The organism is Kitasatospora sp. NPDC036993 (assembly GCF_055607525.1).
Genome location: NZ_JBVJRP010000011.1, coordinates 285,232 through 326,503 on the forward strand (window position 1 = coordinate 285,232; position 41,272 = coordinate 326,503).

At 73.9% G+C, this 41,272-nt stretch carries 37 protein-coding genes (1 of these 37 cut by a window edge); 21 read left to right on the top strand and 16 right to left on the bottom strand.

What is annotated here, in order from left to right; all coding sequences use genetic code 11:
- From lpdA to ACZ7C5_RS24875, 3 genes are all read left to right on the top strand, one after another.
- Positions 1-103, top strand: the 3' end of a protein-coding gene (gene lpdA, locus ACZ7C5_RS24865; protein ID WP_188297393.1) for a dihydrolipoyl dehydrogenase. The gene continues 1,304 nt to the left of window position 1, outside the view; 103 of the gene's 1,407 nt are visible here — the last part of the coding sequence; the start codon falls outside the window, past its left edge; it ends in the stop codon at positions 101-103.
- Positions 104-183: 80 nt separating this feature from the next.
- The gene (sucB, locus tag ACZ7C5_RS24870) at positions 184-1,968 is read left to right on the top strand and encodes a 2-oxoglutarate dehydrogenase, E2 component, dihydrolipoamide succinyltransferase (RefSeq protein WP_470323481.1); all 1,785 of its coding nucleotides are present in this window, start codon (positions 184-186) and stop codon (positions 1,966-1,968) included.
- A gap of 158 nt (positions 1,969-2,126) precedes the next feature.
- The gene (locus ACZ7C5_RS24875; RefSeq protein ID WP_401078794.1) at positions 2,127-2,642 is read left to right on the top strand and encodes a DUF4240 domain-containing protein; all 516 of its coding nucleotides are present in this window, start codon (positions 2,127-2,129) and stop codon (positions 2,640-2,642) included.
- A gap of 18 nt (positions 2,643-2,660) precedes the next feature.
- On the opposite strand, the gene ACZ7C5_RS24880 is transcribed toward ACZ7C5_RS24875, so the two are convergent.
- Both ACZ7C5_RS24880 and ACZ7C5_RS24885 read right to left on the bottom strand, forming a co-directional pair.
- Positions 2,661-3,737, bottom strand: coding sequence for a DUF2510 domain-containing protein (locus tag ACZ7C5_RS24880; RefSeq protein WP_401078791.1), 1,077 nt, complete (start codon positions 3,735-3,737; stop codon positions 2,661-2,663).
- Between the two features lie 133 nt (positions 3,738-3,870).
- The gene (locus ACZ7C5_RS24885; RefSeq protein WP_401078788.1) at positions 3,871-4,368 is read right to left on the bottom strand and encodes a GNAT family N-acetyltransferase; all 498 of its coding nucleotides are present in this window, start codon (positions 4,366-4,368) and stop codon (positions 3,871-3,873) included.
- Positions 4,369-4,442: 74 nt separating this feature from the next.
- Between ACZ7C5_RS24885 and ACZ7C5_RS24890 the strand changes: the two genes are divergently transcribed.
- Positions 4,443-5,348 (top strand): TIGR01777 family oxidoreductase, encoded by a 906-nt coding sequence (locus ACZ7C5_RS24890; RefSeq protein ID WP_188296191.1) that lies wholly within the window; start codon positions 4,443-4,445, stop codon positions 5,346-5,348.
- A gap of 476 nt (positions 5,349-5,824) precedes the next feature.
- Positions 5,825-7,156: an FAD-dependent oxidoreductase gene (locus ACZ7C5_RS24895; protein ID WP_401078784.1), complete on the top strand. Its 1,332-nt coding sequence runs from the start codon at positions 5,825-5,827 to the stop codon at positions 7,154-7,156.
- Between the two features lie 600 nt (positions 7,157-7,756).
- Here ACZ7C5_RS24895 and ACZ7C5_RS24900 read toward each other — a convergent pair.
- A complete protein-coding gene (locus ACZ7C5_RS24900) occupies positions 7,757-9,622 on the bottom strand; it encodes a regulator (RefSeq protein WP_401078781.1) in 1,866 nt (621 codons plus the stop codon).
- Positions 9,623-9,966: 344 nt separating this feature from the next.
- Between ACZ7C5_RS24900 and ACZ7C5_RS24905 the strand changes: the two genes are divergently transcribed.
- From ACZ7C5_RS24905 to ACZ7C5_RS24935, 7 genes are all read left to right on the top strand, one after another.
- On the top strand, positions 9,967-10,728 hold the full coding sequence (locus ACZ7C5_RS24905; RefSeq protein ID WP_401078778.1) for a 3-hydroxybutyrate dehydrogenase: 762 nt from the start codon (positions 9,967-9,969) through the stop codon (positions 10,726-10,728).
- A 152-nt stretch (positions 10,729-10,880) separates the two neighbouring features.
- Positions 10,881-12,299: an MFS transporter gene (locus ACZ7C5_RS24910; RefSeq protein ID WP_401078776.1), complete on the top strand. Its 1,419-nt coding sequence runs from the start codon at positions 10,881-10,883 to the stop codon at positions 12,297-12,299.
- A gap of 137 nt (positions 12,300-12,436) precedes the next feature.
- Entirely contained in the window at positions 12,437-14,362 is a 1,926-nt protein-coding gene (locus ACZ7C5_RS24915; RefSeq protein WP_401078773.1) for a helix-turn-helix domain-containing protein, read from the top strand.
- Positions 14,363-14,537: 175 nt separating this feature from the next.
- Entirely contained in the window at positions 14,538-15,308 is a 771-nt protein-coding gene (gene lipB, locus ACZ7C5_RS24920; protein ID WP_401079773.1) for a lipoyl(octanoyl) transferase LipB, read from the top strand.
- A 168-nt stretch (positions 15,309-15,476) separates the two neighbouring features.
- On the top strand, positions 15,477-16,430 hold the full coding sequence (locus ACZ7C5_RS24925; protein WP_401078770.1) for a lipoyl synthase: 954 nt from the start codon (positions 15,477-15,479) through the stop codon (positions 16,428-16,430).
- Positions 16,431-16,604: 174 nt separating this feature from the next.
- Complete coding sequence (locus ACZ7C5_RS24930; RefSeq protein WP_401078767.1) at positions 16,605-16,808, top strand: hypothetical protein; 204 nt, start codon at positions 16,605-16,607, stop codon at positions 16,806-16,808.
- Positions 16,809-16,995: 187 nt separating this feature from the next.
- Complete coding sequence (locus ACZ7C5_RS24935; RefSeq protein WP_401078764.1) at positions 16,996-17,685, top strand: DUF4191 domain-containing protein; 690 nt, start codon at positions 16,996-16,998, stop codon at positions 17,683-17,685.
- Between the two features lie 151 nt (positions 17,686-17,836).
- On the opposite strand, the gene ACZ7C5_RS24940 is transcribed toward ACZ7C5_RS24935, so the two are convergent.
- On the bottom strand, positions 17,837-18,304 hold the full coding sequence (locus ACZ7C5_RS24940; RefSeq protein WP_188298586.1) for an RDD family protein: 468 nt from the start codon (positions 18,302-18,304) through the stop codon (positions 17,837-17,839).
- Between the two features lie 273 nt (positions 18,305-18,577).
- Between ACZ7C5_RS24940 and glnA the strand changes: the two genes are divergently transcribed.
- A complete protein-coding gene (gene glnA, locus ACZ7C5_RS24945) occupies positions 18,578-19,990 on the top strand; it encodes a type I glutamate--ammonia ligase (RefSeq protein ID WP_188298585.1) in 1,413 nt (470 codons plus the stop codon).
- 195 nt (positions 19,991-20,185) lie between these two features.
- Here the strand turns inward: glnA and ACZ7C5_RS24950 are convergent, their stop codons facing one another.
- Both ACZ7C5_RS24950 and ACZ7C5_RS24955 read right to left on the bottom strand, forming a co-directional pair.
- Positions 20,186-22,786 carry an ABC transporter permease gene (locus ACZ7C5_RS24950; RefSeq protein WP_470323482.1) on the bottom strand — a complete coding sequence of 867 codons (2,601 nt, stop codon included), beginning with the start codon at positions 22,784-22,786 and terminating at the stop codon, positions 20,186-20,188.
- Positions 22,786-23,583 carry an ABC transporter ATP-binding protein gene (locus tag ACZ7C5_RS24955; protein WP_401078756.1) on the bottom strand — a complete coding sequence of 266 codons (798 nt, stop codon included), beginning with the start codon at positions 23,581-23,583 and terminating at the stop codon, positions 22,786-22,788. The genes ACZ7C5_RS24950 and ACZ7C5_RS24955 overlap by 1 nt, the downstream gene beginning before the upstream one ends.
- A 209-nt stretch (positions 23,584-23,792) precedes the next feature.
- Between ACZ7C5_RS24955 and ACZ7C5_RS24960 the strand changes: the two genes are divergently transcribed.
- Positions 23,793-25,022 (top strand): sensor histidine kinase, encoded by a 1,230-nt coding sequence (locus tag ACZ7C5_RS24960; protein WP_470323483.1) that lies wholly within the window; start codon positions 23,793-23,795, stop codon positions 25,020-25,022.
- Positions 25,019-25,699 carry a response regulator gene (locus ACZ7C5_RS24965; protein ID WP_470323484.1) on the top strand — a complete coding sequence of 227 codons (681 nt, stop codon included), beginning with the start codon at positions 25,019-25,021 and terminating at the stop codon, positions 25,697-25,699. The genes ACZ7C5_RS24960 and ACZ7C5_RS24965 overlap by 4 nt, the downstream gene beginning before the upstream one ends.
- A gap of 156 nt (positions 25,700-25,855) precedes the next feature.
- On the opposite strand, the gene ACZ7C5_RS24970 is transcribed toward ACZ7C5_RS24965, so the two are convergent.
- Together ACZ7C5_RS24970 and ACZ7C5_RS24975 are read right to left on the bottom strand one after the other, a co-directional pair.
- Positions 25,856-26,446 carry a phosphatase PAP2 family protein gene (locus tag ACZ7C5_RS24970; protein ID WP_401078747.1) on the bottom strand — a complete coding sequence of 197 codons (591 nt, stop codon included), beginning with the start codon at positions 26,444-26,446 and terminating at the stop codon, positions 25,856-25,858.
- Entirely contained in the window at positions 26,439-27,740 is a 1,302-nt protein-coding gene (locus ACZ7C5_RS24975) for a diacylglycerol/lipid kinase family protein (RefSeq protein ID WP_470323495.1), read from the bottom strand. Before ACZ7C5_RS24975 ends, ACZ7C5_RS24970 begins: the two co-directional genes overlap by 8 nt.
- Before the next feature lie 245 nt (positions 27,741-27,985).
- Between ACZ7C5_RS24975 and ACZ7C5_RS24980 the strand changes: the two genes are divergently transcribed.
- Positions 27,986-28,177 carry a hypothetical protein gene (locus ACZ7C5_RS24980; protein WP_470323485.1) on the top strand — a complete coding sequence of 64 codons (192 nt, stop codon included), beginning with the start codon at positions 27,986-27,988 and terminating at the stop codon, positions 28,175-28,177.
- Here ACZ7C5_RS24980 and ACZ7C5_RS24985 read toward each other — a convergent pair.
- Complete coding sequence (locus tag ACZ7C5_RS24985; RefSeq protein WP_401078742.1) at positions 28,174-29,274, bottom strand: PP2C family protein-serine/threonine phosphatase; 1,101 nt, start codon at positions 29,272-29,274, stop codon at positions 28,174-28,176. The two genes, ACZ7C5_RS24980 and ACZ7C5_RS24985, sit on opposite strands and share 4 nt — an antisense overlap.
- Positions 29,275-29,437: 163 nt before the next feature.
- Positions 29,438-30,655 (bottom strand): cytochrome P450, encoded by a 1,218-nt coding sequence (locus ACZ7C5_RS24990; RefSeq protein WP_401078739.1) that lies wholly within the window; start codon positions 30,653-30,655, stop codon positions 29,438-29,440.
- Positions 30,656-30,789: 134 nt separating this feature from the next.
- Here ACZ7C5_RS24990 and ACZ7C5_RS24995 point away from each other — a divergent pair, with 134 nt between their 5' ends.
- Positions 30,790-31,146, top strand: a complete 357-nt coding sequence (locus ACZ7C5_RS24995) for an arsenate reductase family protein (RefSeq protein ID WP_470323486.1) — start codon at positions 30,790-30,792, stop codon at positions 31,144-31,146.
- 24 nt (positions 31,147-31,170) lie between these two features.
- Here the strand turns inward: ACZ7C5_RS24995 and ACZ7C5_RS25000 are convergent, their stop codons facing one another.
- Positions 31,171-31,641, bottom strand: coding sequence for a pyridoxamine 5'-phosphate oxidase family protein (locus ACZ7C5_RS25000; protein ID WP_401078732.1), 471 nt, complete (start codon positions 31,639-31,641; stop codon positions 31,171-31,173).
- Positions 31,642-31,862: 221 nt separating this feature from the next.
- Between ACZ7C5_RS25000 and ACZ7C5_RS25005 the strand changes: the two genes are divergently transcribed.
- Both ACZ7C5_RS25005 and ACZ7C5_RS25010 read left to right on the top strand, forming a co-directional pair.
- Positions 31,863-32,411, top strand: coding sequence for a DUF1697 domain-containing protein (locus ACZ7C5_RS25005; RefSeq protein ID WP_401078729.1), 549 nt, complete (start codon positions 31,863-31,865; stop codon positions 32,409-32,411).
- A gap of 158 nt (positions 32,412-32,569) precedes the next feature.
- On the top strand, positions 32,570-33,139 hold the full coding sequence (locus ACZ7C5_RS25010) for an FHA domain-containing protein (RefSeq protein WP_401078725.1): 570 nt from the start codon (positions 32,570-32,572) through the stop codon (positions 33,137-33,139).
- 52 nt (positions 33,140-33,191) lie between these two features.
- On the opposite strand, the gene ACZ7C5_RS25015 is transcribed toward ACZ7C5_RS25010, so the two are convergent.
- Positions 33,192-34,154 carry a DUF1152 domain-containing protein gene (locus ACZ7C5_RS25015; protein WP_401078722.1) on the bottom strand — a complete coding sequence of 321 codons (963 nt, stop codon included), beginning with the start codon at positions 34,152-34,154 and terminating at the stop codon, positions 33,192-33,194.
- A 127-nt stretch (positions 34,155-34,281) separates the two neighbouring features.
- Between ACZ7C5_RS25015 and ACZ7C5_RS25020 the strand changes: the two genes are divergently transcribed.
- Positions 34,282-34,875: a DUF6891 domain-containing protein gene (locus ACZ7C5_RS25020; protein WP_188298568.1), complete on the top strand. Its 594-nt coding sequence runs from the start codon at positions 34,282-34,284 to the stop codon at positions 34,873-34,875.
- A gap of 198 nt (positions 34,876-35,073) precedes the next feature.
- Here the strand turns inward: ACZ7C5_RS25020 and ACZ7C5_RS25025 are convergent, their stop codons facing one another.
- The 3 genes from ACZ7C5_RS25025 to ACZ7C5_RS25035 all read right to left on the bottom strand — a co-directional run bounded on the left by ACZ7C5_RS25025 (position 35,074) and on the right by ACZ7C5_RS25035 (position 37,952).
- Entirely contained in the window at positions 35,074-35,475 is a 402-nt protein-coding gene (locus ACZ7C5_RS25025) for a hypothetical protein (RefSeq protein WP_401078718.1), read from the bottom strand.
- A 241-nt stretch (positions 35,476-35,716) separates the two neighbouring features.
- Positions 35,717-36,529, bottom strand: a complete 813-nt coding sequence (locus ACZ7C5_RS25030) for a hemerythrin domain-containing protein (RefSeq protein ID WP_401078715.1) — start codon at positions 36,527-36,529, stop codon at positions 35,717-35,719.
- 352 nt (positions 36,530-36,881) lie between these two features.
- On the bottom strand, positions 36,882-37,952 hold the full coding sequence (locus ACZ7C5_RS25035) for an alpha/beta hydrolase (RefSeq protein ID WP_401078712.1): 1,071 nt from the start codon (positions 37,950-37,952) through the stop codon (positions 36,882-36,884).
- A gap of 412 nt (positions 37,953-38,364) precedes the next feature.
- Here ACZ7C5_RS25035 and ACZ7C5_RS25040 point away from each other — a divergent pair, with 412 nt between their 5' ends.
- Positions 38,365-39,108, top strand: coding sequence for an SDR family oxidoreductase (locus ACZ7C5_RS25040; RefSeq protein WP_401078709.1), 744 nt, complete (start codon positions 38,365-38,367; stop codon positions 39,106-39,108).
- Positions 39,109-39,174: 66 nt separating this feature from the next.
- Here ACZ7C5_RS25040 and ACZ7C5_RS25045 read toward each other — a convergent pair whose 3' ends face one another.
- A complete protein-coding gene (locus tag ACZ7C5_RS25045; protein ID WP_470323487.1) occupies positions 39,175-40,929 on the bottom strand; it encodes a carbohydrate-binding module family 20 domain-containing protein in 1,755 nt (584 codons plus the stop codon).
- Positions 40,930-41,272 lie beyond the last annotated feature (343 nt).

The window sequence follows — 41,272 nt, forward strand, 5'->3', positions numbered from 1 at the left end:
GGCCGAGGTCGCGCAGCTCATCCACGCGCACCCGACCCAGTCCGAGGCCCTGGGCGAGGCGCACCTGGCGCTGGCCGGCAAGCCGCTGCACGCGCACGACTGATCACGCCCCACCCCCTTTCCCGGTACTTCCCGTACGCAAGTACTTCCCGTACGCAAGACTTGATAGGAGTCGCTGAAACCATGGCGGTCTCAGTAACACTGCCCGCGCTGGGCGAGAGCGTTTCCGAGGGCACCGTCACCCGCTGGCTGAAGGCCGAGGGTGAGCGTGTCGAGGTCGACGAGCCGCTGCTGGAGGTGTCGACCGACAAGGTCGACACCGAGATCCCGGCCCCGGCCTCCGGCATCCTGGCCTCGATCAAGGTCGCCGAGGACGAGACCGTCGAGGTGGGCGCCGAGCTGGCGATCATCGACGACGGCTCGGGTGCCCCGGCCGCCGCCCCGGCCCCGGTCGCCGAGGCCGCGCCCGTCGCCGCTCCGGCCGCTCCGGTTGCCGCTCCGGCTCCGGTCGCCGCCCCGGCTGCCCCGGTTGCCGCCCCGGCTCCGGTCGCCGCTCCGGCTGCCGCCCCGGCCGCCGACGCCACCCCGGTGCTGCTGCCCGCGCTGGGCGAGTCGGTCACCGAGGGCACCGTCACCCGCTGGCTGAAGGCCGAGGGCGACACCGTCGAGGTCGACGAGCCGCTGCTGGAGGTCTCCACCGACAAGGTCGACACCGAGATCCCGTCGCCGGTCGCCGGCACTCTGGTGAAGATCCTGGTCGGCGAGGACGAGACCGCCGAGGTCGGCGCCCAGCTCGCGCTGATCGGCGCCGCCGGTGCCGTCGCCGCCGCCCCGGCTCCGGTTGCCGCTCCGGCTCCGGTCGCCACTCCCGCTCCGGTTGCCGCCCCGGCTCCGGCTCCGGTTGCTGCTCCGGTCGCCGCTGCTCCGGCTGCCCCGGTTGCCGCTCCGGCTCCGGTCGCCGCCCCGGCCCCGGCCGCTCCGGTCACCCCGGCCCCGGTCGCCGCCCCGGCTCCGGCCGCCCAGGCCGCTCCGGTGGCCGACGCCGGTGACGCCTACGTCACCCCGCTGGTGCGCAAGCTCGCCGCCGAGCACGGCGTCGCGCTGTCCTCCGTCGCCGGTACCGGCGTCGGCGGCCGCATCCGCAAGCAGGACGTCGTCGCCGCCGCGGAGGCCGCCAAGGCCGCTCCGGCCCCGGTCGCCGCTGCCGCTCCGGCCGCCGCGCCGAAGGCCGCCGCCGCGCCGTCCGCCCTGCGCGGCCAGACGGTCAAGATGACCCGCATGCGCAAGGTCATCGGCGACAACATGCTGAAGGCGCTGCACGAGCAGGCCCAGCTGACCAGCGTGGTCGAGGTCGACGTCACCAAGATCATGTCGCTGCGCGGCAAGGCCAAGGAGGGCTTCCAGGCCCGCGAGGGCGTCAAGCTCTCCCCGATGCCGTTCTTCGTGAAGGCCGCCGCCCAGGCGCTCAAGGTCCACGCGGTCGTCAACGCGCGGATCAACGACGCCGAGGGTACCGTCACCTACTTCGACACCGAGAACATCGGTATCGCGGTGGACTCGGAGAAGGGTCTGATGACCCCGGTCATCAAGGGCGCGGGCGACCTCAACATCGCCGGCATCTCGAAGAAGACCGCCGAGCTGGCCACCAAGGTCCGCGACAGCAAGATCACCCCGGACGAGCTGTCCGGTGCCACCTTCACGATCAGCAACACCGGCTCGCGCGGTGCGCTCTTCGACACCGTGATCGTGCCGCCGAACCAGGTCGCCATCCTGGGCATCGGCGCCACCGTCAAGCGCCCGGTGGTCATCGAGGCCGACGGCGGCACCGCCATCGGCATCCGCGACATGGTCTACCTGTCGCTCTCCTACGACCACCGCCTGGTGGACGGCGCCGACGCCGCCCGCTACCTGGTCTCGGTCAAGGAGATCCTGGAGGCCGGCGAGTTCGAGGTCGAGCTCGGCCTCTGACCCCACCAGGTCCCCGCGGAACCCCGCGTACGGAACCCCGCGTCGTCCCCGGACGGCGCGGGGTTCCGCCGTTCCCGGCCCCCGGTCGTACCGAGTCGCGGGCATGAACCGAGTCGTGGCATGCGCGGACGCGGCCGAACGGGGATGCTGGAGCGGTGATGGACGAGACCGACTTCTGGCAGATCATCGACGAGACCCGGGAGGCCGCCGACGGCGACCCCGACGAGCAGGCCGACCTCCTGGTGGAACGGCTCCTCCAGCTGACCCCGGACGACGTGATCGACTTCGCCCGGCTGTTCCAGGCGCGCTTCGGGCGCGCCTACCGCTACGACCTCTGGGGTGCGGCCTACCTGCTGCTCGACGGCGCCTCCGACGACACCTTCGACTACTTCAGGTGCTGGCTGATCGGCCAGGGCCGGGAGGTCTTCGAGGGCGGGCTGACCGAGCCTGACGACCTGGCGGACCTGCTGCCCGAGTTCGACGAGGAGGAGGACGGCGAGGCCGAGGACCTCGGCTACGCGGCGGACGAGGCGTACGAGCGGCTGACCGGGCTGCCGCTGCCCGAGGTGGGCGGGCGGCAGGCCGACCGGCCGGCCGGGCCGGTGCTGGACTTCGACGACCCGGACGCCATGGCGAAGCGCTTCCCCAAGCTCTGGGAGCGGTACGGGGACTAGCCGCGCCCTGGGGACGTGTCAGGTGCTGCTGCCCGACGAGCTGTCCTGCTTGATGCCCTTGAGGATCTGGTCCAGCACCGAGACGTCCGGCGCGGCCGGGTTGTCGTCCACGCCGCCCTCCATGACCACGTAGCCGCCGCCCTTGGCCGGGAGGGCGACCAGCAGGACGTGGCCCTGGGTGCCGTCCGTGGTGCGGACGTGCCAGCGGGTGGCGTAGCCGAGCACGCCGGCCACGCTGACGTAGCCCGAGCCGGAGTCGGTGTGGGAGCTGATCCCGGAGAAGATCTGCCCGGCGTAGACGGGCATCTGGGCGTCCGCGGCCCCCTTCGGCGTGGAGCCCTGGATGGTGTCCTTCTCGACCGAGAACTGGCCGCGGATGCACTGGCTGCCGTCCGGGCAGGTGTAGCGGCCGGTGCCGAGGTAGACCGACGAGTGCGGCGGGCTGCTCGTCACCTCCCAGCCCTCGAAGACCGGCACCGTGATCGAGTGCTGCGCGTCGGGGACGGTGCTCTTGACCACCGGCAGGGGCTTGGGCGTGGGAGGGGGCACGATCGGGCTGGGGCTCGACGACGGACTGGGACTCGACGAGGGGCTGCTGCTCTGGGTCACGGTGACCGTGGGGTTCGGGGTCGGGTCCGCCTTCGGGTCGCCCCCGCCGCCGCCGAACGCGATCCCGGCGGCGATCCCGCCCACGGCCAGCACGCCGACCGCGATGCCGACGATCAGGCCGGTCTTCGGCTTGGGCGGGGGCGGCGGGTAGCCGGGGCCCGGGTAGCCGTAGCCCGCGCCCTGGGCGGGGTAGCCGCCCTGGGCCGGGGCCGGGTAGCCGCCCTGGGCCTGGGGTTGGGCCTGGTAGGCGTCCTGTCCCGGGTATCCGTAGGCCGGGGCCGCCGGTCCGCCCGGGTAGCCGTAGTCGGGCCGCTGGTCGGACGGCGCCCAGGGCTGGGTGGGGGCTTCGGCGAACCCGCCCGCGACGCCGCCCTGAAGCGGTCGTACCTCACTGGTCCAGGCGTTGCCGTCCCACCAGCGCTCGTGACCGGGGGTGCCGTCCGCACCCGGGACCGGGTACCACCCGGGAGGCGTCGAGTTGCTCACGGGCGAAACGGTACCCGGCGCGGCGGCGGGCCGGACAGCGCGGGACCGTCACGACTCTGCACCGCCGGGGAGACGGTGGACGGCCGCTTCCGCCGGGCCGGTCCCGCTGGCCGGCGAGCGGGCCCCGGCAGGCTCAGCCGGCCAGCCGGCGGGCCATCCAGACGTCGTCCACGTACTGCCCGTCGATCAGGAACTCCTCGGCCAGCGAGCCCTCGACGACGAAGCCGCAGCCCTCGTAGAGGCGGCGGGCCTGCGCGTTCCAGCCGAGCACCCGCAGGGTCATCCGGCGGGCGCCCTCGGCCCTGGCCGCCTCGCAGGCCGCCTCGACCAGGCGGCGGCCGATGCCCCGGCCGCGGACGGTGCCGTCGACGGCCAGGCCCTGGATCTGCCGCACGTGACGGTTGCTCGCCAGTGGAGTGGGCGGGACCTGGCGGACGTAGCCGACGATCCGGCCGTCCAGCACGGCCAGCAGGAACTGCCCCGGGGTGCGCCGCTCGTCGAAGAGCGGGTCCTCGACGGGCGGTCGCGGGGAGACGTCGGACCGGACGGACCAGGCCGCGTGGTTGAGGACGGCGAGCTCGCGCTCGTCCTCGCTCCGCGCCGTACGGATGATCAGATCGTCGTCAGGCATACGCGCCATGCTAGTGAGACGCGTCCGAACGTGACAGGCGGTCGGAAACGCGCGGGAGCTGCGAGGATGGGCGCATGCGCATCGCTGTCACGGGTTCCACGGGTCTGATCGGTTCGGCGCTCGTCCGCTCCCTGCTGGCGGACGGCCATGAGGTGGTCCGGCTGGTCCGGCACCGGTCGAAGACGGGCCCACGGCCGGACGGCAGCACCGCGATCGGCTGGAACCCGCTGCTCGGCGAGGTCGAGCGGGACGGGCTGACCGGCGTCCAGGCCGTGGTGCACCTGGCCGGCGCCGGGGTCGGCGACCGCCGCTGGACGGACTCCTACAAGCGGGAGATCCGGGAGAGCCGGGTGTACGGCACCGAGACGCTGGCGGTCGCGCTGGCCGGGCTCAAGGAGCCGCCGCAGGTGCTCGTGAGCGCCTCCGCGGTCGGCTGGTACGGGCAGACCGGCGACCGGGTGATCGACGAGGACTCGCCCGCCGGTGACGACTTCCTGGCCGAGGTCTGCCGGGAGTGGGAGGACGCCGCCCGGCCGGCCGAGCGGGCCGGGATCCGGGTCGTCCACCCGCGCACCGGGATGGTGCTCTCCACCAGCGGCGGGGCGGGCGGGCGGCTGTTCCCGCTGTTCAAGCTCGGCCTCGGCGGGCGGCTCGGCGACGGACGGCAGTACTGGAGCTTCATCTCGCTGCACGACGAGGTGGCCGCGCTGCGGTTCCTGATCGACCACGACGACCTCTCCGGCGCCTTCAACCTCACCGCGCCGAACCCCGCGACCAACGCCGAGCTGACCACCGCGCTCGGCCGGGCGCTGCGGCGGCCGACGCCGTTCCCGGTGCCGGAGGCGGTGCTCAGGGCGGTGCTGGGCGAGCTGGCGGTCGAGGTGGTCGGCAGCCACCGGGTGGTGCCGCGGCGGCTGCTGGACGCGGGCTTCCGCTTCACCCACCCGGACGTGTACTCGGCGGTGCTCGCGGCGATGTGACGGGGCGGGTGGGGCCGGGCGCCCGGGGCGGGTGGGCGAGCTGCCCGGCCGTGGGTGCCGACCATGGGTGCCGACCGGGCGGGCGCGCGGGGTGCTGCGCGCGCGGGGCGGGTTGGCGCGCGTGCGGGTGGTGCGCGACCGTGCGTACTCCGACTACGGCATTCGCCCTGGCCAGGGGCATATGCCGAGCGTGGCTGAAGGGGGCCCGGGAAGGGGGCGCACGGGAGCACGCGACGGGCGCGTCGCACGCCCCCGGTGACCGTACGCGCCCGCCGACCCCCGAACCCGGCCGCCACGGCGCACTGTCCGTGACCGGCGTCCTGCCCGGTGCCGCACAACCCGCCCTTCCCCTCGGATCCGGTCCGACGCGCTTGTCTGATGCTCACACTGACTGGGCATCACCCTCCACGGACCGTGTCCCGGCACCCCGCTGCCTGCGTCGGCCGGAGCCCCGGGACCAGGGAGGGAGCACGCCAGTGCCCACGTACGACTTCACCCGCCGTGCCCGTCGGACGTCCGACCCGGACGTCGTCGTGGTCGGTGCCGGACTCGCCGGCCTGGCCGCCGCCCGCGCGCTCACCGGCCACGGCCTCGCCGTTCAGGTCCTGGAGAGCACCGACCGGATCGGCGGCCGGATGGCCACCCGCGAGCAGGACGGATTCCGGCTCGACGACGGCAGCCACCTGCTGAACACCGCCTTCCCCGAGCTGCGCCGCACGCTCGACCTCGACCGCCTCGACCTGCGCCCGCTCGCGCCCGGCGTACTGGTGCACAGCGCCGGCCGCCGGTACCGCGCCGGGGACCCCCAGCTCACCGTCGCCCGGCACGCCACCACCCGGGCCCCGCTCGGCAGTCCGCTGGACAAGGCCCGGCTGGCCGGTTGGCTCGGCCGGCTCGCCACCACCCCGGTCGGCCGGCTCCAGGCCAGGCCGGAGACCACCGCCGCCCGCGCGCTGGCCGGCCACGGCCTCGCCCCGCGCACCGTGGACGGCTTCCTGCGCCCGCTGCTCAGCGCGCTGCTCTCCGATCCGGCGCTCGGCACCAGCAGCCGGATCGCCGACCTGGTGCTGCGCTCGTACGCGCGCGGCCGCCTCTGTCTGCCCGCCGGCGGCATCGCGGCGGTACCGGCCCAGCTGGCCGCCGCCCTGCCCGCCGGCACCGTCCGCACCCGGATCCAGGTCGGCTCGATCGCCGCGGACGGCGTGGAGACCCTCGCGCACGGGCGGATCGGCGCCCAGGCCGTGATCGTCGCCACCGACGCCCGCTCCGCCGCCGAACTGCTGCCCGGGCTACGGCTGCCGGACTTCCACTCCGTCACGACCTTCTACCACGCGGCCGACCGCGCCCCGCTGGGCGAGGCCGTCCTGCTGCTCGACGGCGACCGGCCGAACGGGCACCCGCCACTGGTCTCGCACTCGCTGGTGCTCAGCGAGCTGCACCCGTCCTACGCCCCGGCCGGCCAGGCGCTGGTCGCCACCACCGTGCTCGGGCGGCGCACCTTCGACGCGAGCGGCCCGGCCGGGCTGGAACCGGCCGTCCGGACCCGGCTGGCCGCGCTGTACGGCACCTCGACGACGGGGTGGCAGTTCCTCGGCGTGCGGCACGTCCCGGACGCGCTGCCCGCCATGCCGCCGCCGCACAACCCCCGGCGTCCGGTACGGCTGCTGGCCGGGCTGTACGTCGCCGGGGACCACCGGGACACCAGCACCGTGCAGGGCGCGCTGGTCTCCGGGCGGCGGGCGGCAGAGGCGGTGCTGCGCGACCTCGGCGTCCCGGTCGACGCCAGGGAGGCCGAGGCGGCGGCCTGACGGTCCCGGTCCGCGGCCGGCAGGCCGCTGCCGGCACGTCGAGGCCTCCCCCCACACCAGCGGTCTGCCGGGGTGACAGACCGACGGCGTGCCGGGACGCCGACGCGCCCGTTCCGCCTGTTCCGACCGTTCCGCCTTCCGATCGGTCCGTCTGTTCCGACCGTTCCGCCTTCCGATCGGTCCGTCTGTTCCGATCGGTCTGACCGTTCATCGGATGATTCCGACCACTCGGCCGGTCGCGCGGTGAGCGCCACCGCCCAGCGACCGGCCCTGATCCCGATCCCCGCCGCAGCCGTGGCCGCCCCGCTGCTCGCCGACCGGCTGCCGCGGTGGGTCGTCGTACCCGACCACCGTCCCGACCGCGGTCCCGACCGCCTTCCCGACCCGCCTTCCGACCGTCGTGTCCGGGATCGCGCTCGGCTCCTGACCGGCCGGGACGTACCGGGCCGGGGCACGTCGACGACCCGGCCGGCTCCGGAACCGGTTCCGGCACGCCGCGCGGCGGCCCGCTGGAAACGGGCGGGCACCGCGTGGCCGGTCCCGGTGGCAGTGGTGCTCGACGCCGAGCGGCCGAGGGCCGGGCCCCGCGCACCCGGCCGCTCAGATCACCCCCGCCTGCCTGGCCGTCTCCTCGAAGGCGCGGGCCACCGGGCTGCCGCGGTACGGGGTGAGGCGGCGGTGGAAGTCCCGGACGTACTCCAGCGAGCGGGCCGAGCGCATCTCCCCCGCCGCCCGCAGCGCGTCGGTGGCCATGGTGCAGGCCTCGTCGAGGTCCCCCATGCCGAGCCTGGCGGTGGCGAGCACCAGGCGGCAGAAGATCCGGCTGCGGGCGTAGGCGGGCGAGCGCAGCCGCAGCGACTTCTCGGCGTGCTGCGCGGCCGTCCGCCACTGCTGGAGGTCGCGGTAGCAGTGGGCGAACTCGTCGGAGAGCTGGGCCTCGTCGAAGTAGCGCGCCCAGGAGGGCAGTTCGTCGCCGGACCGGGCCGCGGCCAGGGAGCGTTCGGCGCGCACCAGGGCGGTGGTGCAGGACCGCACGTCGCCCAGCAGGCCGTGGCCGCGGGCCTCGGCGGCGTGCATCAGCGACTGGACCACCGGCGGCACGGCGGTGCCCACGCCCTGCTGGGCGACCCGGGCGAGCTGGACCGCCTCCCGGCCGTGGCCGAGGTGGACGGCCTGCTGGCTCATCGTCACCAGCACGTAGCCGCCGAGCGCGCGGTCCCCGGCGGCCTGGGAGAGGCGCAGCGCCTGGACGAAGTAGCGCTGGGCGAGGCCGTGCGCGGCGATGTCGAAGGACGTCCAGCCCGCCAGTCTGGTGAGGTCGGCGACCGCCCCGAACAGGGCCCGGCCGATCTGCTCGCCGTAGCGGCCGCGCAGCATCGGCTCGGCCTCGCTCTCCAGGTAGCGGACCAGCGCCTGGCGGGCGTGGCCGCCGCCGTAGGCGTGGTCGAGCGCCCGGAAGAGGTCGCCGACGGCGCGGATGGCGGCGATGTCGCCGCGGCCGACCCGCAGGGTGGGCCGGGACTCGCGGGCCTGGTCGGTGTAGGCCGGCTCGACCGCGACCGGCGGGCGGCGGCTCTGGATCGGCACCCGGCCGATGGTGGGGGCGGTGCCGGTGGTCCCCGCCGTGCTGCGGGCGGTGGGGGCACCGGGGGCGCCGACGGCCGGGCCGCGCGCCGGGCCCATGGGGGACGCGCCGGGCGCACCCGGCGCCGGGGCGCCGGTGATGGCCGCGGAGGTGGCGCTGCCGGACGGCGGCCCGGCGGCGTCCGGCCTGACCAGGGTGGAGCCGTCCCGCGCGACCCGCTCGTCGGTGCGGCCGATCAGCCAGTCCCGGCTGGGGACGACCAGGCCGGCCGGGGTGAAGGCGATCCGGCGCAGCTCGGACTGCGGGCCGTTGTCCTTGCGCCACATGCTCGCCACGATGTCCACCGCCTCCTGCGGCGTCTCGGCGAACTCCAGGCCGGCGTAGACCGGGGCGCAGGCGTCCAGGCCGAGGTCCTGGGCGGTGAGGCGGCGGCCGAGCCGGCGGGTGAAGACCTCGGCGATCAGCGCCGGGGTGGCGCCGCGCGGCTGCTGGCCGCGCAGCCAGCGGGTGACCGAGGTCTTGTCGTAGCGCAGGTCGAGGCCGTGCTCCAGGCCCAGTTGGTCGACCCGGCGGGCGAGGCCGGCGTGCGAGAAGCCGGCCTCCTCGATCAGCGCCGCGAGCTGACCGTTCTGCGGGGCCGGGCCGGAGTGGCCGGGGCCGCGGGCCGAGGCGGGCGCGGACGCGACGGGGTTCTCGTGCCGTTCAGGTGTGGCCTGCACGGGCAGCCGCAGGTCGTCGGCGCCCGGGGCGTCGGCGGCCAGCGTGTCGGCGGTCAGGGCGTCGGGGGCGTCCGGAAGGGTCCGGCCGACCGGACCTCGGTGCTGGCCGAGCGGGTCGAGCGGTCCGTACGCCGGGCTGTCGGTTGCAGGCCGTTGGGGCATGTCTGTCAACACCTCTCGGACGTCGCACCTGGCCTCACCAGCACTTCGGCGGCCTGGGGCGGCGCCCCCTGTCGGGAATCGGCGTGAATGTAGCGAGCATTCGGGCGCTATGGGTGGATCTGACCGAGCAATCCACCGAACGGGTGAAGCAACCGCGCCCATTGTGGGGAAGCGCGCTCACGTTGGGTTTGGTCATCCGCAGCCGAACCGTCAGCCGATCGACCGGTCGATCCACCGTTCGGACCCCGCGCCGTTCTCATGGCTGACAACACCACAGCCCAACGGGATGCTGTGGCGGTCCGCCACATGGGAGCGGGGCCGCCGGATTCCTACCGTTCTCGGCCATGGACACCTCTACTGCCCGCCCGCTCGCCGGCCGCACGGCCATGGTCACCGGGGCCGCCTCGGGCATCGGCCGGGCCTGCGCCGAGGCCCTCGCCGCCGCCGGCGCCCGGGTCTACGTCGTCGACCTCGCGGCCGACCCGGCCGAGGAGCTCGCCGAGCGGATCGGCGGCCGCGCGATCGTCACCGACCTCGCCGACCCCGGGGCCGTGGACGCCCTGCCGGACGACGCTGACATCGTCGTCAACAACGCCGGCCTCCAGCACGTCGCGCCCGTACACGAGTTCCCGCCGGACCGCTTCACCCTCATCCAGCGCGTCATGGTCGAGGCCCCGTTCCGCATCCTGCGCCGCACCCTGCCGCACATGTACGAGCAGGGGTGGGGCCGGGTCGTCAACGTCTCCTCCGTCCACGGGCTGCGCGCCAGCGCCTTCAAGTCCGCGTACGTCACCGCGAAGCACGCCCTGGAGGGCCTGAGCAAGACCGTCGCGCTGGAGGGCGCTCCGTACGGCGTCACCAGCAACTGCATCAACCCCGGCTACGTCCGGACCCCCCTGGTGGAGAAGCAGATCGCCGCCCAGGCGCTCGCCCACGGCATCCACGAGGACGAGGTGGTCGAGCGGATCATGCTCGACCGCACCGCCGTGAAGCGCCTGATCGAGCCCGACGAGGTCGCTCAGCTGGCCCTCTGGCTCTGCTCCCCCGCCGCCTCCTACATCACCGGCGCCAGCCTCCCCGTCGACGGCGGATGGACGGCGCACTGAGCGGGGAGCGCTCCGGGATCCGACCGGCCCGCTCATAGGGCGGACAGGCACATTCGACCCCGGGACTGTGTGGGCCACCCACATAGTCCCGGGGTCCGGTGCTTCCTACCTTGTGGCGACATCGTCTCCCCCTGGTTCTGGAAGTGGTGGCCATGAACGCCTCTGCGCGAGGTACGACGGCGAGCAGCTCACTCCCGAGAGTGGTAGCCGCGAGCCTGATCGGCACGACCATCGAGTGGTACGACTACTTCCTGTACGGCACGGCGGCGGCGCTGGTGTTCGGGAAGCTGTTCTTCCCGCACAGCGACCCGCTGACGGGGACCCTGCTGTCCTTCCTGACCTACGCGATCGGGTTCGCCGCGCGGCCGCTCGGGGCGCTGGTGTTCGGGCACTTCGGGGACCGGGTCGGGCGCAAGCGCCTGCTGGTGGTGAGCCTGCTGCTGATGGGCGGGTCGACCACCGCGATCGGGCTGCTGCCGACGTACGACTCGATCGGGGCCGCGGCGCCGGTGCTGCTGACGGCGCTGCGGCTGGTGCAGGGCTTCGCGCTCGGCGGCGAGTGGGGCGGCGCCGTCCTGCTGGTGTCGGAGCACGGGGACCAGCGGCGGCGCGGGTTCTGGGCGTCCTGGCCGCAGGGCGGGGCACCGGCCGGGAACCTGCTGGCGGCGGGGGTGCTGTCGCTGCTGACGACGGTGCAGTCGGACGCGCAGTTCCTCGCGTGGGGCTGGCGGGTGCCGTTCCTGCTGTCGGCGGTGCTGGTCGTGGTCGGGTTGTGGATCCGGCTCGCGGTGGACGAGTCGCCGCTGTTCAAGCAGGCGCTGGCGGCGAAGCAGAAGCGGGAGAAGGAGCGGAGGAGCGCCGAACGGCCGCCGCTGGTCGAGGTGTTGCGGAACCACTGGCGGGAGGTGCTGGTGGCCATGGGCGCGCGGATGGCGGAGAACATCTCCTACTACGTGATGACGACCTTCGTGCTCACCTACGCCGTCACCCACGCGCACTTCTCCAAGCAGACCGCGCTGAACGCCGTCCTGATCGCCTCCGCGATCCAGTTCGCGCTGATCCCGCTGTTCGGCGCGCTGTCCGACCGGGTCGGGCGCAAGCCGGTGTACCTGGTGGGCGCGGTCGGGGTGGGCGTCTGGGCCTTCGTCTTCTTCGGCATGATCGACACCGGGTCCTTCGGCTCGCTGGTCGCCGCCGTGACCGTCGGCCTGGTCTTCCACAGCGCCATGTACGCGCCCCAGGCCGCCTTCTTCTCCGAGCTGTTCGCGACCCGGATGCGCTACTCGGGAGCCTCGATCGGGGCCCAGTTCTCCTCGGTGGCGGCCGGCGCCCCGGCGCCGCTGATCGCCACCGCGCTGCTCAAGGACTACGGCAGCGCCACCCCCATCGCGGTGTACGTGGCCATCGCGGCGGCGATCACCGTGCTGGCGGTGCTCTGCGGCCGGGAGACCAGGGGCCTGGACCTCGCGGAGGTCGCGGAGGACGCGCCGGACGCCGGGACCGCGGGAGCGGACGGGCAGCACGGCCAGGAGGCGGACGCCGCCTCCACCGGGAAGCCCGCCGTCGCCTGAGCCCGGAGCCCGCCGGGAAGCCCGCCGTCGCCCGAGTCCCGAGCCCGCCGGGAAGCCCGCCGTCGCCCGAGTCCCGAGCCGGTACGATCGCGCTCTCTCGGAACCGACGGAACCGACGCCGATTGGCAGCACGCACCATGAACCACCCTCACGAAAGCGCCGCGCCCGCGCTGCGGCGGCTGCTCGACCTGCTCGCCTCCGGCGCCGCCACCGAGGACTTCGCCGACGTGCTGGCCGACGCCCGCCGCCGCGGTGCGTCGGCCGCCGTCCTCGCCGAGATCGACGACGCCACCTGGCAGGCCCTGCGGGTCCACCGCACCCTGCGTCAACACCGGCGCCGCGAGGCGGAGTTGACGGCCCTTTTCGACACCGCCGGGGACCTCGCCGCGTCCCGGGACCTGGACACCGTGCTCCAGGCGATCGTCCGCCGGGCCCGGATGCTGCTCGGCACCGACACCGCGTACCTGACCCTGCCGGACGAGGCCGCCGGCGACACCTACATGCGGGTCACCGACGGCTCGGTCTCCGTCCTCTTCCAGACCCTGCGGCTCAGCCTCGGCCACGGACTGGGCGGGCTGGTCGCCCAGACCGCCCGCCCGTACGCCACCCCCGACTACCGCGCCGACGAACGCTTCCACCACACCGGCACGATCGACGCGGGCGTCCTCGACGAGGGCCTGGTGGCGATCATCGGGGTGCCACTGCTGATCGGCGGGCGGGTCATCGGCGTCCTGTTCGCCGCCGACCGCACACCGCGCGCCTTCTCCCCCGACGAGGTCGCGCTGCTCTGGTCGCTGGCCGCGCACGCCGCGATCGCCCTGGACACCGCCAAGTCGCTGGCCGACACCCGGGCCGCGCTCGCCGAGCTGAACGCCGCCAACGAGCTGGTCCGGGCCCACTCCGCCGCCGTCCAGCGCGCCGAGCAGGCCCACGACCGGCTCACCGACCTGGTGCTGCGCGGCGCCGAGGTCCCGGACGTCGCCGCCGCCGTCGCCGTCCTGCTGGGCGGCGAGATAGCCGTCCTGGACGCCGAGGGCGAGCCGCTGGCCGGACGCTCCGCACCCGCCGCGGAACTGACCGCCGCGGTCGCCGCCTCCCGGGCCGAGGGCCGGTCCGTACGGCACGGCGACCAGTGGGTCTGCGCGGTGCTCGCCGGACACGACGCGATCGGCACCATGGTGCTGCGCGGCCGGCCCGACCTGGACGACGCCGACCGGCGGCTGTTCGAGCGGGCCACTGTGGTCACCGCGCTGCTCCTGCTGCTGCGCCGCTCGGTCGCCGAGACCGAGAACCGGGTCCGCGGCGAACTGCTCACCGACCTGCTGACCGCGCCCGAGCGCGACCCGGCCGGGCTCACCGCGCGCGGCCGCCGGCTCGGCGTCGACCTCGCCCGGCCGCACCTGGTGCTGGTCGCGGAGCCGGCCGACGGGAAGGACGACGACCGGGGACGGCTGGCGGGCGCCGCCCGGCGCTACCTGTTCGGCTCGCGGGGCGTCAGCGCCGAGCACGCCGAGACGGTGGTGCTGCTGGTGCCCGCCGAGAACGGCGGCGCCGGTGGCACCGGGGGCACCGGCGATCCCGAGGAGACCGCCAGGCAGGCCGCCGAGCGGCTGGCCCGGCTGGCCGGGTTCCCGGTCACCGTCGGTGCCGGCCGCCCCGCCGCGGGACCGTCCGCGCTCGCCGCCTCGTACGGCGAGGGCCTGCGCTGCGTCCGCGCGCTGCGGGTGCTCGGCCGGGCCGGGGAGGGCGCCTCGGCCCGCGCGCTCGGCTTCCTCGGCGTCCTGCTCGGCGACGGCCACGACGTGGACGGCTTCGTCGGCGCGACGCTCGGCCCGCTGCTGGCGTACGACGCCCGGCGCGGCACCGAGCTGGTCCGCACCCTGCGCACCTACTTCGACTGCGGCGGCAGCCTGACCCGGGCCAAGGACGAGCTGCACGTCCACGTGAACACCGTGGTCCAGCGGCTGGACCGGGTCGAGGCGCTGCTCGGACGGGACTGGAACCACCCGGAGCGGTCGCTGGAGCTCCAGCTCGCGCTGCGGCTCCAGCTGCTCGCGGGCTGAGCGGGGCGGGGCCGGGCGGGGCGTCCGCTCGGGGCCGGACGGGGCCGGATCGGGCGGGGCGGCTGCCCACGGGCGGCCGAAGGGGTCCCGCCGGGCTGGGCGTACAGTGGCGAGGTTGGTCTCGAACGCCTGGCAAGGAGCGGCAGCGGTGAGCGAGAACGTGCGTTTTGTCCACATGGGCATAGGTGAGCGGACGGTGCCCTACCAGGAGGCCTGGGAGGAGCAGCAGCGGCTGCACGCGCTGCGGGTCGCGGACGAGATCCCCGACACCGTCCTGCTCCTGGAGCACCAGTCGGTGTACACCATGGGCAAGCGCACCAACCCCGCCGACCTGCCGCTGGACGGCACCCCGGTGGTGGAGGTCAACCGCGGCGGGGAGATCACCTGGCACGGCCCCGGCCAGCTGGTCGGCTACCCGATCGTCAAGCTGCCCGACCCGATCGACGTCATCGCCTACGTCCGCCGGCTGGAGGAGGCGCTGATCCGCACCGCGGGCGGGTTCGGCATCGACACCGCCCGGGTCGAGGGCCGCAGCGGGGTCTGGGTGCTGGGCGAGTCCATCCCGGACGCCGTGGTGGACCCGGCGCAGGTGGTGGACATCGGCAGGCTGACCCTGCGGATGGGCCTGCCACTGGGCATCGACCCGCGGCTGGCCGGCCCCGAGTACGCGCCCTCCAACGCCGGCCAGCGCGGTGACGACCGCAAGCTCGCCGCGATCGGCGTGCGGGTCGCCCGCGGGGTGACCATGCACGGCTTCGCGCTCAACTGCGCCCCGGACATGACCTGGTTCGACAAGATCGTGCCGTGCGGCATCCGGGACGCGGGCGTGGCCTCGCTCACCGGCGAGCTGAAGCGCGAGCTGTCCGTCGCCGAGGCCGCGCCGGTGGTCGAACGGCACCTGGCCGACGTCCTCGCCGAACTGCCGGAGCCGGCGCTCAGCCGCTGAGCACCTCCCGTCCCGCCCGCCCGGCGGCCGCCGGAGATCACGGCGGCCACCGGGAATCTACCGACCGGTAGCCGTGTTGCCCTGCGATTGCAGGGCGGCAGGCCCGGCGAAGGCCCCACAACCACAGGCGTACCCTGGGGGTACCCCGTCTAGTTCTAGGAGTCGCACGTGTCCGCTGTCGCGCCCGACGGCAGGAAGCTGCTCCGCCTGGAGGTCCGCAACAGCGAGACCCCCATCGAGCGGAAGCCCGAGTGGATCAAGACCCGCGCGAAGATGGGGCCGGAGTACAACGCCCTCCAGTCGCTGGTGAAGAAGGAGGGGCTGCACACGGTCTGCCAGGAGGCCGGCTGCCCCAACATCTTCGAGTGCTGGGAGGACCGCGAGGCGACCTTCCTCATCGGTGGCGACCAGTGCACCCGCCGCTGCGACTTCTGTCAGATCGACACCGGCAAGCCCGCCGAGTTCGACCGCGACGAGCCGCGCCGGGTCGCCGAGTCCATCGTCACCATGGACCTCAACTACGCCACCATCACCGGCGTCGCCCGCGACGACCTGGCGGACGGCGGCTCCTGGCTGTACGCCGAGACGGTGCGCCAGGTGCACGCGTTGACCGCGGGCCGCGAGGCCGGCCGCACCGGCGTCGAGCTGCTCATCCCCGACTTCAACGCGGTGCCCGAGCAGCTGGCCGAGGTCTTCTCCTCCCGCCCCGAGGTGCTCGCCCACAACGTCGAGACGGTGCCGCGGATCTTCAAGCGGATCCGCCCGGCGTTCCGCTACGAGCGCTCGCTGGACGTCATCACCCAGGCCCGCGCGGCCGGGCTGGTGACCAAGTCCAACCTGATCCTGGGCATGGGCGAGACCCGCGAGGAGGTCAGCCAGGCGCTGGCCGACCTGGTCGGCGCCGGCTGCGAGCTGATCACCATCACCCAGTACCTGCGTCCCTCGCTGCGCCACCACCCGGTGGAGCGCTGGGTGAAGCCGCAGGAGTTCGTCGAGCTCCAGCAGGAGGCCGAGGAGCTGGGCTTCGCGGGCGTCATGTCGGGCCCGCTGGTGCGTTCCTCGTACCGGGCCGGCCGACTGTACCGGCAGGCGCTGGAGCGGCGCGCGCAGGCGGCTGTCTGACGGCCGGCGGTCGGTTTCAGGCCATGGAAGGGCGGAGCGACTGCTCCGCCCTTCCGGTTTTCACCACGCTTTGACTGCCTGGTCACGGACTGGTAACACGGGGTGGGGACTCTGGACGCCTGATGGGCGTTCGATTCTTCTCGGCCATCACAGCCAGGAGAGGAGCTGTTCGGCATGGGGATGCGGATCCGGTCGGTGGGGGTGGCGCTGCGGTTCGCCGAGAGCGTCCTGCTCGCTCCCGGCCAGCGGCACGCACGGCGCAACGCCTGGGCGGCGGTGTGCGAGAACCGCAGGTACGCGGCGGACCGCCGGCACGACGAGGCGGTGGCGGTGTCGGGGTCGTCCGGGGTGTCCGGACCGGCCGGGACACGGCCGTAGGTGCGGCCGTAGGTGCGGCTGCCAGTGCGGCCACGGGGCGGGCCGTCCGCGCGGCGGTGACGCTTCGGCGTCGGCGATGGCCCCGGCGTCGCTCTGTGCGACGGTGTGCGGGCGCTCGGGTCACGGTTGGGGCGAACGGGTACCCGGGCTTGGATATCCCGTACCCGTGCCACGTACCATGAGCGTTATGGCGAGGGAAACATCCGAGAACCCCGGACGGCTGAAGCAGATCCGTCTGGCGTACACCATGACCAAGAAGGTCGACACCAAGATCGGCCTGATCATCGCCGGCGTCGGCCTGCTGACCTTCGGCGTGTTCCTCGCCATCGGCTTCGCGATCGAGCACCCCGTCTACCTGGGCATCCTGGGCTTCATCGTGGCCGTGCTGGCCATGGCGATCGTCTTCGGGCGCCGGGCCGAGCGCGCCGCGTTCGGACAGATGGAGGGGCAGCCGGGGGCCGTGGCGGCGGTGCTGGACAACATCCGGCGCGGCTGGAGCTCCAGCACGACGCCGGTGGCGGTCACCCGCAACCAGGACGCGGTCTACCGTGCCGTGGGCCGGGCCGGCATCGCGCTGATCGGCGAGGGCAACCCGAACCGGGTCCGCCAGCTGCTGGCCTCCGAGAAGAAGAAGATGGCCCGTGTGGTCGGCGACGTGCCGGTGCACGACATCGTGGTGGGCACCGGCGAGGGCGAGATCCCGCTGAAGAAGCTCCAGGTCCACCTGATGCGCCTGCCCCGCGCCATCACCGCCGCCCAGGTCACCGAGACCAACGACCGCCTGCGCGCGCTGGGCGACCTGCTCTCCAAGGCGCCGATCCCCAAGGGTCCGATGCCGAAGGGCGCCCGGATGCCCAAGGGCGGCCAGGCCCGCTGACCCTCCCTCCCCTGACGACAACGGCCCCGCCGCGGAAGCTCCGCGGCGGGGCCGTTCTGTGTCCTACGGGACCGGCGTGATCGCATGGGGCCGGGATGGTCCTACGGGAACCGGGGGGTACGGGCCTGGGGTGGCCGCACCGACCCGGGCGCTAGATCCGGACCTCGACGGTGCCGACCGCCTTGTCGTGCAGGCCGCGGGTGTCGCGGTCCCAGACCAGCGGCGGCACCACCAGGCAGAGCAGCAGGGTGCGCAGCAGGACCTGCGGGATGGTCGCCCGCCTGCCGTCCAGCCGGACCACCCGGAGGCCGAACAGCCGCTTGCCGACCGTCGTGCCGGTGGTGGCCAGCAGCAGGGCCGCGACCAGGAAGAACAGCGGGCTGGTCCACAGGTTGGCCTCGGCCTGGTCGCCGCGGGCGATCAGCCCGTACGAGATCAGGGCGACCAGCCACCCGTCCACGAACAGGGCGCCGATCCGCCGGCCGGGGCCGGCGATCGAGCCGGGGCCCTCCTTGGGCAGCCCGAGGCGCTCGCCGCGGTAGCCGAAGTCGGCGCCCAACTTCTCGGCGGCCGCCCGGGGGCCGTCGATCCACGATCCCAACGCTTCTCTGGTGTCCACGAATCCACACTAACCGGGCTGACGGCGTGCACCCCCACCGGCTCCCCTCCGGCCGGGGCAGCACCCCCCGACCGGGTGAACCGTCGTTCCCGGGCTTTCCAAGTGGTCCAGACCACTTGCGGAAGGACGCCCAGCTCGGCGAGGCGATTTGTACAGGCCCGTCCATCTTTGCCACCCGTGCGGCGGCCGTGGTTAACATCTAGGAAACGACCGGGTCACCGGCTGGAAACGACCCATTCCTATGGTGAGCCAAATTCGCACCGAGGAGGATGGATGTTCAACAACGCCGCCGAAGTGAAGCAGTACATCCAGGACAACGACGTCAAGTTCGTCGACGTCCGCTTCTGCGACCTGCCGGGCGTCTTGCAGCACTTCTCCGTACCCGCGGCGACCTTCGATCCGTCCGAGATCCTGATGTTCGACGGCTCGTCGATCCGCGGCTTCCAGGCCATCCACGAGTCCGACATGGCTCTGGTGCCGGACCTCGCCACGGCCCGCCTCGACCCCTTCCGGGCCGAGAAGCACCTCAACATCAACTTCTTCATCCAGGACCCGGTCACCGGCGAGGCGTACAGCCGCGACCCGCGCAACGTCGCCAAGAAGGCCGAGGCCTACCTCGCCTCCTCCGGCATCGCCGACACCGCGTTCTTCGGGCCCGAGGCCGAGTTCTACGTCTTCGACTCGGTCCGCTTCGAGACCAGCGCCAACGCGTCCTTCTACCACATCGACTCGGAGGCCGGCGCCTGGAACAGCGGCGCCGCCGAGGGCGACGTGCGCGGCTACAAGGTCAAGTACAAGGGCGGGTACTTCCCCGTCCCTCCGGTCGACCACTTCGCCGACCTGCGCGCCGAGATGTCGCTGGAACTCGCCGCGGCCGGGCTGGAGGTCGAACGCCAGCACCACGAGGTCGGCACGGCCGGCCAGGCCGAGATCAACTACAAGTTCAACACCCTGCTGCACGCCGCCGACGACCTGATGCTGTTCAAGTACATCATCAAGAACGTCGCCTGGCGGAACGGCAAGACCGCCACCTTCATGCCCAAGCCGATCTTCGGCGACAACGGCTCGGGCATGCACGTCCACCAGTCGCTGTGGACCGAGGGCTCGCCGCTCTTCTACGACGAGCAGGGCTACGCCGGGCTCTCCGACACCGCCCGCTACTACATCGGCGGACTGCTGCGGCACGCCCCCTCGCTGCTGGCCTTCACCAACCCCTCGGTGAACTCCTACCACCGCCTGGTGCCGGGCTTCGAGGCGCCGGTCAACCTGGTCTACTCGCAGCGCAACCGCTCGGCCGCGATCCGCATCCCGATCACCGGCTCCAACGCCAAGGCCAAGCGCATCGAGTTCCGCGCGCCGGACCCGTCCTCCAACCCCTACCTGGCCTTCTCCGCCATGCTGATGGCCGGCATCGACGGCATCCGCAACAAGATCGAGCCGCTGGAGCCCGTCGACAAGGACCTCTACGAGCTGGCCCCCGAGGAGCACGCCAACGTCCCCCAGGTCCCGTCCTCCCTCCCCGCCGTCCTGGAGGCCCTGGAAGCCGACCACGAGTACCTCCTCGCGGGCAACGTCTTCACCCCGGACCTGATCGAGACCTGGATCGACTTCAAGCGCACCAACGAGATCGCCCCGATCGCCCTCCGGCCCCACCCGCACGAGTTCGAGCTGTACTACGACCTGTAGAGGGCCTCCGACCTGCGGGAACGCAGGTCGGTCTCTCAACGTTTCCGCAGGTCAGCACCTCGCTGACCTGCGGAAACGCCGGCTGCCGACTCGCGCCGAATGCCCTGGGCTCGCCGTGTGGAATGAGAGTGTCGCGACGCTGCCCGGTTTCGAGCCGTTCCGCGCGGTCCCGCCGAGCGGGAACGCAGCGCGTCTCTAGTCCGCGGCCAGCGCGGACAGGATGCCGAGGCGAGCCGCCCGCACAGCCGGGGTCAGCGCCGCGAGGACGCCGGCGATCACGGCAGCCGCCGCCAGTTCCGCAAGGGTGATCCAGGGCACTGACAGGATGGTTTGCCCCTCGCCCGCCATTCGATGGAGGGCGATCCCCCAAGCGATGCCGAGCGACAGTCCTGACAGAGCCCCCAAGGCAGTGATCACGACCGACTCCAAGCGGACCATGCGGCGGACTTCGCGGCGTGAGGCGCCGACCGCGCGCAGCATGCCGATCTCGCGCGTCCGTTCCCCGACCGACATGGCCATCGTGTTGGCCACGCCCAGCACCGCGATGACGACCGCGAGGGTCAGGAGCCCGTACGCCATCGAGAGCATCCGGTCGGCGCTGTTTCGGACGGATGCCTTGTAGGCCGCCCGGTCCTGCACGGCCAGCTGCGGATACCCGGCCAGCGCCGTGGTGAGCGCCTTCCCGACCGCTGTCGGGTCCGCGCCGCGGGCCGCGAAGGCGAACAGGGTGGTGTCGGAGGCGGTGGGAGCCAGGGTGGACAGGACGTCGAATCCGACACTGGGCGCGAGTCGTACCCGGCCCATCGACATGCCGGGCGGTTCTTGGCGTTGAACGGCGCCGATCGTCAGGGTCACCGGGCGGCTGCCCGGTCCGGCGAGGGTGACGTGGTCGCCGATGCCGACGCCGAGTCGCTCGGCCATGGCGTCCACGAGGACGATCCGGCCGTGGGCGAGCGCGGCCTGCGGGTCGCCCGCTGGGTAGGTCTCGTGCATCGCGGTGGGGAAACCGGGCTCGTCGCCGTAGACGGTGGTGGACAGCGTGGTCGCTCCGGCGGTGAGCGTGGCCCTGGTGACCCGTTCCCTGACGATCTCGCCGATTCCCGGTACGCGCCGCGCCGCCTCGGCGGCCTCGGGCCCGAACTGCGCCTGCGAGTGCTGTCCGCTGACGATGAAGTCCGCGCCGAGCATCCGGTCGGTGCGAGCCGCCATGGAGTCCGAGGCGGAGGCCGCCGAGACGGCCATCGCCGTTGCCACGCAGATGCCGATCATCAGCGCGGCAGAGGTGGCGGCAGTGCGGCGCGGGTTGCGCAGCGTGTTCCCGGCGGCGATCGCGCCGATCGGCCCGAAGAGCCGCGGGAAGGCGGCCGTCAGGACCGGGACGACGCCGCGGACGAGAGCGGGCCCGAGCGGGAAGAAGGCGATCAGGGTCAGGATCATGCCCGGCGCCGTCGCGGCATGGCCCGCGATCAGCAGACCGGCCCCGGCCAGCAGCAGCGCCGCGCCGGTCAGCGTGCGGCCCCGGCCGGGCCGGGTGCTCGGCGCGGCCGCCTCGCGGAGAGCGGCCATCGGCGGGATGCGTCCCGCACGCCGCGCCGGGATCACTCCGGCGGCCAGCGTGGCCACGGTGCCGACGGCGTAGCCGACCAGCACGGCGTCGGGCCCGACGACCAGCGAGGTCGAGCCCAGGTCGAGGCCGAAGGAGGCCATCGCCGCGTGCAGCCCGACGGCCAGCCCGATCCCGGCGCCGATGCCGAGGGTGGAGCCCAGGAGGCCGAGGACCAGGGCTTCGAGCAGGACGGACCGGTTCACCTGCCGGCGGCTCGCGCCGATCGCGCGCAGCAGGCCGAGCTCGCGGGTCCGGGCCCCGACCAACATCGAGAACGTGTTGAAGATGAGGAGCACGCCGACCAGGACGGCCACCACCGCGAAGCCCGTCATCACCATGCCGAGGAAGTCAGTGGTCTGACCGGCCCCGTTGTCCGGGCTCACGGCGGTCGGATCCTTGGCCTGGACCTGGACCGCGCCGCCCAGGGTGGCCTCGAGGCCGCGACGGAGGTCGGCGGGCGTCACACCGGCGGCGGCGTCCACCCGGATCGAGGTGGCCGCGCCGGGCTTGCCGAGCAGCCGCTGCTGGGCGGTGGCGGTGTCGACGTAGACGCGGGTGTTGCCCTGGCTGGCGGCCTTGAAGTCGGCGATGCCGGTGACCCTGGCCTCGAACGTGCCGGGGACGGCGACCACCCGGATCGTGTCCCCGATCCGCACGTGGGCGCGGTCCGCCGAGACGCGGTCGAGCACGGCCTCGTCAGGGCCCTGCGGGGCCCGGCCGCCGGCGAGCCGCACCGGCGACCGGTCGGAGTCGTACCAGTTGCCCGCCAGTACGGGGATGCTGCTCTTGGCGCCGAAACCGGACATCCCGCCGGCCGCGTCGATCGCCTTGTCCTGCGAGTCGGTCAGCGTCGCGGTGTCGACCGTGACGTCGGGGTACGCCGCCGCCACGCCCGGCACGGCGCGCACCTTCCCGACCAGGGTGTCGGCGTCCGGCAGCGTGCCGCCCTCGCCGACCACGGCCCGCTGCACCGCGTCGCCGGCCTCGGCCGGCCCCGTGCCCGCCGGCAGCGGGGCAGTGACGGTGACGTCCGGGGCGCTCGCCGCCGCGGCGTCGTCCAAGGCCCCGTTGATCGTGCCGGTGAAGATCATCGTGCCGGTGACGAAGGCCACCGAGAGCACCACGGCAAGGCAGGACAGCGCGAGTCGTCCTGTGTGCGCGAAGATCCCGCGCAGCGCCACCTTCGGCATCAGCGGTGCCCCCCGCCTTGGCGCATCCGGTGCAGGACGGCCTCAGCGGTCGGGGACCGCAGCTCGCCGGCCACCCGGCCGTCGGCGAGGAAGACCACGCGGTCGGCGAAGGACGCGGCGGTCGGGTCGTGGGTCACCATGACGACGGTCTGTTCGAGCTCGTCCACGCTCCGGCGCAGCAGCCGCAGTACCTCGGTCCCGGCCTGGGAGTCCAGGTTCCCCGTGGGCTCGTCGGCGAACACGATCTCCGGCCGGCCCGCGAGGGCGCGAGCACAGGCGACCCGCTGCTGCTGCCCGCCGGACAGTTCCGAGGGCCGGTGGCGCAGCCGGTCCGCCAGGCCGAAGGTCACCAGGATCTCGTTGAGCCAGGCCCGGTCGGGCGTGCGGCCCGCGATCGCCATGGGCAGGGTGATGTTCTCCAGGGCGGTCAGGGCCGGGATGAGGTTGAACGACTGGAAGATGAAGCCGATCCGGTCGCGGCGCAGCTCGGTGAGCTCGCGCTCGCGCAGCGCGGTGAGCTCGATGTCGTCGATCCAGATCCGGCCGCCGTCCACCGAGTCCAGGCCCGCCAGACAGTGCATCAGGGTCGACTTGCCCGAGCCGGACGGGCCCATGATCGCGGTGAACGCGCCGCCCTCGATCTCGACGTCGACGGCGTCCAGAGCTGTGACCTTCGCGTCGCCCGTGCCGTGGACCTTGGTGATCTTCTCGCCGCGGGCGGCGGGCTCGGACACGGGAACCGGTGCCCGGCCGGAACCCGGTGCTTGATCCGGAGCGGGTGCTCGGTCGAGAGTCATGCGGATGCTCCATCCTTCGAAGATCGTCAGGTGCCGGATGGCTTTCCACGATGGCGGTCGCGGCCGGTCCGCCGGATCAGGCCGCGGCACGGAGTCGGTGTCCGGGCCCCGGGCCCGGACACCGTGTGCGCCCCTGGTCCGAGGTACAGGTCCGAAGATGCGACCGCAGACGGATGACGCGCCCACGCGCCCGCGACTAGCGTCAGGACGTGCTTCGGCCCCCGCTCACCAAACGGCTGACCCGCGTCCAACTCGTCGGGCTGGACGTCGCGGTCGGCATGGCGCTCCTGCTGTGGGGGCGTCCCACCGACGCCCAGCTCGCCACCGCCGGCCTCCCGCTCCCGGGCTGGTACGCGCTGTTGACCTTGCTGGCCTGCGCGGTGGCGGCCAGACGGCTGTGGCCCCGGCCGGCCCTCGGGGTGTCGCTGGCCACGTACGCCACGATGGCGGCCTACGGGTTCGTCAAGTTCCCGTCGCTGGCGGTCGCGTTGTGCCTCTACCAGTTCGCGCTCTCGCAGCCGCGGTCCCGGGCCGTGGCCGGCCTGGTGCTCACCGAGGCCGTCGTCGGCGTCGGCATGGCGATGGGCGGCAGCTCGGTGACCTTCGACAACGCGTGGGCCGCGATGTGGTTGGGACAGAGCGCGCCGATCGTGGCCTTCTGGGCGGCCGGCATGATGATCAGGTCACAGCGCGCCTACGACGCCGGGCTGCGGTCCCAGGCGGAACGTCAGGCGCAGGCCCGCATCGAGGAGGCGCAGCGGACGGTCATCGAGGAACGTCTGCGCATCGCCCGCGAGCTGCACGACGTGATGGCCCACAGCATGGGCGTGATAGCCGTGCAGGCCGGCGTCGGCCGCCACGTCATCACCGGACACCCTGACGAGGCCGCCAAGGCGCTGACCGCGATCGAGACGGTCAGCCGCACGGCGCTGCGCGAGATGCGGGCCCTGCTCGACGTGCTGCGGGAGGAGTCACCCGCCGACGACGCGACAGCCGCCTCGGACCTGGCGAAACCCGGCCTGAGCGACCTCCCCTTCCTGATCGAGCAGACCGGCCGGACCGGGCTCCAGGTCGAGCTGCGGATCAGGGGCGCCGTCCGGCAGCTCCCGCCGTCGATCGACCTGGCCGGCTACCGGATAGTCCAGGAGGCCCTGACCAACTCCGTCAAGCACGCTGCGACCGCCCGCGCCCGGGCCCAGGTCAGCTACCACCCGGACGGCATCGAGATCGAGGTGACCGACGAGGGCCGCGGCCGCGCCGGCCCGCCCGGCCGCCCCGGCCCCGCCGTCACGTCCGAAAGCCCTGGCGGCCGTGTCGGTCACGGCCTGATCGGCATGCGGGAACGGGTCGCGCTCTCCGGCGGCGACTTCGCCGCCGGCCACCTCCCGCTCGGCGGCTTCCGCGTCTGGGCCCGGTTCCCCACCGGGGAATCGGCGTGAGCGGGGACGTGAGCGGGGACGTGCGGGTCGTGATCTGCGACGACCAGGCCCTCGTCCGCGCCGGCTTCCGGGTGCTCGTCGACACCACGCCGGGCCTCACGGTGGTCGGCGAGGCCGGCGACGGAGCCGAGGCGGTCGAGGTCATCCGACGGGAACGGCCCGACGTCGCCCTGATGGACATCCAGATGCCCGGGATGGACGGGATCGAGGCCACCCGGCGACTGCTCGGCGGCGAAGACCCGCCACCGGTGCGGATACTGATCCTCACCACCTTCGACCTCGACCGCTATGTGTTCACCGCGCTCCACGCGGGCGCCAGCGGCTTCCTGCTGAAGGACACCCCACCGGAGGACCTCCTCTCGGCCATCGGCGTCATCGCCGACGGCGAGGCTCTGCTCTCCCCCCGCGTGACCCGGAAACTGGTGGCCGAGTTCACCAGGCGCCCCCAGGTGGCGGTCGGAGCGAACCGCCGTCTCGACGAGATCACCGACCGGGAGCGCGAGGTCCTCGTCCTGATCGCGAACGGCATGTCCAACCCGGAGATCGCCGACGGACTGCACCTGTCGCACTCCACCGTCAAGTTCCACGTCAGCAGACTCCTCGCCAAGCTCGGCGCCCGGGACCGGGCCCAGCTCGTCATCGCCGCCTACGAGAGCGGCCTCATGAACCACCGGTGAATCAGCCCTCTCTCGCTTCGGCCATGGTCGCTCCGGATTCGCCACCGCCGCCCGCGTGGAGGGCGCCGTTCTCGATGTCGTCGACGTGAGGTGACGCCCGCCGTCGCGCGGCGGCGTTCCGCGGCCATCGGGCGGACGGGCCGGGGCGCGGGCGGGTCACTCCGGGGCGGACGGCGGTGCGGTCCGGACGACGGCCAGGGACGCCACCGCGGCCGCGAAGCCGAGCAGCGCGCCGGCCGCGACGTCGCCCGGGTAGTGCACGCCGGTGTGGACCCGGGAGTAGCCGACGGCGGCCGCCAGCGCGCCCAGCGGCACCGCCAGCGGCGGCAGCAGCACGCCGACCGCGGTGGCGAAGGCCGTCGCCGAGGCCGTGTGCCCGGACGGGAAGGAGGCCGACTCCGGCATCGGCACCTGCCGGCCGACGATCACCCTGGCGCGCTCCCGGTCGGGCCGGGGGCGGCGGACCAGCTGCTTGCCGACCAGGTTCGCCGCCGCCGAGGCCAGCGCCACCGCGCCGACTCCGGCCGCCGCCGCCTGCCGGGGGCGGCCGGGGCGCAGGGCGAGCAGCGCGGCGACGGTCAGCGAGATCTTCGAGCGGTCGGCGGCCCGCGAGAGCCGGCGCAGCGCGGAGTCCAGGGCCGGGGTCGGGGTGGCGGCGACGGCCCCGTAGACGGCGCCGTCGACCGCCCGGAGGTCGTCGAGCACGGCCCCGACGGCGGACGGGGAGGAGGCTGAGGGGTCAGTCACGGCTCTGCTCCCTGGAGGTCCGGTCGGAGCCGCGGTCGGCGCGGCCGAAGGCCAGGGCGGCCAGCCGCCGCCAGTTCACCGTCGGTACGGGGGCGGGCAGGCCCGGGCGGTCGCGCGGCACCAGGACCCGCAGGGCCCGCGGGTGCAGGGTGCACACGACCGGTGCGGGCATCCGCAGCGCGTCGCCGTCGACCGCCACCGGAAGCTCGCCCGCGCCGGCGCCCCCGGCCGCGCCCCCGGCCGCCGTCACCTCCACCCGCTGGGCGGTCAGCGCTCGCAGCCCGGTGGACCGGGTGCCGCGCAGGACCACGTCCGCGGCCTCGGCCACGCCGTCCACCCTGATGCCCAGCACGCCGAGTTCGCCGCCGTCGAGCCGGGGGCGGCGATCGCCAAGGCCGAGGCCCTCGGTCGAGCCGTACGGGTTGTTGCTGACCAGCAGCGCCTGCCGGTCGGTGAGCACGGTGGCGTCGGCCCGGGCGTCGACGCGCTGCACACCCTCCCCGGCCAGCAGCTCGGGCAGCAGCGCCAGGACCGTTCCGACCTTGTCCTCCCGGTACCCGGGGCTCTGCACGATGTCGGCGTACACCCCGAAGGAGACGGTGTTGACGAAGGCCCGGCCCGAGACCTCGCCGAGGTCGACCCGCAGTTCCTCGCCGCCGGTCAGCGCGGCCAGGGTGCGGGACGGGTCGGCGCGGTCGAGGCCGAGGTCCAGGGCGAAGTGGTTGCGGGTGCCGGCGGGGACCACCAGGAACGGCAGGTCGTGCTCGGCGGCGACGGCCGCGACCGGCGCCAGGCTGCCGTCGCCGCCCGCCACACCGAGCAGGTCCGCACCCTCGGCCACGGCCGTACGGGCCAGCGCGGCGACATCGGTGCGAGCGGAGTGGTCGAGCAGGACCACCCGGGCGCCGTGTTCCTCCGCCCGCTCGACCAGCCCGAAGCGGCCGACCTTCCCGCCGCCGGACCTCGGGTTCATGAACAGGACCGGCCGCCGCGGCCCGGGCGCGGCGACCGCCCGCATCGGCGGTTCCGGGTCGGCTCTGCGCAGCGCCGCGCGGGCGAGGGCCAGCGCGGCTCCCCAGCACAGGACGATGACCAGGGCCGTCAGCCACAGCCGGTGGTGGGCGAAGAGCACCAGCACCGCGACCGGCGCCGCGACCGCGACGAGCAGCCCGAACACCCGGACCGCGCCCCGGTAGGCCAGGAACCACCAGACGCCGGCGGCCCAGACGACCAGCCCGAGCACGCCCGCCGCGACCACCAGCAGCCCGCCCTCCCCCAGCGCGAACAGCAGCATCCCCACGGCCCCGAGCGCCGCCGGCAGGGCGCCGCGCGCGAGCAGCCGCGCGTCGGCTCCCTCGTCGGCTCCTCCGCCGGTGCCCGCCGTCCGTGTCCCGTCGATCTCGTCCTCCCGCGCCGCGGCGTCGGGGCCCGGTCGGGCCCGGTCGTTGCCAGCAGCCTGCGCACTCCCGCCCCCGGAGGCACCCCGGCGGGGTCGTCCGGGTGACGGGAGCGGCAGGCGACAAGCGTTTGCCTGGGCGGGTGCCGTTCGCCGGGATCGGCAAGCGGTCGATGCCCTCGGAACTGCTGCCCGGCCTGCCGCACACCCACCACGCCCTCGACGACGCCAGGGAGCAGGCGGAGCTGTTCGCGAACCTCAGGGAGTGGGGCGGTCCCGGCGAGGGCGGGTCCCCGGCGGGTGACGGCGGGTCCGGCGGGCGGCGGCGGGTCTAGCGGGTGACGTCGGGGGTGAGGGCGAGGACGGCGAGGTCGTCAGCGAGCAGGCCGGCGTACCGGTGGACGTCCTGGGCGAGGAAGGAGACCACCCGGTCAGGGGCGGTGGTGCCGAGGGCGGCGAGCCGGGGTGCCAGCGGGTAGAAGGCGCCGGTGGAGTCGCGGGCCTCGCTGACGCCGTCGGTGTAGAGCAACACGGTGTGGCCCGGGGGCAGCGCGGCGGCGATCGCCTTGCTGCGCTCACCGGCCGGGCCGAGGTGGCCGAGGCCCAGCGGGAGCTCGTCGGCGCAGGGCACCGGGGCTATGGCACCGCCGCCGAGCAGCAGCGGGGTGGTGTGGCCGCGGTTGACGATCTCCACGCAGTCCGAGCCGGGGCGGTACTGGAGCAGGACAGCGGTGACGAACAGCTCGTCGTCGCCGCGGTCGGCCGCGTCGCGCAGCACCGCGCGGTCCAGCTGGTCGGCGAGTTCGACCAGCCCGGGGGTGTCGTACGCGGTCGCCCGGAACGCGCCGAGGACGTCGGCGACGGTGCGGACCGCGCCCAGGCCCTTGCCCCGGACGTCGCCGAGCAGCACCCGCACGCCGAAGCGGGTGTCGCACACCTCGTACAGGTCGCCGCCGACCAGGACCTCGGCCTGGGCGGGGCGGTAGAGGCCGGCCACCCGCAGCCCGCCGGCCCGCTCGGGCACCGGCCGCAGCACGGTGCGTTGCAGGGTCTCGGCGACCGTACGGGCCTGGAGCAGGTTCCGGTTCTGCCGGGTGCGCTGCCAGGACAGCGCGGTGCCCATGACGCCGGAGAGCAGGGTGGCGATGTAGACCCAGACGTGGTGCTGCTCGTCGATGTGGCCGGCACGCAGCGCCAGGACGAGCTGGAGTGCCAGCGAGCCGGCCGTGGTGACGGCGGTCAGCGCCGGGCCGTAGCTGAACGCGGCCACCACGGGCAGCGCGGTCAGCAGGAAGCCGGCCGCGACGGCGTCGGGGACGACGGCCTCGGCGATCAGGTCCAGCACCAGCAGGAGCACCGGCAGCCAGGGCACCCACCGCGGCGCCTTGGGCTCCAGCGCCGCGGGGCGCGGCGGGCGGGGTGCTGTGGGCACGGGGGACCTCCTGGCAGGCGGCCGTTCCGGGTGATCGGTCCGGATTGGCCGGTTTCATCCCCCATGTTCTCCTACGGGTGACAGGACCACGAACGGCCGAACGTCCCGGTCCCCGGGGCCGGAGGGGCCGAATCCGGCCCGGAAGGGGCTGGTCGGCGCGCGGTCACCGGACGGTCACCGGCAGGGTCTCGTAGCCGCGCAGCACCAGGCGGTCACGCCGGGTGGGGACGCCGCCGGGGGCGAGCCTGGCGAAGCGGTCCAGCAGGGCGGGCATCGCGACCTCGGCCTCCAGCCGGGCCAGCTGGGAGCCCAGGCAGAAGTGCGTGCCGCCGCCGAAACTCAGCGGCTGGCTGTCGGTGCGGGTCGGGTCGAACACCTCGGGGTGCTCGTACCTGGCCGGGTCGTGGTTGGCCGCGCCGATCAGCAGGGTCACCTCGTCGCCGGACAGGACGGGCACGCCCTCGACGGACAGGCCCTCCTCCAGCGCGACCCGTCCGGTGGCCTGGACCGGGGAGTCGAAGCGCAGCACCTCGTCGGTGAACCCGGCCGGGGTGATCGCGCCGCTGCGCAGCCCGGCGGCGGCCTCGGGGTGGCGGAACAGCAGGGCCAGGCCGTTGCCGAGCAGGTTGGTGGTGGTCTCGAAACCCGCCACCAGCAGCAGCACCAGGTTGGCCAGCAGCTCCCGGGCGGAGAGCCGCTCGTCGTCCGCGACGGCGATCCGGGCCAGGTCGGTCACCAGGTCGTCCTGCGGCCTGGCCAGGCGCTCGGCGGCCAGTCCGGTGAAGTACCCGGCCAGCTCGTCGGCGGCCGCGTCGGCGACGGCCAGCTCGTCCGGGTCCTGGATGATCTCCAGCGCCACCGTCAGGTCGGAGGCGAGGTCGCGGAAGCGGTAGCGGTCCCGCTCGGGGACACCGAGCAGCTCGCAGATCACCCCGACCGGCAGCCGGAAGGCGAAGGCGTCCATGAAGTCCACCGGAGAGCCGTCGGCGCCCTGCTCGGCCATCCCGTCCAGCAGCCGGCCGACCGCCGCCTCCACCGCCGGACGCAGCGCGGCGACCCGGCGGGCGGTGAACACCGAGGCGATCAGCGAGCGGACCCTGGGCTGGTCGGGGGCGTTGCGCTGGAGGATCGAGCGGCCGAACAGGGCCAGCGAGGAGTGCGCGGCGTACTCGGGGGCCAGACCGGACATCATCTCGGCGGTCGCGACGCCGAAGGCGGGCGTGCGCAGCACCTTGTTGACCGCCGCGTAGCCGGTCGCCACGAACATGCCCTCCCCGGCGGGGACCACCGGGCCCAGCTCGCGGGCCCTCGCGTACAGCGGGTACGGGTCGGTCCTGACGTCCGTGGTCATCAGCTGTTCGATGATCGCCGCGCCGTCCATGCGGTGCTCCCCTCCCGAGACACGCTTCCTGTCCGGTCAACCACCGGCGGGCGCAGCGGAGTTCCCGTACGGACGGAATCGCGCGGCGCGGCGGGTCCGGAGGCGGGCCCGGCCGGCTCGGTAGGGTGGCCGGCATGGAGATCTGGATCAACCCTCGGTGCGGCAAGTGCAGGACCGCGCTCGGCGCGCTGAACGACGCCGGGGTCGAGTACACCGTGCGGCGTTACCTGGAGGATCCGCCGACCGCGGCCGAGCTGGCGAAGGTGCTGGAGCGGCTGGGCCTGGAACCCTGGGACATCACCCGCATCGACGAGCAGGCCGCGAAGGACCTGGGGATGAAGGACTGGCCCCGGGAGGCCGGCGAGCGGGACCGCTGGATCGCGGCGATGGCCGATCACCCGATCCTGATCCAGCGCCCGATCATCACCGCGGACGACGGGCACGCCATCGTGGCCCGCACTCCCGATGCCCTCAAGTCCGTTCTGCCGTAGGGCGGTTTCTCCGCACCCGGCCGGTCAGTGGAGCTGGATCCTCTCCACCGGCCGGCCCGGGTGCCAGTTGTGGACGATCAGGTGGTCGCCCTCCAGGGCGGTGTGCACCACCTGGTCGAGCTCCAGCCGGAAGGCGTGGAACGGGGTGGGCGGCGGCTCGGGCAGATCGGCGGCGAACGCGGCGAGTTCGGTCTCGTCGGTGATCTCCACCGCCCGGCCGGAGACCTTGGAGTCCCCGCCGGCCATGGTCTCGCCACCGGGGTGCGCGTGCAGGGCGTAGCGGGCGTCGCGCTGGAGGTCACGCGCCTTGACCGCGCCGTACATCGACCCGATCCACAGGTCGGCGCCGACGAAGTCGACCTCCGTCCCGCTCACCCGGGGCGCACCGTCCTTGCGCAGCGTCGCCAGGACGTGGTGCTTGTTCGCCTCGAACCGGGCCCGGACCAGGAGTGCCAGCTCGGGGGCCTGCTGTTCGAAATCCTGCCAGGTAGCCATGGCGCCAGTCTGGCACCCGGCACTGACAACCGCCGGGCGCGGACGACCGGACGGGCGGGGCGGCCGTGGCCGCGACCGCAACCGGACGGACAGTCGTACCGGCAGTCACGGCAGGACGGCAGTCACAGCAGGACCGGCAGTCACGGCAGGACCGTACAGCCGCGGCAGGACCGGACAGCCGCGGCCGGGCCGTTGTCGGCGGCCGGTGCCACACTGGCGGGGTGACCACCACGACCACGTACATCGCCTTCCTGCGGGCCGTCAACGTCGGCGGCCGGACGGTGAGGATGGAGCGGCTGCGGGCGCTCTTCGCCGAACTCGGGCTGGAGAACGTCCGCTCCTACATCCAGACCGGCAACGTCTTCTTCACCACCGACGAGCCCGACCGCGCGGCGCTGACCCGGCGGATCGAGGAGCACCTGGAGAATTCGCTCGGGTACCCGGTACCGGCGCTGCTGCGCACCCTGGACGAGGTGGCCGGCCTGCTCGCCGCCGAGCCGTTCCGCGGCGTCGAGGTGACGCCGGACGTCCGGCTGGTCGTCGCCTTCCTGTCCGAGCCGCTGCCGGCCGAACTCACCCTCCCCCACCGCTCGCCGAAGGGCGACGTCGAGGTGGTCGGCGCCGACCCCGGGGCGGCATACGTCGTGGTCCACCTCCAGGACGGCAAGTGGGTCACCAAGGAGATGTTCGGCAAGGCCTACCGGGGCGCGGTCACCTCCCGGTTCCTGCACACCACGGAGAAGATCCTCGCCGCCGCCCGCAAGGCCTGACGGCCCGTACGGCAGCCCGGGGCGGGCGAGGGCGCCCGGCCGGGACGCGCGGAACCGGCCGGCGGGACAGGGCGTCTGGACTGCCGTGACGTACGAATCCCGCGCCCGCGCACGGCGTGATCTGGACAGCCGGAGTCGGCCGCGCCGACAATTTGGCCATGACGCCTCCTGAACTCCCCACCGGCGCGGCCCGGCCGACCGGCGCGGTCCGGCCCTCCGACGCCGAACGGGACCAGGCGCTCGGGATGCTCCGGGACGGCGCGGGCAGCGGGCGGCTCTCGCACGACACCTTCCTCGGCCGGATGGACGTCGTCCTGCACGCCACCAGCCGCGGCGAGTTGGACGCGGCGGTGGCCGGGCTGCCGACCGGCGGGCCGGTCGAGCGCTTCGTGCTGCGCACGGTCGGCCGGGTCTCCGCCTTCGGGGACCGGCTGGGCCGGGCCTGGCGCACCGAGCGGCTGCCGGGGCTGAACCTGCCGCAGGCCGGGACCGGGAGCGGGCAGCTGACGATCGGCCGGCTCCCCGGCTCCGGACTGCGGCTGCACGACGCCTCGGTGTCCCGGCACCACGCCGAACTGCGGCACGAGGCGGGCGGCTGGATGCTGTACGACCTCGGCTCGACCAACGGGACGCACGTGAACGGGCGCCGGATAGCGGGCGGCGTCCGGGTCCAGCCGGGCGACCAGGTGCGGTTCGGCAACCTGGAGTTCCGGCTCGCCGCGTTCTGACCCGGCCGCCGCCCGCCGCGCGGGCCCCCTTCGGGCGCCCGCGCACCCCCGGTCAGTGCGGGAACTGCCGGGGCATCCGCTGCCGGGGCAGTTCGTCCTGGAACTCCGCGATGCCGGTGGCGATCTGACGGGTCACCACGGTGTGCTCCAGCCGGTCCAGGTACCGGTTCTCGGCGGCGAGCGCCCCGACCGTGACACCGAAGTAGAGCGTCATCAGGGGATTGATGAAGAGCTGCCCGTCCTTGGTCCGCTCGGTGAACCGGACGTCGCCGAACTCGCCGCGCAGCGCCGCCGCCACCGAGCCGTTGACGATGCTGGGGTGCTCGGGGAACGCGGCCCTGGCGTACTCGACGGCGTCCAGGTAGAGCATGCCCTCCCGGCTGTCGCGCGGGATGGAGAAGGCGCCGAGGTAGCCGCCGGCCCGGTCGATCGCGGCGAGGTTCTCCAGCACCAGGGAGTGGTTGACGCCGTGGTGGGCGTCGATGCCGAAGCCCAGGCAGGCGACCAGCCGCTCGGGCACCTCGGCCAGGCCGGCCACCGCGGCCAGGCTCGCCATGTCCTCCTCGGGGGTGCCGAGTCCGGCCTCGTCACCGCGCATCAGGATGTCGGTGCCGCCGTCCACCAGCAGGATCGCGTCCACGCCCAGGCGGGCGACCAGTGCGCGGTAGGCCTCGCGCAGCGGCTGCACGCCGACCGAGGGGAACGCCCAGACGGTGTCGGGCATCCCGTGCCGGTGCAGCCAGCGGGCCAGGGTGCGCTCGGGGAAGTAGCCCTCGGGGGCGGCGGTGTCCGGTTCGATCCGGGCCACGTCGGGGTCCGCCCAGACGTCGAGGGGCAGGCCGTAGAGGTGGGTGAAGGAGAGGTTCGCCAGGTGCACCTCCTTGCCCGCGGCCCGCAGGGCGAGGGCGATCGGCAGCCCGGCGTACACGTCGAAGCCGCCGCCGGCACCGGCGACGAGGATCCGCTCGGCAGCCAGCAGCCGGGTGATCAGTGGCGGTTGCAGCAGAGAAGTCACCGGCGGACGGTAGCACCGGGAAGCCCGGCCCCGGCTTATGGCCCCGGCCCCGGCCCCGGGCTCCGGCTCCGGCTCACGGTCCCGGCTTTCGGAGGGCGGTGTCAGTGGCGGGTGCGAGGATGCGGGCATGACCGAGGAGACGGCTCTGACCCCCGACGTGCTGCGCGAAGCCCAGGAGCAGGCCCGCGAGTTGATCCGGTGCGGTTTCCAGGAGCCGGACGAGATAGCCGAGTCCCTGGTCGAGGTCCTCGACGACCAGGGGCTCACCGAGGAGGAGGCGGAGCGGATCGTCGCTCCGCTGTGGACCGAGCGGCTGGCCGAGCAGGCGGCCTGGCCGGAGACCACCGACGTGGACAGGCTGGCGGACGCCTTCGACGCGCTGGAGGACGAGGGCATCGTCGCGGCGATGGACTTCACCTGCTGCACGAGCTGCGGCTACGCGGAGATCGGCGGCGAGGCCGGGGAGGACTCGACCGGCTTCGTCTTCTTCCACCAGCAGGACACCGAGGCGGCCGCCGCCGGGCGGGGGTTGATGCTGCGCTACGGCGGGTTCCGGACCGGGGAGGAGACGGCCGAGGTCTCCGAGCGGCGGACGGTGGAGGTCGGGCGGGCCGTGGTCGCCGCGCTGGCGGCGGTCGGGCTCCCGGCGGAGTGGGACGGCTCGCCGCACACGGCGATCCGGGTCGCCCCGCTGGAGTGGCTCAACCGCCTGCCGGAGTAGGCGCCGGGGAGCGCTTCGCCGGCACCTGGACGACTCGTCGGCGCCTGGACACCTCGCCGGTGCCGGGCCGCCCCGTCGGCGCCGCGGCACGCGTCGGCCGGTGACACGGCACGTCTCGGTCAGTGGCGCGGAACGCCGGCGTCAGTGCCGGGAGACGTTCCACCGGTGTCGGGGAACGTTGCGCGGGCGCTCCGGCAGTCAGTCCCGCTCGACGTGCACCTCGGCGTAGTGGTCGCCCTTGTCCGCCTTGCGCAGGGTGACCTTGACGTTCCCCACGGAGGTCTGCGAGTCCTTGGTGACGGTCTTCCTGTCCTCGCCGATGGTCACCTCGGCCGAGTTGTCCGTGATGTGGCTCATGGTCAGCTTCATCGGGTTGTCGCCGCCGAAGATCTTGACGGTCTTGGCGGCGTCGGCGCCGTCGGTCTTGATGCCGACGGTGCACGTGCGGTCGTCCAGGCAGAGCGCCACGCCGCCCTCGCAGGCGGTCAGTCCGGCGCCGAGCACCAGGACGGCGCCGGCGGCGAGGAGCGCCGGTCCGCGCCGGAAGCGGGTCCGCAGGCGGGTGCGGTGCGGGTTGGGGGTCCTGCTCGCTGTGGTCATGCCGCCGACGGTAGTGGGGTGCGTCCGACCCGCCATCAGCCGTCGGCCTGACGCCTTCCCTGGTACGGCCCGGAGCGGCCGGGGCCGCCCGACCCCGAGAGCGATGGGTCGAATCCCCTAGGGGACATGGGGAGTTGAGCGATCGATCGGCGCGCCGGGGAAGGCCCGGCAGCTGCCGGAGGCTCGTCCGTCCGACTCATGCCACGCGCGTAGAACAACGGGCCGTGAAAGCGCCCCGACGTCAGTCGGCGAAGCCCCCCAGGCCGTCGAAGCCACGGCCGGCCCGGCCGGCCGGAGCGTCCGCCGGCCCCCACAGCGGCGCGGTGCAGCGCTGGTAGGTCGCGTGCCAGTGCGGCCAGTTGCGGGCCACGTCGTCGTCGCACTCGGCCAGCAGCCGCTCGACCAGCGCGGGCTCCACGCCCTCCAGCAGCCAGGCCAGCGCGTCCGCCATGCCGGGGCCGTCGGCCAGCCGCAGCAGGTCCAGCAGCTCGCCCAGCCCGCCGAGCCGGGAGCCCTCGGCGACGACCCGCTCCATCCGGGGCAGCAACTGCCGCTCCTCGATCCGCAGGTGGGTCTCCAGCCGGGCCGACAGGTCCTCCACCGCGTACGCCACCGGCCAGGCGCTGCCGGCGTCCCGGCTGGCGATCCGCACCAGGGTGGTGACCCGGGTGAAGGAGTGGTCCAGGTTGTGGTGGTCGTCCTCCAGCCAGTTGAGCAGCAGCCTCAGCTCGGGGGCGAAGCGGCGCACGATCGGCCAGAGCCTGGTGTCCTGCTGCTCGTGGTGGCAGGTGAGCATCGCGGTCATGAAGTTCCAGTGCCGCAGCAGCGCCTCGCCCTTGTCGTCCTCGTCGGGCTGGAGCAGCCGCAGCGCGTTGGGCAGCCGGGCGAGGTCCCGGCGCAGCGCGGCGTACACCAGGCGCAGCCCGGAGAACCGCAGGGTGACCGGCTCGTCCTCCGGGGCCAGGCCGTAGGCGTCCGCGCCCAGGGAGTCGGCTCCGGAGTGGCCCTCGACGGGCACGGTGGGGGCGGGCTGGGGCACCAGGTGGATCGGCATGGCACTCTCTTCACGGCTTGGGGCACGGCGGGTGGCGGCGGCCGGTCGAGGACCGCCCCAGCCAAGGTGCTCGCAGTCGATCAGAAGCGAATCAATGTCCGATTGACGCGCAGGTCACGGCCCTGCGGACGGACGGACGGCGGCACGGCGCCGGACCGGCCACGGGCCGCCGGAGAGACGCCGGAGGAACGCCGGGGAACGCCGAGGGACTACCCGAAGACGCCGAAGGAGCGCCCGGAGATCCCGAGGAGCCCCGCAGCCCGGGAGCCCGGGAGCGCCGGAGAACGAGACCGCCGGCACCGGGAGCGCGAACGCGCCTCCGGCACCGGCGGTACGGGTGCGGGCGGGGGCCTCAGTCGGCCGCCGGTCCCGCGAGGTGGGCGGTGAGCCACACCAGGGTGTCCGGGATCATCTTCTTGAAGTCCGAGGTCAGGTGCTTGCCGCCGGGCTGCTCGTGGTACTCGAGGCTCAGCGGCGGGACCGCCTTGCCCACCCAGGCCTTGACCAGCTTGGTCTCGTACGGGTTGGCGCCGCCCGCGGTGACCAGCATGCTCACGTCGGCCTTGCCCTGGGTGACCAGCGTCTCGGGGCTGTTGGCGGCCTTCTCCGCGTCGTGGCCCTTCCACAGCAGCGAGTCCGGGGCGAAGTAGCCGTCGATCGGCACCGCGGCCTTGTAGACCTGGGGGTACTGGAGGGCGAGTTTGGCGCTGCAGAAGCCGCCGGTGGAGGCGCCCATCACGCCCCAGCCGTCGCGGCCCTTCACGGTGCGGAAGTTGGCGCGGACGAAGTCCGGGATGTCCTCGGCCATCCAGGTGCCCATCTTGGCCTGGCCCGGGATGTCGGAGCAGTCCAGCGCGTTCTTCTCGTCGCTGGTGAAGTTCTGCACCGGCATCACCATGATGAACGGGTGGGCCTTGCCCTCCTTGACCAGCCGCTCGTTCTCCTCCTGGATCGGCAGCTGGTTGTCGGTCCAGGTGTTGTAGCCGTTGCTCTGGCCGCCCGCGAAGAGGGTGAGCACCGGGAAGCCGGTCTTGGCGAACTTGGGGTCGTTGTACTCGGGCGGCAGCCAGACCCAGACCTGGCCGGTGACGCCGGACTTGGCTCCGGTCACCTTGGTCATCAGGATCGGGCCGGCGCCGGTGTCCCTGGACTTGGTGAGGTTGGCGGCGGGCCCGGTCGGCATCAGCACCTTGCCGGCGGCGGCCGGGGGCGTACTGGCGGCCGCGGACGGGGTGGTGCCGGTGGCGCTCGGGCTGCCCGACGAGCTGCCCGAGGAGCTGGCGGTCCCGGCCGCGGTGGTGTTCGCCTTGGCGCTGTCCCCCTTCTCTCCGCCGGAACTCCCGCAGGCCGCGAGCGAGGCGGCCAGGGCGAGCACGGCGGCACCGGACAGGACGGCACGGGAACGGGACGACTGCCTAAGCACGGTGAGGACTCTCCGACCGATGTCGCGCCCGGTCCGTCTGGCCGGGCGGCGGCCCCCCGGTGGGGCCGGACATGCCGGGGGCACGGCGCTGGTGCGTCCCCCGGGGTGCGGCGCGCCGCCCCTCGCGGGGGTGCGCCTTCCTGCGATCTTATGACGTGGACCGGGGCGGGCCGGTTGCGCGGTGGCCACCGGAAATCCAATGTTTGTTCGCGATCGGGTAAAGGCCTCCGCCACTCCCCCCGGACGGCGGGGGCCGATCGGCGGGGGCCACGGTCGGCGTCCGAATCCGCGCCCGGATCGGCGCCCGCCGCCCGACCCTCCGGCTTCCGGGCGGTCCGACCGGTGACGGCGGCCCGCGGATCCGGAACGATCGCTCCCGGGACAACCGGGAAGAGCCATCGAGGAGGACGCCATGAACCAGCGGATCGCCGTCGTCACCGGAGCCGGGAGCGGCATCGGCCGGGCCGTGGCGGTCGAACTCGCCGCGGCCGGCTGGCGGACGGTGCTGGCCGGCCGACGGCCGGGCCCGCTGCACGAGACCGCCCGGCTCTGCGCTGCCCCGGCCGACGCGGTGCCGACCGACGTCACCGACCCGGACGCGGTGGACGCGCTGTTCGCCGCGGCCGCCGGGCGCCACGGCCGGGTGGACCTGCTGTTCAACAACGCCGGCACCTTCGGCCCGGCCGTCCCGGTGGAGGAGCTGGCCGTCGAGGACTGGCGGGCCGTGGTCGACCTCAACCTGACCGGCGCCTTCCTGTGCGCCCGGGCCGCGTTCCGGCAGATGCGGGCACAGGAGCCGCAGGGCGGCCGGATCATCAACAACGGTTCGATCTCGGCGCACGTCCCGCGCCCGCACTCGATCGCCTACACCGCGACCAAGCACGCCGTCACCGGCCTGACCAGGTCGCTGTCGCTGGACGGCCGCCCGTACCGGATCGCCTGCGGGCAGATCGACATCGGCAACGCGGCGACCGACATGACGGCGGCGATGAGCGCGGGCGTCCGGCAGGCGGACGGCCGGATCGCCCCCGAGCCGACCATGGACGTGGCCGACGTGGCGCGCACCGTGCGCCACATGGCCGGGCTGCCGCTGGAGGCCAACGTGCAGTTCGCCACCGTGATGGCGACGGCCATGCCGTACGTCGGCCGGGGGTAGCCGGCGGCCTCGCAACGCGCGAGGGGCCCCAGCCGGCACCTGTCGGCCGGGGCCCAGCGCCGGGGGCTACGCCCGCCAGGTGTCGTTCAGCGTGACCGTCCCGCCCGAGGGCACCGTCGCCGTCCGGTTGGCGCCCGACTCCCAGGTCACCGCGCCGCTCGCGTCCTTGCGGACGTACTTGTACTGGAAGGACGTGCCGGCCGGCAGCGAGAGCGCCAGCGACCAGACCGGGTAGCCGGCCGAGGAGAGCGGCAGCGCCTTCGCCGGGTCCCAGCCGCCGAGCGCCGCGACGTCGCCGGCCACGAAGAGGTTCTGTCCGTACGAGGTGGCGGCGTTGACGTTGAACGAGGCTCCGGAGACGCTCGCGCCGCCCTGGACGTACAGCGCGGCCGCGTCGCCCGCGCCGACCGTCGCGGTGAACTGCCCGTTGGCGCCGACCTGGTACGTCGGGCCGGTGCAGCCGCCGCCCGGCTGCGGGTCGCCGTGCTGGACGTCGCAGTAGGTGCCGGCCGGCAGCCCGGTCTGGAAGGCCCGGGTGACCGCGCCGCTCCCGCGGTTGATCGCGACGTAGCCCTTGTTGCCGCGGCCGAAGGCGATCGCGTCGGCGCCGTCGGACCACCAGTCGGTGACCCCGGTGCCCGCCACCGCGTTGCGGAAGCCGACCATGTTGGCGACCTGCCGCCAGGCGTGGGTGCAGTTCCACCCGTCCTGGTAGCAGGCCTTGACGGTGCCGCCGTTGGGCGGGCCGTCGTCCCTGTTGGTGAAGGCGTAGCCGGAGTACACGTTGGGGGCGCCGTACGGCGAGGCCAGCAGGAAGACGTTGGCCAGGGTGTAGGTGCTGCCGTAGGTGTAGTCGAGCGTGGAGCCGTTGCGCTCGGTGTCCCAGTTGTCGACGAAGCTGCGCGCCTGGCCGCTCGGCAGGTAGCCCCAGGAGGCGCCCCAGCCGCTGAGGTCGGCGAGCTTGCCGGTGGTGAACACCCGCTTGAGGTCGGTGCCGACCCGGAACTCGTCCACGTCCCCGGTGCCGGTGTACTCGCCGGGCTGGACCGGCTCGCCGGCGCCGTAGATGGCCTCCTGGACCCAGTAGGCCCCGGGGTTGGCCATCGCGGCCTTGATCGCGGCGAGGTCGGCGGCGGCGATGTGCTTGGCGGCGTCGATCCGGTAGCCGTCGACGCCGAGCGAGGCGAGGTCGTCCAGGTAGTGCGCGATGGTGGTCCGGACGTACGCGCTGCCGGTGTCCAGGTCGGCGAGGTTCACCAGTTCGCAGTTCTGGACGTCGGACCGGTCCTGGTAGTTGCCGATCGCCCGCCGGCAGCCGTGGAAGTCCTGGTCCTGGTACGTGCCCGGGTAGGCGTACTTGGTGTACGCGGTGCCGCCGGTGCCGGTGCCGGAGCCCGCCGACATGTGGTTGACCACCGCGTCGGCGATCACCTTGACCCCGGCCGCGTGGCAGGTGGCGACCATGTTCCTGAAGGACGTGCGGTCGCCGAGCCGTCCGGCGATCCTGTAGCCGACCGGCTGGTAGGAGGTCCACCACTGCGGGCCCTGGATGTGCTCCTGCGGCGGGGAGACCTCGACGAAGCCGTAGCCCTTGGGGCCGAGGGTGGAGGTGCAGGCCTGGGCGACGGAGTCGAAGCGCCACTCGAAGAGGGTGGCGGTGACGTCCTTGCCGTTGTTCGCGGGCGGGGCGGCCTGGGCGGCGGGGGCGCCGAGGGAGGTGCCGAGCGAGAGCGCGAGCGCCGCCGAGGCGGCGAGCGCACCGGCCGTACGGGCGGGCCGGCGGGACCGGTTGGGCCGGCGGGTGGGGGCGGTGGTGACCACGTCGTCTCCTGAGGGTGGCTGGGGTGGGGCAGCCGGAGGGCGAAGTGTGCAGGAATTTTCTGCAACTTGCCGGAAACTTGCAGCGCCGAACCTAGAGGCGCCCGCAGGAGCCGTCAAGGCCTCGCTCACGCCCCGGGAGGCACGTTCTCCGCGCCACGGTCCGCCGGAGCGCACGACAAGGGCCCGGCAGCCGTGGCCGCCGGGCCCCTCACCTGTCCTGGTTCACCGGCCCGTCAGGAGCCGGCCTGGGCTCAGCCGGTCTGGATGGAGGTGTCGTCGATCACGAAGCTGGTCTGGAGCGAGGCGTCCTCGGTCCCGGCGAACTTCAGGGTGACCGTCTGGC

What these genes read in the sequence shown, in the direction of transcription:
- sucB (WP_470323481.1), top strand. Translation starts at nt 184, where the DNA reads ATGGCGGTCTCAGTAACACTGCCCGCGCTGGGCGAGAGCGTTTCCGAG.
- ACZ7C5_RS24875 (WP_401078794.1), top strand. Translation starts at nt 2,127, where the DNA reads ATGGACGAGACCGACTTCTGGCAGATCATCGACGAGACCCGGGAGGCC.
- ACZ7C5_RS24885 (WP_401078788.1), bottom strand. Translation starts at nt 4,368, where the DNA reads ATGCCTGACGACGATCTGATCATCCGTACGGCGCGGAGCGAGGACGAG.
- ACZ7C5_RS24890 (WP_188296191.1), top strand. Translation starts at nt 4,443, where the DNA reads ATGCGCATCGCTGTCACGGGTTCCACGGGTCTGATCGGTTCGGCGCTC.
- ACZ7C5_RS24900 (WP_401078781.1), bottom strand. Translation starts at nt 9,622, where the DNA reads ATGCCCCAACGGCCTGCAACCGACAGCCCGGCGTACGGACCGCTCGAC.
- ACZ7C5_RS24905 (WP_401078778.1), top strand. Translation starts at nt 9,967, where the DNA reads ATGGACACCTCTACTGCCCGCCCGCTCGCCGGCCGCACGGCCATGGTC.
- ACZ7C5_RS24910 (WP_401078776.1), top strand. Translation starts at nt 10,881, where the DNA reads ATGAACGCCTCTGCGCGAGGTACGACGGCGAGCAGCTCACTCCCGAGA.
- ACZ7C5_RS24915 (WP_401078773.1), top strand. Translation starts at nt 12,437, where the DNA reads ATGAACCACCCTCACGAAAGCGCCGCGCCCGCGCTGCGGCGGCTGCTC.
- lipB (WP_401079773.1), top strand. Translation starts at nt 14,538, where the DNA reads ATGGGCATAGGTGAGCGGACGGTGCCCTACCAGGAGGCCTGGGAGGAG.
- ACZ7C5_RS24930 (WP_401078767.1), top strand. Translation starts at nt 16,605, where the DNA reads ATGGGGATGCGGATCCGGTCGGTGGGGGTGGCGCTGCGGTTCGCCGAG.
- ACZ7C5_RS24935 (WP_401078764.1), top strand. Translation starts at nt 16,996, where the DNA reads ATGGCGAGGGAAACATCCGAGAACCCCGGACGGCTGAAGCAGATCCGT.
- glnA (WP_188298585.1), top strand. Translation starts at nt 18,578, where the DNA reads ATGTTCAACAACGCCGCCGAAGTGAAGCAGTACATCCAGGACAACGAC.
- ACZ7C5_RS24950 (WP_470323482.1), bottom strand. Translation starts at nt 22,786, where the DNA reads ATGCCGAAGGTGGCGCTGCGCGGGATCTTCGCGCACACAGGACGACTC.
- ACZ7C5_RS24955 (WP_401078756.1), bottom strand. Translation starts at nt 23,583, where the DNA reads ATGACTCTCGACCGAGCACCCGCTCCGGATCAAGCACCGGGTTCCGGC.
- ACZ7C5_RS24975 (WP_470323495.1), bottom strand. Translation starts at nt 27,740, where the DNA reads ATGCTGCTGTTCGCGCTGGGGGAGGGCGGGCTGCTGGTGGTCGCGGCG.
- ACZ7C5_RS24990 (WP_401078739.1), bottom strand. Translation starts at nt 30,655, where the DNA reads ATGGACGGCGCGGCGATCATCGAACAGCTGATGACCACGGACGTCAGG.
- ACZ7C5_RS24995 (WP_470323486.1), top strand. Translation starts at nt 30,790, where the DNA reads ATGGAGATCTGGATCAACCCTCGGTGCGGCAAGTGCAGGACCGCGCTC.
- ACZ7C5_RS25000 (WP_401078732.1), bottom strand. Translation starts at nt 31,641, where the DNA reads ATGGCTACCTGGCAGGATTTCGAACAGCAGGCCCCCGAGCTGGCACTC.
- ACZ7C5_RS25010 (WP_401078725.1), top strand. Translation starts at nt 32,570, where the DNA reads ATGACGCCTCCTGAACTCCCCACCGGCGCGGCCCGGCCGACCGGCGCG.
- ACZ7C5_RS25020 (WP_188298568.1), top strand. Translation starts at nt 34,282, where the DNA reads ATGACCGAGGAGACGGCTCTGACCCCCGACGTGCTGCGCGAAGCCCAG.
- ACZ7C5_RS25025 (WP_401078718.1), bottom strand. Translation starts at nt 35,475, where the DNA reads ATGACCACAGCGAGCAGGACCCCCAACCCGCACCGCACCCGCCTGCGG.
- ACZ7C5_RS25030 (WP_401078715.1), bottom strand. Translation starts at nt 36,529, where the DNA reads ATGCCGATCCACCTGGTGCCCCAGCCCGCCCCCACCGTGCCCGTCGAG.
- ACZ7C5_RS25040 (WP_401078709.1), top strand. Translation starts at nt 38,365, where the DNA reads ATGAACCAGCGGATCGCCGTCGTCACCGGAGCCGGGAGCGGCATCGGC.